At 67.3% G+C, this 47,559-nt stretch carries 45 protein-coding genes and 2 riboswitches (1 of these 47 running past the window's edge); of the genes, 22 read left to right on the forward strand and 23 right to left on the reverse strand.

Annotated features, from left to right (window positions below; genetic code table 11):
- The 4 genes from AC5P6A_RS12870 to def all read right to left on the reverse strand — a co-directional run.
- Positions 1 to 809: the 5' portion of an ArnT family glycosyltransferase gene (locus AC5P6A_RS12870; RefSeq protein WP_111098729.1), read on the reverse strand. Its footprint begins 901 nt before the window's first position; 809 of the gene's 1,710 nt are visible here — the first part of the coding sequence; the start codon lies at positions 807 to 809; its stop codon lies beyond the left edge, outside the window.
- A gap of 23 nt (positions 810 to 832) precedes the next feature.
- Entirely contained in the window at positions 833 to 2,164 is a 1,332-nt protein-coding gene (gene rsmB, locus AC5P6A_RS12875; protein WP_021203239.1) for a 16S rRNA (cytosine(967)-C(5))-methyltransferase RsmB, read from the reverse strand.
- 3 nt (positions 2,165 to 2,167) lie between these two features.
- The gene (gene fmt / locus AC5P6A_RS12880; protein ID WP_010481179.1) at positions 2,168 to 3,091 is read right to left on the reverse strand and encodes a methionyl-tRNA formyltransferase; all 924 of its coding nucleotides are present in this window, start codon (positions 3,089 to 3,091) and stop codon (positions 2,168 to 2,170) included.
- A 120-nt stretch (positions 3,092 to 3,211) separates the two neighbouring features.
- Complete coding sequence (def, locus tag AC5P6A_RS12885; RefSeq protein WP_111101735.1) at positions 3,212 to 3,724, reverse strand: peptide deformylase; 513 nt, start codon at positions 3,722 to 3,724, stop codon at positions 3,212 to 3,214.
- 126 nt (positions 3,725 to 3,850) lie between these two features.
- Here def and AC5P6A_RS12890 point away from each other — a divergent pair, with 126 nt between their 5' ends.
- The 9 genes from AC5P6A_RS12890 to AC5P6A_RS12930 all read left to right on the forward strand — a co-directional run bounded on the left by AC5P6A_RS12890 (position 3,851) and on the right by AC5P6A_RS12930 (position 13,437).
- Entirely contained in the window at positions 3,851 to 4,984 is a 1,134-nt protein-coding gene (locus tag AC5P6A_RS12890) for a LysM peptidoglycan-binding domain-containing protein (RefSeq protein ID WP_019660781.1), read from the forward strand.
- 167 nt (positions 4,985 to 5,151) lie between these two features.
- Entirely contained in the window at positions 5,152 to 6,279 is a 1,128-nt protein-coding gene (gene dprA, locus AC5P6A_RS12895; RefSeq protein WP_346715127.1) for a DNA-processing protein DprA, read from the forward strand.
- 43 nt (positions 6,280 to 6,322) lie between these two features.
- Entirely contained in the window at positions 6,323 to 6,796 is a 474-nt protein-coding gene (locus AC5P6A_RS12900; protein WP_005411195.1) for a DUF494 family protein, read from the forward strand.
- Between the two features lie 39 nt (positions 6,797 to 6,835).
- On the forward strand, positions 6,836 to 7,588 hold the full coding sequence (locus AC5P6A_RS12905) for a pilin (protein WP_021203235.1): 753 nt from the start codon (positions 6,836 to 6,838) through the stop codon (positions 7,586 to 7,588).
- 49 nt (positions 7,589 to 7,637) lie between these two features.
- On the forward strand, positions 7,638 to 8,570 hold the full coding sequence (locus AC5P6A_RS12910; RefSeq protein WP_021203234.1) for an RDD family protein: 933 nt from the start codon (positions 7,638 to 7,640) through the stop codon (positions 8,568 to 8,570).
- 192 nt (positions 8,571 to 8,762) lie between these two features.
- Positions 8,763 to 11,246, forward strand: a complete 2,484-nt coding sequence (locus tag AC5P6A_RS12915) for a DNA topoisomerase I (protein ID WP_021203233.1) — start codon at positions 8,763 to 8,765, stop codon at positions 11,244 to 11,246.
- A 97-nt stretch (positions 11,247 to 11,343) separates the two neighbouring features.
- Positions 11,344 to 11,934, forward strand: a complete 591-nt coding sequence (gene tsaC / locus AC5P6A_RS12920; RefSeq protein WP_346715128.1) for an L-threonylcarbamoyladenylate synthase type 1 TsaC — start codon at positions 11,344 to 11,346, stop codon at positions 11,932 to 11,934.
- Between the two features lie 43 nt (positions 11,935 to 11,977).
- Positions 11,978 to 12,655, forward strand: a complete 678-nt coding sequence (locus AC5P6A_RS12925) for a DUF4124 domain-containing protein (RefSeq protein ID WP_021203232.1) — start codon at positions 11,978 to 11,980, stop codon at positions 12,653 to 12,655.
- A 35-nt stretch (positions 12,656 to 12,690) separates the two neighbouring features.
- Positions 12,691 to 13,437: a hypothetical protein gene (locus tag AC5P6A_RS12930; RefSeq protein ID WP_111097652.1), complete on the forward strand. Its 747-nt coding sequence runs from the start codon at positions 12,691 to 12,693 to the stop codon at positions 13,435 to 13,437.
- Between the two features lie 94 nt (positions 13,438 to 13,531).
- On the opposite strand, the gene AC5P6A_RS12935 is transcribed toward AC5P6A_RS12930, so the two are convergent.
- Positions 13,532 to 14,308, reverse strand: coding sequence for an SDR family oxidoreductase (locus AC5P6A_RS12935; protein ID WP_346715129.1), 777 nt, complete (start codon positions 14,306 to 14,308; stop codon positions 13,532 to 13,534).
- A gap of 111 nt (positions 14,309 to 14,419) precedes the next feature.
- Here AC5P6A_RS12935 and AC5P6A_RS12940 point away from each other — a divergent pair, with 111 nt between their 5' ends.
- On the forward strand, positions 14,420 to 14,632 hold the full coding sequence (locus AC5P6A_RS12940) for a hypothetical protein (protein WP_058978748.1): 213 nt from the start codon (positions 14,420 to 14,422) through the stop codon (positions 14,630 to 14,632).
- 112 nt (positions 14,633 to 14,744) lie between these two features.
- On the opposite strand, the gene sppA is transcribed toward AC5P6A_RS12940, so the two are convergent.
- The 4 genes from sppA to AC5P6A_RS12960 form a co-directional block, all read right to left on the reverse strand.
- Complete coding sequence (sppA, locus tag AC5P6A_RS12945; RefSeq protein ID WP_495222322.1) at positions 14,745 to 16,667, reverse strand: signal peptide peptidase SppA; 1,923 nt, start codon at positions 16,665 to 16,667, stop codon at positions 14,745 to 14,747.
- 115 nt (positions 16,668 to 16,782) lie between these two features.
- Complete coding sequence (locus AC5P6A_RS12950; protein WP_155030195.1) at positions 16,783 to 18,147, reverse strand: MATE family efflux transporter; 1,365 nt, start codon at positions 18,145 to 18,147, stop codon at positions 16,783 to 16,785.
- Between the two features lie 206 nt (positions 18,148 to 18,353).
- Positions 18,354 to 18,929 (reverse strand): DUF3106 domain-containing protein, encoded by a 576-nt coding sequence (locus tag AC5P6A_RS12955; protein ID WP_019660793.1) that lies wholly within the window; start codon positions 18,927 to 18,929, stop codon positions 18,354 to 18,356.
- Entirely contained in the window at positions 18,922 to 19,926 is a 1,005-nt protein-coding gene (locus AC5P6A_RS12960; protein ID WP_346715130.1) for a hypothetical protein, read from the reverse strand. The genes AC5P6A_RS12955 and AC5P6A_RS12960 overlap by 8 nt, the downstream gene beginning before the upstream one ends.
- A 412-nt stretch (positions 19,927 to 20,338) precedes the next feature.
- Here AC5P6A_RS12960 and AC5P6A_RS12965 point away from each other — a divergent pair, with 412 nt between their 5' ends.
- A complete protein-coding gene (locus AC5P6A_RS12965) occupies positions 20,339 to 22,516 on the forward strand; it encodes a primosomal protein N' (RefSeq protein WP_180877930.1) in 2,178 nt (725 codons plus the stop codon).
- A gap of 82 nt (positions 22,517 to 22,598) precedes the next feature.
- Here AC5P6A_RS12965 and AC5P6A_RS12970 read toward each other — a convergent pair whose 3' ends face one another.
- Positions 22,599 to 23,219, reverse strand: coding sequence for a glutathione S-transferase N-terminal domain-containing protein (locus tag AC5P6A_RS12970; protein WP_180877929.1), 621 nt, complete (start codon positions 23,217 to 23,219; stop codon positions 22,599 to 22,601).
- A gap of 79 nt (positions 23,220 to 23,298) precedes the next feature.
- Between AC5P6A_RS12970 and AC5P6A_RS12975 the strand changes: the two genes are divergently transcribed.
- Positions 23,299 to 23,490: a hypothetical protein gene (locus AC5P6A_RS12975; RefSeq protein ID WP_346715131.1), complete on the forward strand. Its 192-nt coding sequence runs from the start codon at positions 23,299 to 23,301 to the stop codon at positions 23,488 to 23,490.
- Positions 23,491 to 23,524: 34 nt separating this feature from the next.
- Here AC5P6A_RS12975 and AC5P6A_RS12980 read toward each other — a convergent pair whose 3' ends face one another.
- Positions 23,525 to 24,304 carry an NYN domain-containing protein gene (locus AC5P6A_RS12980; protein WP_010481148.1) on the reverse strand — a complete coding sequence of 260 codons (780 nt, stop codon included), beginning with the start codon at positions 24,302 to 24,304 and terminating at the stop codon, positions 23,525 to 23,527.
- A gap of 123 nt (positions 24,305 to 24,427) precedes the next feature.
- On the opposite strand from AC5P6A_RS12980, the gene AC5P6A_RS12985 reads away from it, so the two are divergent.
- Positions 24,428 to 25,708, forward strand: a complete 1,281-nt coding sequence (locus AC5P6A_RS12985) for an FAD-dependent oxidoreductase (RefSeq protein ID WP_180877928.1) — start codon at positions 24,428 to 24,430, stop codon at positions 25,706 to 25,708.
- An 81-nt stretch (positions 25,709 to 25,789) separates the two neighbouring features.
- Here AC5P6A_RS12985 and AC5P6A_RS12990 read toward each other — a convergent pair whose 3' ends face one another.
- Positions 25,790 to 26,242, reverse strand: a complete 453-nt coding sequence (locus AC5P6A_RS12990; protein ID WP_180877927.1) for a hypothetical protein — start codon at positions 26,240 to 26,242, stop codon at positions 25,790 to 25,792.
- Positions 26,243 to 26,423: 181 nt separating this feature from the next.
- Entirely contained in the window at positions 26,424 to 26,699 is a 276-nt protein-coding gene (locus tag AC5P6A_RS12995; RefSeq protein ID WP_012481382.1) for a GIY-YIG nuclease family protein, read from the reverse strand.
- A 40-nt stretch (positions 26,700 to 26,739) separates the two neighbouring features.
- Positions 26,740 to 26,829, forward strand: a riboswitch (glycine riboswitch).
- A gap of 13 nt (positions 26,830 to 26,842) precedes the next feature.
- A riboswitch (glycine riboswitch) is annotated at positions 26,843 to 26,948 on the forward strand.
- A gap of 82 nt (positions 26,949 to 27,030) precedes the next feature.
- Between AC5P6A_RS12995 and AC5P6A_RS13000 the strand changes: the two genes are divergently transcribed.
- Complete coding sequence (locus AC5P6A_RS13000) at positions 27,031 to 27,648, forward strand: trimeric intracellular cation channel family protein (protein WP_005411215.1); 618 nt, start codon at positions 27,031 to 27,033, stop codon at positions 27,646 to 27,648.
- Positions 27,649 to 27,714: 66 nt separating this feature from the next.
- Here the strand turns inward: AC5P6A_RS13000 and AC5P6A_RS13005 are convergent, their stop codons facing one another.
- The 8 genes from AC5P6A_RS13005 to AC5P6A_RS13040 form a co-directional block, all read right to left on the reverse strand.
- Positions 27,715 to 28,563, reverse strand: a complete 849-nt coding sequence (locus tag AC5P6A_RS13005) for a hypothetical protein (protein WP_346474634.1) — start codon at positions 28,561 to 28,563, stop codon at positions 27,715 to 27,717.
- Between the two features lie 268 nt (positions 28,564 to 28,831).
- On the reverse strand, positions 28,832 to 29,905 hold the full coding sequence (locus tag AC5P6A_RS13010; protein ID WP_134730060.1) for a 3-deoxy-7-phosphoheptulonate synthase: 1,074 nt from the start codon (positions 29,903 to 29,905) through the stop codon (positions 28,832 to 28,834).
- Positions 29,906 to 30,199: 294 nt separating this feature from the next.
- Positions 30,200 to 30,457: a hypothetical protein gene (locus AC5P6A_RS13015; protein WP_346715132.1), complete on the reverse strand. Its 258-nt coding sequence runs from the start codon at positions 30,455 to 30,457 to the stop codon at positions 30,200 to 30,202.
- 105 nt (positions 30,458 to 30,562) lie between these two features.
- On the reverse strand, positions 30,563 to 30,901 hold the full coding sequence (locus tag AC5P6A_RS13020; protein ID WP_346715133.1) for a DUF6616 family protein: 339 nt from the start codon (positions 30,899 to 30,901) through the stop codon (positions 30,563 to 30,565).
- A gap of 55 nt (positions 30,902 to 30,956) precedes the next feature.
- Positions 30,957 to 31,697, reverse strand: coding sequence for a DNA alkylation repair protein (locus tag AC5P6A_RS13025; RefSeq protein ID WP_134730062.1), 741 nt, complete (start codon positions 31,695 to 31,697; stop codon positions 30,957 to 30,959).
- Positions 31,694 to 32,194, reverse strand: a complete 501-nt coding sequence (locus tag AC5P6A_RS13030) for a MarR family winged helix-turn-helix transcriptional regulator (RefSeq protein ID WP_134730064.1) — start codon at positions 32,192 to 32,194, stop codon at positions 31,694 to 31,696. Before AC5P6A_RS13030 ends, AC5P6A_RS13025 begins: the two co-directional genes overlap by 4 nt.
- Before the next feature lie 72 nt (positions 32,195 to 32,266).
- Entirely contained in the window at positions 32,267 to 33,565 is a 1,299-nt protein-coding gene (locus tag AC5P6A_RS13035) for a sensor histidine kinase (protein WP_134735073.1), read from the reverse strand.
- 32 nt (positions 33,566 to 33,597) lie between these two features.
- Positions 33,598 to 34,305: a response regulator transcription factor gene (locus AC5P6A_RS13040; protein ID WP_134730068.1), complete on the reverse strand. Its 708-nt coding sequence runs from the start codon at positions 34,303 to 34,305 to the stop codon at positions 33,598 to 33,600.
- 106 nt (positions 34,306 to 34,411) lie between these two features.
- Here AC5P6A_RS13040 and AC5P6A_RS13045 point away from each other — a divergent pair, with 106 nt between their 5' ends.
- From AC5P6A_RS13045 to AC5P6A_RS13055, 3 genes are all read left to right on the forward strand, one after another.
- Positions 34,412 to 35,338 carry a pepsin/retropepsin-like aspartic protease family protein gene (locus tag AC5P6A_RS13045; RefSeq protein ID WP_495222323.1) on the forward strand — a complete coding sequence of 309 codons (927 nt, stop codon included), beginning with the start codon at positions 34,412 to 34,414 and terminating at the stop codon, positions 35,336 to 35,338.
- 67 nt (positions 35,339 to 35,405) lie between these two features.
- Positions 35,406 to 36,569, forward strand: coding sequence for a serine hydrolase domain-containing protein (locus AC5P6A_RS13050; protein WP_134730072.1), 1,164 nt, complete (start codon positions 35,406 to 35,408; stop codon positions 36,567 to 36,569).
- A gap of 73 nt (positions 36,570 to 36,642) precedes the next feature.
- Entirely contained in the window at positions 36,643 to 36,909 is a 267-nt protein-coding gene (locus AC5P6A_RS13055) for a hypothetical protein (protein WP_134730074.1), read from the forward strand.
- A gap of 114 nt (positions 36,910 to 37,023) precedes the next feature.
- Here the strand turns inward: AC5P6A_RS13055 and groL are convergent, their stop codons facing one another.
- Both groL and AC5P6A_RS13065 read right to left on the reverse strand, forming a co-directional pair.
- The gene (gene groL / locus AC5P6A_RS13060) at positions 37,024 to 38,673 is read right to left on the reverse strand and encodes a chaperonin GroEL (RefSeq protein WP_005411226.1); all 1,650 of its coding nucleotides are present in this window, start codon (positions 38,671 to 38,673) and stop codon (positions 37,024 to 37,026) included.
- Positions 38,674 to 38,757: 84 nt separating this feature from the next.
- Positions 38,758 to 39,045 carry a co-chaperone GroES gene (locus tag AC5P6A_RS13065; protein ID WP_005411227.1) on the reverse strand — a complete coding sequence of 96 codons (288 nt, stop codon included), beginning with the start codon at positions 39,043 to 39,045 and terminating at the stop codon, positions 38,758 to 38,760.
- 312 nt (positions 39,046 to 39,357) lie between these two features.
- Here AC5P6A_RS13065 and AC5P6A_RS13070 point away from each other — a divergent pair, with 312 nt between their 5' ends.
- The 5 genes from AC5P6A_RS13070 to AC5P6A_RS13090 all read left to right on the forward strand — a co-directional run bounded on the left by AC5P6A_RS13070 (position 39,358) and on the right by AC5P6A_RS13090 (position 47,394).
- Positions 39,358 to 41,148, forward strand: a complete 1,791-nt coding sequence (locus AC5P6A_RS13070) for an endonuclease (protein ID WP_346715134.1) — start codon at positions 39,358 to 39,360, stop codon at positions 41,146 to 41,148.
- 68 nt (positions 41,149 to 41,216) lie between these two features.
- Positions 41,217 to 41,555 (forward strand): divalent-cation tolerance protein CutA, encoded by a 339-nt coding sequence (gene cutA, locus AC5P6A_RS13075; RefSeq protein ID WP_010481118.1) that lies wholly within the window; start codon positions 41,217 to 41,219, stop codon positions 41,553 to 41,555.
- Complete coding sequence (locus AC5P6A_RS13080; RefSeq protein WP_134730080.1) at positions 41,552 to 43,936, forward strand: protein-disulfide reductase DsbD family protein; 2,385 nt, start codon at positions 41,552 to 41,554, stop codon at positions 43,934 to 43,936. The genes cutA and AC5P6A_RS13080 overlap by 4 nt, the downstream gene beginning before the upstream one ends.
- Positions 43,933 to 44,496 (forward strand): redoxin family protein, encoded by a 564-nt coding sequence (locus AC5P6A_RS13085; RefSeq protein ID WP_134735077.1) that lies wholly within the window; start codon positions 43,933 to 43,935, stop codon positions 44,494 to 44,496. Before AC5P6A_RS13080 ends, AC5P6A_RS13085 begins: the two co-directional genes overlap by 4 nt.
- 375 nt (positions 44,497 to 44,871) lie before the next feature.
- Positions 44,872 to 47,394 (forward strand): PepSY domain-containing protein, encoded by a 2,523-nt coding sequence (locus AC5P6A_RS13090; protein WP_180877919.1) that lies wholly within the window; start codon positions 44,872 to 44,874, stop codon positions 47,392 to 47,394.
- Positions 47,395 to 47,559 lie beyond the last annotated feature (165 nt).

Genomic DNA, 47,559 nt, shown 5'->3' on the forward strand with positions numbered 1-47,559 from the left:
AAGTACCACCAGGGCTGGTGGTGGTCCCACGAGTGCGTATAGCGACGCGCCGTCTGCTGGAACAGGATGTCGTCCATGTACGCGCGGTATTCGTCCGAACCGGTGGCAAAACCGGCCAGCAGCATCGGCGCCAGCCACAACGACACCGCCAGCAGGAAGGCCAGCGGCGCCAGCCAGAAGCGGGCATCGCGCGCGTGCAGTGCCACCCGTGGCCATTGCAGTACCGCAGCGGTCACCGCCGGCACGATCATCAGCAGCGCCAGCATGCCCACGCCCTTGGTGATCACGCCGATGCCAGCGAAGAACCAGCCCAGCCACCACCAGCGCCAGCCTGGTCCCAGCAACAGGTGGCGCAGCAGGCCGTAGTTGGCCAGGGTGATGAACAGCAGCAGCAGTGGATCGATCTGCGCCTTCTTCGCCTGGAAGGTGAACTGCAGCGCGAACAGCAGCGCCCAGCCGGCGTAAAGCCCCACCCGCCGTGTCCACAGCCGCCGCCCGAGGTCGACCACGCACCACAGCGTACCCAGTGCCGCCAGCAGCGACGGCAGCAGGAAGGCCACGCGCCACTGCCCGACCAGGCCGTACAGCGTAGCCTGCCACCACATCAGCATCGGCGGCTTGTCCGAATACAACTCGGTACCGCGGTGCGGGAACAGCCAGTGGCCGCTGTCGACCATCTGCTTGGCCACCAGCGCAAAGCGCGGCTCGTCCGATGGCCACGGATCACGAAGGCCCAGCCCGGCCCCCAGCAGCAGCAGGGCCATCGCCACGAACAACCACGTCTCGCGCGACGCGCGGGAATTCAGCATGGGACTCGGAACGTCAGCGGGGGTCAGGCTGTTTTTAGCAGACGCGCGTAAAAGAATCCGTCAGCATCGCTGTCACCCGGCAGTCGCTGGCGCGCGATTCCCTCGCAGTCCAGGCCGAATCGGTCATCCAGCGGCTCTGCCACCGCGTCCGGGTGCCATTTCAGGAACGCCCGCACCTGGTCGATGTTCTCCGCACGCAGGATCGAGCAGGTGGCATACAGCAGCACGCCGCCCGGACGCAGCATCGACCAGCAGGCCTCCAGCAGGCGGGCCTGCACACCGACCAGCGCATCGATATCCTCGGCACGTCGGTGGAACATCACATCCGGCTGCCGCCGGATCACGCCGGTGGCCGAGCACGGGGCATCGAGCAGGATCGCGTCGAACGGCACGCCATCCCACCAGGCACCCGGATCACTGGCATCGGCAGCCAGGGTCTGCGCATGCTCGCCCACGCCAGTGCGAACGTAGGTGTCACGTGCACGGGCCAGGCGGCGCGCGTCGATATCCAGCGCCAGCAGGCGCAGGCCGGGGTCGCGCTCCAGCAGGTGCGCCGACTTGCCACCGGGGGCCGCACAGGCGTCCAGCACGCGGGCACCGGCCGCCGGGGCCAGCGCGTCGGCCGCACACTGCGCCGACAGGTCCTGCACCGAGATGGCGCCTTCGGCGAAGCCGGGCAGCTGATTCACGGCAACCGGCGAGGCCAGGCGCAACGCGTCGGCGCTGAGCGGACTGGCTTGCGCGGTAATGCCAGCTTCGGCCAGCGTCGCCAGTGCCTTGTCGCGGCCGCCCTGCTGGCGGTTGGCGCGCAACCACAACGGCGCCGGCTGCAGGCTGGCGGCAAAGATCGCCTCGGCCTGGGCCGGCCAGTCGCGCTCGACGGCATCGGCCAGCCACGCCGGGAAGGCATCGCGCGCAGGCTGTTCCGGGAAACCTTCGCGCTGCGCGCGGCGCAGAATCGCATTGACCAGGCCCGCCTGGCGCTCACGACCCAGGGCACGCGCGGCATCGACCGTGGCCGACAGCGCCGCGTGCGCCGGCAACGCCAGCACGTCCAGTTGGGCGAACCCGACCATCAGCAGCGTGCGCAGGTCGGCATCACGCGCCGACAGCGGCTTCTGCATCCACGACTGCAGCGCCGCGTCATAGGTACTGCGGCGGCGCAGGACGGCGAAGCACAGCGCTTCCAGCAGCGCGCGGTCGCGGCTGTCGGCCAGCTTCGGCAGCGCCCAGGCCAGTTCGGCCTTCAGCGACCGGCCACGGGTGAACACCTGTGCCAGCACGCGTGCGGCCAGCATGCGCGTGGCCGCTCCCGGCGCCGCCTTGGCGACGGAGAAATCGTTCTGCTTCGACACCGCTTATGCTCCCACGCGCAGATCGCGGCGGGCGTTGAGGTAGTCGGCCGCAGTAATCGCCTTGCCACCTTCCCGCTGCAGCACTCGCAGGCGCAGCGCGCCCTGGCCACAGGCGATGTCGATGCCATCGCGGCTGGCGGCCAGTACGGTGCCCGGTGCTTGGCCGTGGTCCGCCTCCAGCGCCACCGCACCATGGATGCGCACGCGTTCACCGGCCAGCGTCGCCTCGGCGATCGGCCACGGATTGAACGCGCGCACGGTACGCGCCAGCGCGCCGGCGTCCTGCGCCCAATCCAGCTTCGCTTCGGCCTTGTCCAGCTTGTGCGCGTAGGTCACGCCCTGCTCCGGCTGCGGCCGCGCGATCGGCTTGATGCCGGCACGCAGCAGGCCCAGGCCATCGGACAGCACCTGTGCGCCCAGCTCGGCCAGCTTGTCATGCAGTTGGCCACCGGTATCGGTGGCCGCGATCGGCAGTTCCTGGTGCAGCAGCACCGGGCCGGTGTCCAGGCCGGCCTCCATCTGCATCAGGCAGACGCCGGTCTTGGCGTCGCCGGCCTGGATCGCGCGCTGGATCGGCGCGGCACCGCGCCAGCGCGGCAGCAGCGAGGCATGCACGTTCCAGCAGCCGTGGGTCGGAATGGCCAGCACCGCCTTGGGCAGGATCAGGCCATAGGCCACTACCACCATCAGATCCGGCTGCAGGTCGCGCAGCTGCTGCTGGGCGGCCGCGTCCTTCAGCGACTCCGGCTGGTAGACCGGAATGCCACGGGCCACGGCTTCCAGCTTGACCGGCGACGGCGCCAGGCCACGGCCACGGCCGGCCGGACGATCAGGCTGGGTGTAGACGGCCACGACCTCATGATGGCGCGCAGCCGCGCGCAGCGATGACACCGCGAATTCCGGCGTACCGGCAAAGACAATCCTCATGGCTACCCCACTTGCAGGATGGATTCGTGCAGGAAAGAAAACGGCGCCGTCGGCCGGCGCCGTACAGCCCGCGCGTGCCGCGCAGGCGCGGGCCACCCGAAGGGTGGCCCGGATTGGCGATCACGCCACGTGCTTGCGCTGCTTGGCCAGCTTCTTGCGCACCATCTCGCGCTTGAGCGGCGACAGATAGTCGATGAACAGCTTGCCGTCCAGGTGATCCATCTCATGCTGGATGCAGGTGGCCAGCACTTCGCCGGCTTCCATCTGCTGTTCCTGGCCGTTGCGGTCCAGGTATTTCACGGTGATGGTATCGGCACGGGTGACGTCAGCGAAGATGCCCGGAACCGACAGGCAGCCTTCCTGGTACACCCGGCCCCCGTCCTTGGCGACGATCTCCGGGTTGATGAACACCTGCGGTTCATTCTTTTCTTCGCTGACGTCGATGACCATGAAGCGCTTGTGCACGTCCACCTGGGTGGCGGCCAGGCCGATGCCCGGGGCGTCGTACATGGTCTGGAACATGTTGTCGATCAGTTCCTGGAAGGCCGGCGTGGTGACTTCAGCAGCGTCGATCAACGCGGCCTTGGTACGCAGGCGCGGATCGGGGAACTCGAGAATGGGGAGAAGGGCCATGGCTGTTTCCGGGTAATGGGCCGGCACGCCGGCATACGTCGCAGATTCTAGCTCCAACGCTTGCCTTGCGCCCCGGTTTCTGGACTATAGTGCGCGGACCTGTTGGGGAATCAGGGCTTCACACCTATGTTGCTTCGTTTTCGTACGGTCGTCGCCGCGGCGATGCTGACCGTGGCTGCCTATGCTACCGCCGTGGAAGTGAATGGCGGGCACCCGGACACCTATGTGGTCCGAAAAGGGGATACGTTGTGGGATATCGCCGCACGTTTCCTGCAGAAGCCCTGGCTGTGGCCGGAGATCTGGCAGGCCAATCCACAGATCGCCAATCCGCACCTGATCTATCCCGGTGACGTGCTCAGCCTGGCCTACCTGGACCGGGTGACCGTCGCTGCCAAGCCCGGCCCGCGCCAGGAAGCCCCTATCGATGCCATTCCGCTGGCCCAGGTCGAGCCGTTCCTGAAGCAGCTGAGCGTGGTCGACAGCATCGACCAGCTGCCCTACGTGGCCGGCCTGGAAGAAGAGCGCCTGCGCGTCACCAGCGGCAGCGCGGTGTACGTGCGCCTGGCCGACGCCCAGCTGGGCCAGCGCTGGGCCGTGGTCCGCCCGACCGTGCGCTACGCCCAGCCCAAGCCCACCGAGGACCTGACCGCCAACGGCGACGTCACCCCGGGTAGCGGCAACCTGTGGCGGGCCTACAACGCCCCCAACCACCGCCGCGGCGTGCTTGGCTATGAGCTGGCCCAGGTCGCCACCGGCACCATCACCCACGTCGCCGGCGGCAAGGTCGAGGCGTCCACCCTGGTGCTGGACAAGAACGAGGGCGGCCGCGAGGTACGTGCGGGCGACCGCCTGGTCCCGGTCGAGGCCAGGCCCTACGACCTGCAGTTCATCCCCCATGTCCCGGCCGCCGGTGTCGAGGGCGTCGACGTGCGCGTGCTGGCCGTTGCCGACATGTTCACCGCTGGTGGGCCGCGCGACGTGATCGCGATCTCCGCAGGCCGCGCGCAGGGCGTGGACAACGGCACCGTGTTCTCGCTGTGGCGCCCGGGCCGCCACGTGGCACACCGCATGAAGTACCCGAACTCCTCGCGCATGGATGATTCGCTCAGCACCGGCGCCGGCCGCGTCTCGCTGCCGGACGAATACGCCGCACACGCCATGGTGTTCCGTACCTTCGACAACGTCAGCTACGCACTGGTGATGCAGGGCGTGAAGCCGGTGCGCGTGGGATACAACGCACTGCACCCGGATGCGCGGTAGAGTCGACTGTTAGTCGACTGCTCTTCACCGCCCCCCCAAAAGCGCCCGCGCTGCGCGCGGTAGTCGACTGAGAGTCGACTCTACAGGGGCGGTCTCCGGCAAAGTCTGACAGCCACATGCGAAGGCGCCCTAGGGCGCCTTTGTTGCATGCGCTCGATAGTGGGGGGATGACCAACCAAGCTGACGAGGCGCTGCTGCGCCTGTTGATGGCAGGCGGCGCGCTGGCACCACGGCGGGCCCTGCTGCAGGCCGCAGGCAGGGCGGAAATCGCGATCGCGCAGGGTGCCGCGAACTGGCGCGCGCACGGTTGCACGCCAGAGCAGTGCGCCGCACTGGACCGCCCCGACGCCCGGGCCTTGGCCGTGGCACGGCGCTGGCTGGAAGACGACAACCAGCACCTGCTGGCCTTCACCGATCCGACCTTCCCCCCGCCCCTGCTGGATGTCCCCAACCCCCCCCTTGCGCTGTTCATCGCCGGCGACCCCAGCCGGGCCTGGCGCCCATCGGTTGCGCTGGTCGGCAGCCGCTCGCCAACGCCGGGCGGACGCGCGCTGGCAGCCCGGTTTGCCGGCTGCTTCGTCGACGCCGGGCTGGCGGTGACCAGCGGCCTGGCGGCGGGCATCGATGCCGCCGCCCACCAGGCCACGCTGGACGCGGGGGGCTGCACCGTGGCGGTGATCGGCACCGGACCGGACCGCGCCTATCCGGACAGCCACGCCCGGCTGCAGGCGCGCATCGCCGCCGAAGGCGTGGTGCTCAGCGAGTACCTGCCCGGCACGCCCGCACGCCCCGGCCACTTTCCTGCCCGCAACCGGCTGGTAGCCGGGCTGGCCCTGGCCACGGTGGTGGTCGAGGCCGCCCAACGCTCGGGTGCCCTGATCACCGCACGCCTGGCCGCCGAGGCCGGCCGCGAGGTCTGCGCCCTGCCCGGCTCGGTGCTCAATCCGCGCGCTGCGGGCTGCCACAGGCTGATCCGCGAGGGTGCCGCACTGGTCGAGCGCCCGGAGGAGGTCCTCGAACTGCTGGCCCCCGCCCTCCGCCAGCAGCTGCCGGGCTTGCAATCACGGCTGGCCACCCCCACTGAACAGGCACCGCCTGCACGCCTGCCGGCGCACTGGGCCCACGACCCTGACTACCAGTGCTTGTGGCGGGCGCTGGAGCACAACCCAAGCAGTATGGATTCACTGATCACACGCTGTGGATTGACGGCGCCCCAGGTGTCCTCCATGCTGCTGGCCATGGAACTGGCGGGAATCGTGGTGTGCGTACACGGCCGCTACTGTCGAACTCCCTAGTTTCTTCACCTCCACAGCGTCGCGCGACGCAGGCCGAGGGGCAATGAAAGAGAGCATCCTGGATGTACTGCTGTACCTGTTTGAACACTATTTCAGCGAAGATGCGGACCTGATCCGTGACCGCGATTCGCTTCAGAACGGCCTGATCCAGGCCGGTTTCAGCCCAACCGAGATCAACAAGGCGTTCGACTGGCTCGATGCCCTGGCCGCGCAGCGGCCGAGCGTGGCCCAGGCTCGGGTCGATGGCCCCGTGCGCGTGTACCACGGCCCCGAGCTGGACAAGCTGGACGTGGAATGCCGCGGGTTCCTGCTGTACCTGGAACAGCACGGCATCCTCGATGCCGACCAGCGCGAGCTGGTGCTGGACCGGGCAATGGCCCTGGACCAGGACGAACTGGACCTGGACGACCTGAAGTGGGTCGTGCTGATGGTGCTGTTCAACCAGCCCGGCTCCGAGGCGGCGTATGCCTGGATGGAGACGCAGATGTTCATGGACGAGCCAGAACCCCTGCACTGACCGTACACTTGGGGGCATAGCGCATTCAGGAGCGTCCCCGTGAGCGAGTGGTTCCATGCAGAAGGCAACCGGCAGCAAGGCCCGCTGCCGGCGGAACAGTTGGTCGAGTTGTTCCGCAACAACCAGATCTCCCTGGACACCCTGGTCTGGCGCGACGGCCTGCCGCAATGGCAGCCGTTGCGCACCGTGGTCGACGAGCTCGGCCTGATCGTGCCGGCGCTGGACGCCGCTGCACCGCCCGTGGAACCCGAACCGGAGCCGGCAGCACCGCCTCCGCCGCAGCCACCGGTGCTGCCACCGTCCACGCCCTACGCCACCAGCGCAGCGGCCAGCGCCCTGCCGACGCCGAAGAAGAAGCTGTCCGGCTGCGCCCTGACCGCCATCATCGGCGGCGGCCTGCTGCTGGTGCTGGTACCGATCGTGGCCATCCTGGCCGCCATCGCGCTGCCCGCCTACAACGACTACACCCTTCGCGCCAAGGTCGCCGGCGCAGTGACCGCACTGCAGCCGCTGAAGGACCAGGTGCAGCATTTCGCCGATGACGAAGGCCGCTGCCCGGGTGGCAACGACGCCGGCTTCCCGGCCCCGGGTGATTTCGCCCATGCAGGGCTGTCAGCGGTGAACATCGGTCGCTTCAACAACGGCCACTGCGGCATCGAAGCCACCCTGGCGCTGCCCGGCAAGAGCCTCGATGGCGATCTGCTGTGGCTGGAATACGATCGCGACAGCGGCCGCTGGGAATGCAGCGGCGAGAGCAACGACAAGTACCTGCCGCCGTCGTGCCGCGGCTGAACCGCGCGCACGCAGCACCTCCAAGGATGATTCAAACAGGGAACATGCAATGACTGAGTGGTACTACGCCGAAGGACAGCAACGCCAGGGCCCGCTGCCGGTCCAGGAGATCCGCCAGCGCTTCCAGCGCGGCCAGCTCAACCTGGACACCCTGGTCTGGCGGGAGGGCATGGCCCAGTGGGCTGCGCTGCGGCAGATGGTCGACGAGCTCGGCCTGCAGACGCTGGCCGATGCCAGCGCTGCCAGCAGCAGCGGCGGGTTCGACCTGCGCAGCGACTACGCCGCCATTGACAGCGGCACCGCACCGCTGCCCGGCACCGGCGCGCTCAGCAGCTCGCCTTACAGCGCTCCAGCGGCCACCAGCAGCGGTGGCCACGCGCAGCCGGTGGTTGGCGGTGAAGTGGTCTACGCAGGCTTCTGGAAGCGTGTGGCGGCCTACATGATCGATTACTTCGTGCTGGTCGTCCCCGGCAGCATCATCGGTGCCATTCTTGGTGCGATACTCGGCGCCAGCATGGGCGCGGTGGGCAGCGGCGAATCGGCCATCGAGATCGTTGCCCAGCTGGCCAGTGCCCTGATCAACCTCGGCATCGGCATGGCCTACTACACCTGGTTCCATGCCTCGCAGGGCGGCGCCACGCTGGGCAAGATGGCAGTCGGTATCAAGGTGGTGCGCGGCAACGGCGAACGCCTGACCAAGGCCCGCGCATTTGGTCGCTACTGGGCCATGCTGCTGAGCAGCTTCACGCTCGGCATCGGTTTCCTGATGGCCGCCTTCACCGAACGCAAGCAGGGCCTGCACGACATGGTCTGCGACACCCTCGTGGTCGACCGCTGGGCCTACACCGACCAGCCGCAGCTGCAGCGCCGGGAGCTGGGCACGGTAACCGTACTGGTGCTCGTGCTGACCGGCCTGCTGTCTCTGGTCGGCCTGGCCCTGCTGGTGTTCGCGGTAGGCTTCATCGCCAAGATGGCCTCGTGAACGGCCATCCTCACGCCTGGCTGCTTGACACGGGCCGGCCGGGCGTGATTCCTCTAATAAGGTGAAACCTGAACGCCCGGCACATTACCGGGCGTTCAGTTTATGGATTTGCCCGTGGCCGCTTCACTAATGCGGCCGTTTGCTCCACCCTAGCGGCCCCTTCTCCCGGTCCGCCCACAGACCTCTCCCGACATGCCCAAGCACCTGCTCATCGTCGAATCGCCAGCCAAGGCCAAGACGATCAACAAATACCTCGGCAAGGACTACACCGTCCTGGCCTCGTATGGGCATGTGCGTGACCTGATCCCGAAGGAAGGCGCGGTCGACCCGGACAACGGGTTCGCCATGCACTACGACGTGATCGACAAGAACGAAAAGCATGTCGATGCGATCGCCAAGGCCGCCAAGGGTGCCGACGACATCCTGCTGGCAACCGACCCGGATCGCGAAGGTGAAGCGATCAGCTGGCACATCGCCGAGATCCTGAAGGAACGCGGGCTGGTCAAGGACAAGCCGATGCAGCGCGTGGTGTTCACCGAGATCACCCCGCGCGCCATCAAGGAAGCGATCAGCCAGCCGCGCGCGATCGCCAGCGACCTGGTCGATGCCCAGCAGGCGCGCCGCGCGCTGGACTACCTGGTCGGCTTCAACCTGTCGCCGGTGCTGTGGCGCAAGGTCCAGCGCGGCCTGTCCGCAGGCCGCGTGCAGAGCCCGGCGCTGCGCATGATCGTCGAGCGCGAGGAAGAGATCGAAGCCTTCGTCGCCCGCGAATACTGGTCGATCGCGGCCGAATGCGCGCACCCGTCGCAGCACTTCAACGCCAAGCTGGTCAAGCTGGACGGGCAGAAGTTCGAGCAGTTCACCATCACCGACGGTGACACCGCCGAAGCCGCCCGCCTGCGTATCCAGCAGGCCGCGCAGGGCTCGTTGCATGTCACCGACGTGGCCAGCAAGGAGCGCAAGCGCCGTCCCGCGCCACCGTTCACCACCTCGACCCTGCAGCAGGAAGCCTCGCGCAAGCTCGGCTTCACTACCCGCAAGACCATGCAGGTTGCGCAGAAGCTGTATGAGGGCGTGGCCATCGGCGACGAAGGCACCGTCGGCCTGATTTCGTACATGCGTACCGACTCGGTGAACCTGTCGCAGGACGCGCTGGCGGAAATCCGCGACGTGATCGCCCGCGACTACGGCATCGCCTCGCTGCCGGACCAGCCCAACACCTACCAGACCAAGTCGAAGAACGCCCAGGAAGCGCACGAAGCGGTGCGCCCGACCTCGGCCCTGCGCACCCCGGCCCAGGTCGCACGCTTCCTCACCGACGACGAGCGCCGCCTGTACGAACTGATCTGGAAGCGCGCCGTCGCCTGCCAGATGATCCCGGCCACGCTCAATACCGTCAGCGTCGACCTGTCGGCCGGCAGCGAGCACGTGTTCCGTGCCAGCGGCACCACGGTGGTGGTGCCCGGCTTCCTGGCCGTGTACGAGGAAGGCAAGGACAGCAAGAGCGCCGAGGACGAGGACGAAGGCCGCAAGCTGCCGGCGATGAAGCCGGGCGACCGCGTGCCGCTGGAACGCATCCAGGCCGAACAGCATTTCACCCAGCCGCCGCCGCGCTACACCGAAGCGGCGCTGGTGAAGGCGCTGGAAGAGTACGGCATCGGTCGTCCCTCGACCTACGCCTCGATCATCCAGACCCTGCTGTTCCGCAAGTACGTGGAAATGGAAGGCCGCAGCTTCCGCCCGTCCGACGTCGGCCGCGCGGTGTCCAAGTTCCTGTCCAGCCACTTCACCCAGTACGTGGACTACGACTTCACGGCCAAGCTCGAAGACGAGCTTGATGCCGTTTCGCGTGGCGAAGAAGAGTGGATTCCGCTGATGGCTCGCTTCTGGGAGCCGTTCAAGGAACTGGTGGAAGACAAGAAGGAATCGGTCGACCGCGCCGAGGCCAGTGGCGCGCGCGAGCTTGGCACCGATCCGAAGACAGGCAAGCCGGTCAGCGTGCGTCTGGGCCGCTTCGGGCCGTATGCCGCCATCGGCAGCACCGCCGAGGACGCCGAGGAGAAGCCGAAGTTCGCCTCGCTGCGCCCTGGCCAGTCGATGCACACCATCTCCCTGGAAGACGCGCTGGAGCTGTTCCTGATGCCGCGCGCGCTGGGTGAGGACAAGGGCGAGCCGGTCAGCGTCGGGATTGGCCGCTTCGGGCCGTTCGCCAAGCGTGGCAGCACCTACGCCTCGCTGAAGAAGGAAGACGACCCGTACACCATCGACCTGGCCCGTGCCGTGTTCCTGATCGAAGAGAAGGAAGAGATCGCGCGCAACCGGATCATCAAGGAATTCGAGGGCAGCGACATCCAGGTGCTGAACGGCCGCTTCGGCCCGTATATCAGCGACGGCAAGATGAACGGCAAGATCCCCAAGGACCGCGAGCCGGCATCGCTGACCCTGGCCGAAGTGCAGCAGCTGATGGAAGAAACCGGCAAGCCGGTGCGCAAGGGCTTCGGCGCCAAGAAGGCGGCAGCGAAAAAGGCACCGGCCAAGAAGGCGGCAGTGAAGAAGGAAGCGGCGCCGAAGAAGGCTGCTGCCAAGAAGGCGCCGGCAAAGAAGGCGGTGAAGAAGGCCGCCGCAAAGAAGGCCCCGGCGAAGAAAGCCGTCAAGAAGGCCGCTGCGAAGAAGTAGATCCACGCCATGCGTGGATGAGGGGCAAGGTGTGCGGACCAACGGTCCGCACCTACCGTCCGCGCCGACCACCCCTTCTGCACGCAGCAGGGGGATAATGGAGGCCCACGCCGGGCCGGTCGCCGCCATGAAAGAACTCACCCTGGACTCTGCTGTCGCCACGCTCCGCACTGGCGGCGTGATCGCCTACCCGACCGAAGCGGTCTGGGGCCTGGGCTGTGATCCCTCGCAGGAAGCGGCAGTGCACATGGTGCTGCGGCTGAAGCAGCGACCGATCGAGAAAGGCATGATCCTGGTCGCGGCCGAGCTGGCGCAGCTGGAAGGCTGGGTGCGCCTGCAGGCGCTGCCCGACGCCCGCCAGCGCGCGGTACTGGCCAGCTGGCCCGGCGCCAACACCTGGATCCTGCCCGCTGGCCCGCGCGCGCAGCCCTGGGTCACCGGCGAACACAGCGGCATTGCGGTGCGCATCAGCGCGCACCCGCTGGTGGCCGAACTCTGCCGCGCCTGGGGCGGCCCGCTGGTCTCCACCAGCGCCAATCTGGCCGGCGAACCACCGGCGCGCAGCCGCGAAGAGCTGGATCCGCGCCTGCTGCGCCTGCTCGACGGCATCCTTGACGGACAGACCGGTGGCCTGGCCCAACCCACCCCCATACGCGACGCGCTCAGCGGCAACGTGCTGCGCTCCTGAGCCGCCGATTGCACTGCCGCGGACAATCACGCACGCTGCCGCCATGAGCCTGCTGCGCGCCACCTTCAGCCTGTGCCTGCTGCTGCCGTGGACGGCGTCCGCAGCCGAAGACGTGCGGGTGTACCGCTGCGTTTCCAGCAACGGGGCCGTGGCCCTGCAGGACACGCCCTGCAACAGCGGCCGCCAGCAGGTTCGCGACCTGCAGCGCCCGCGCGATCCCGCTCCACGGGTGGTGCGCAGTGATGCCCCGCCTGCGCCGCCCGGCGAAACCCCGGTCATCCGCGAGCGCGAAGTCCGCCACGTCTACATCCAGCCGCCGCAGCCGATGTACGAATGCGTGAGCGATGATGGCCGACGCTATACCAGCGACAACAACGAAGGCAATCCGCGCTGGGTGCCGTTGTGGACCAGTGTCTGGCTGCCACACGCCCATCACGGCCCGGCCTACCCCGGACCGCGCCCGGCCACCGGCACGCCGATCGGCGAAGGCGCGGGTTATCGTCCCCCCTCGATCGGCATGGGCGTGCAGGTTCCGGCCGGCAGCGTGCTGGTCCGCGACAGCTGCCATGCGTTGCCGCCGCAGGAAGTCTGTGCGCGACTGCGTGATCGCCGCTGGGAACTGGATCGCCGGTACAACAGTGCGCTGCAGAGTGAACGCACCGCCATCAGCAACGAACAGCGCGGCATCGATGCGCGCCTGTCGCGCGATTGCGAACGCTGACCGCAGCAAGCCGCCGCAGCCTGTACGCTGTACGCATGAACCGAGTGATCTGGCTGCTCCTGGTGCTGCTGCCTGGAAGCGCATTGGCCGAAGAGGGCGTGATCTACCGCTGTACCTCCAGCAGCAGTGACATCCCTACCCTGCAGCGCACGCCGTGCCCCACTGGCAGCAAGCAGCAGGTGCTGCGCATACCCGGCAAGGGCAACGCGCAGCCGGCCGCCGCTGCCCCTGTGGCCGCTGAACCTGCCCCCACCCCGGTGGAAACACCCGCGCCGCTGCCGGCCAACCCGGGTGTTGCGCCTGCGGCCCCAGCGAAGGCACGACGCGCGGACGAAGGACGCACGATCATGGAAGCAGGCATGGTCGAACACGAAGGAGACGACCAGATCCTTGACAGCGCGACGCTGCGTCGCGATGCCGAGGCCCGTGCTGCTGGAAGTGACGGTTCACCGAAGCCGCCGCTTCCTCCTATCTTCCAGTGCACCGACAGCCAGGGCGGCGGCTACCTGTACGAGTACGAGGCTGCGCCAGGTCGCTGCGAGCTGATGACAGTACAGGGCCTTGGCGGAGTGACGCCGGTGAATGCCGCCAGCTGTGAAGTGGTGCGCGATCAGTGCGAAGCGCTTCCCGAAGCGCAGCGCTGCGGTGCCTGGCAGCAGCGCTTCCGCGATGCCCGCGGCCGGGAGCGCTTCGCCGCGCCCGAGAACCGCGACAGCGCGCGCAAGGACCGCGAGCGGTTGCAGGGTGTGCTGGAGGCCAGCAACTGCCCGGTGCCGGGGTGACCGCCATCCGGTAGTGCCGGCCGCTGGCCGGCAACTGCAATCAACTGAATATCCTGTGGTTGCCGGCCAGCGGCCGGCACTACCCTTCCGAAGATCAGAACCCGTAGCGCAGGAAGCCGCCGTCCACCGCGATGCACTCGCCGGTAACGTAGCTGGCTGCCGGCAGGCACAGGAAGCCCACGGCCGCAGCCACTTCCTCCGGCTCGCCGATACGACGCATCGGCGTGCGATTGATGACTTCTTCGTAGTAGTCCGGGTCCGACAACGGGCCGAACGTGCGCCGGGTACGGATGTACCACGGTGCCACTGCGTTGACGCGGATGCCATCTTCGGCCCACTCGACGGCCAGGTTGCGGGTCATCTGGTGCATCGCCGCCTTGGTCATGCCGTAGACCACGCCACTGCGCACATGGGTCAGGCCGGACACGCTGCCGACGTTGACGATGGACGACGACGCGTGGCGTGCCAGCAGCGGATGTGCGTAGCGCGACAGCTCGAACGCCGAGAACAGGTTGGTCTCGAAGATCTTGCGCCACTCGTCTTCGGAGTACTCGGTGGCCGCCTTGGTGACGTTGCCGCCGGCGTTGTTTACCAGGATATGCAGGCCATCGCTGTGGTCCTCCACCCAGTCCAGGATCTGGCGGCGGTCCTCGTCGTCGGAAACATCGGCGGCCAGCGCATGCACCTGCATCTGCGGATACACATCCAGCAACTCGTCGCGCGCGGTCTCCAGCATGTCGATATCGCGGCCGACGATCATCAGGTCGGCACCGAACCCGGCCAGTTCATGGGCGATGGCCAGGCCGATGCCGGCACTGGCGCCGGTGATCAGGGCAGTCTGGCCGTCCAGCCGCCACCGTTGCTGGGTCATGAGTCCTCCGGGGCCGCGCCCGCTGTGTTTCGATGCAACAAGGATACGCGCTCACGGCCGCCCCCTGCCGAGGATGCGACACTGCCCGCACGCCCATCACGGAGTGCCGCCATGCGCATCCTGGTCCTGTCCACGTCCCTGCTGGCCACCGTGCTGCTGTCCGCCTGCCAGCGCCCGCCAACGCCGAACCCGGAGAAGCCACCGGTGCCCAAGGCGATGGCGCGCGCGATGCAGGAGCCGCTGGACCGCGCCAAGGGCGCGCAGAAATCCGTCGATGACGCCGCTGCGGGCGAGCGCAAGGCCGAGGCCGACGCGACGCAGTGACCTGTGGGGTCAGAACCCTTTGCGGGCAAAGGGATCCGACCCCACCAACGAGAACGCCCGGCCGAAGCCGGGCGTTTACAGTAGATCCACGCCATGCGTGGATGTGCTCCGGTCAGAACCCGCAGAAGCAGTACGCCAGCGCCTTCACCGGTGCGCCATTGCCCTTTTCGCGGGCCGCGTTCTCGACAAAGCGCAGCTGCGTATCCACTTCCGGCATCGTGCGCGCCAGCAGCATCCGCGCCATGCCCGAATCGGACAGCATCCAGGCACCAGCGCGGCTGCCGGCGAAACCGCTGACGAACTGCGCGAACGGCGTGGCCGCCTTCTCGATGTAGCGCACGCGATAAGCGTCGGCCTTGCCCAGCTTGGCACGGCTGGCGGCGTCGGCCACGGCATCCTTCAGCCCACCGAAGGCATCGACCAGGCCACGTTCCTTGGCCTGCGCACCGCTCCACACGCGGCCACGGGCCACTTCGTCGACGGCCTCGACAGGCTTGTTGCGGGCGTCGGCGACGCGACCGGTGAAGTCGGCGTAGCCCTTGTTGATCACCGACTGGATGACCTGGCCCACGGCCGGATCCATCGGCCGGGTGACATCGAACGCACCGGCGAAGCGGGTGGTGCCGACGCCATCGGTGTGCACGCCGATCTTGTCCAGCGCGCGGCTGAAGTTCGGCACCATGCCGAAGATGCCGATCGAACCGGTGATCGTCGACGGATCGGCGTAGATGCGATCGGCGTTCATGCTGATCCAGTAGCCACCGGAGGCGGCCAGGTCGCCCATCGATACCACCACCGGCTTGCCGGCGGCCTGCAGGGCGACCACTTCACGGCGGATCTGCTCGGAAGCGAACACTTCTCCGCCCGGCGAATCCACGCGCAGCACGACCGCCTTGACATCGTCGTCGTCGCGCGCGGCACGCAGCAGCGCCGACGTCGATTCGCCACCGATGCGGCCGGCCGGCAGGTCACCGCCGCTGATCTCGCCGGACGCCACCACCACTGCCACCTGCGGACGGTTGTCGACCGGGTTGCGGCGCGCATCAAGCTGGCCCAGGTAGGTGCCGAAGTCGACGTTGCGGAAGCCACCGTCGGCATCTTCGTCGGCCACGCCGCGCTCGATCATCAGGTCCTCGAACTCCTCGCGGGTCTTCAGCGCGGTCACCAGCTTCTGCTGCAGGGCGAACTTGGCCAGATCACCACCAGCAGCAGCGATGCCTTCCGGCAGCGTATCGATGCCGGCAGCCAGCTGTGCCGGATCCAGGCGACGGGCCTTGGCGATGTCGCCCAGGTAGCGCTGCCATACGTCGTTCATCCAGAACAGGTCGGCTTCCTTGGAGGCCGGCGACGCCGCGTCGAGCACGTACGGCTCGGCTGCGGACTTGTACTCACCCACCTTGAACAGGTGCACGTCCACGCCCAGCTTGTCCTGCAGGCCGGTGCGGAAGTACTGGCGGTAGCGGCCCAGGCCCTCAAGCACCACTGAACCCATCGGGTCCAGGTAGACCTCGTCGGCCTGTGCGGCCAGCAGGTACTGCGACTGGCCCATGCTCTCGCTGTAGGCCACCAGCTGCTTGCCGGAGGCACGCAGGTCCTGCAGTGCCGCAGCCACTTCACGCAGCGAGGCGAAGCCCGAGGGCTGCAGCTTGTCCAGCTCCAGCACCACGCGCTCGATCTTCTTGTCTTCCTTGGCCGACTCGATCACCCGCAGCAGGTCGCGCAGCTGGATCTCTTCGGCACCGTTGTCGCCCACCGCCTTGGCCAGTGCGCGGCTGACCGGATCGGCGCTGAACTGCTCGACCAGCCGGCCTTCCGGCGCGATCACCAGGGTGGTGCGGTCCTGCAGCGACTTGCTGGCACCGGCGCCCATGCCTGCGGCGATGACGAACATCACCAGCAGCAGGAACAGCAGGCCGAAGAACACCAGGTTGAGGATCAACCGGCGGGTGAAGTTCATGACGTCCCACAGCCCGATGAAGAAACTGGCGACGGGGTTGCGACGCGCCGGGGGCAGCGGGGGCACGGGGTGATTCATGGAACGCTCCGGATGGCTTCTTGCCGTGGTGCCAGCATAGCCGGTGCCGCGTGATGCGGCATCGGACACAAGTCAGGGGATCGCCCGCCACGGGTGGCCGGGGCGGGGCGGAAGTTCAGGACAGCATCGACTGGCCGATGCGCAGGCTGCTGCGCCGCAGGCGCCAGCCCATCAGGATGGCAGCGGCGGTGAGGCCCACGATCAGGCCGATCCACATACCCTGCGGGCCCATGCCCAGCCCCAGGCCGAGCCCGGCGCCCAGCGGCATGCCCAGGCCCCAGTACGCGAACATGGCGATGAACATCGGCACACGGGTGTCCTTCAGGCCGCGCAGCGCGCCGGCCGACAGCACCTGGATGCCATCCGGGAACTGGAAGGTGGCCGCGTACAGCAGCAGCGTCGAGGCCAGGCCGGCCACCGCCAGGTCGTTGGTGTAGACACCGACGATGGCATCGTGGCCGAACAGCAGTACCGCCGCCGACAATGTCTGCGTACCCATGATGATCGCATAGCCGGCCCAGGCCGCGCGCCGCACGCCGAAGCCATCGCCGCGGCCGACCGCATGGCCGACACGCACGGTAGTGGCCTCGGCCACGCCCATCGGAATCATGAAGCACAGCTGGGCGACGTTGATCGCGATCTGGTGCGCAGCCGCTTCATTGGCACCGAGGCGGCCGATCAGCAGCGCGGTGACGATGAACAGGCCGCCTTCCATCAGCACGGTGATGCCGATCGGCAGGCCGGTGCGCAGCAGGTCCCAGATCGCCTTCCAGCGCGGCCCTTCGAAGTGCGAGAACAGCTGCAGATGGGCAAAGCGCCTGGTCCGCCACAGATACAGGGCGAATGCGGTTGCCTGCAGCCACATCATCACCGCCGAGGCGATCCCCAGGCCTTCGGCGCCCAGTTCCGGGAAACCGAGCTTGCCATTGGCCAGCACATAGCCCAGCGGCGCCAGCACCAGCAGGCCACCGAAGCCAAGCAGCATGGTGGGCAGTGTCCAGTGCATGCCTTCGCTGAGGTAGCGCATGCAGAAGTACAGGGTCAGCGCCGGGCCGCCCCAGCGCACCGCATGCAGGAACGCAGTCGCCCCCGGCACGATGTCCGGTGCGATGCCGAAGGCGGGCAGCAGCGGCGGCACCACCGTAAGGAAGGTGAACATGATCAGGCCCAGGCCCAACGCCAGCCACAGCGCCTGTCGGAACAGCGGGCCGATCTCGCGCTCGCGGCCAGCGCCGTGCAGCTGCGACACCGAGGCGGTGAGCGAGATCAGGGTGCCGATCGGGATCAGCATCGGCAGCCACAGCAGGGCGGTACCGATGGTCACCGCAGCCAGCGTCGCGGTGGCGTGGTGGCCGGCAATCACGTTGTCGACGAAGGAGATCAGACCGGTGGACACATGGCCCAGCACAAGCGGCAGGGCGAGCAGACCGGTAGCGCCGACTTCCTTGCTGAAGCGCGGCGTGGAGGTTGCAGTAGACATAAGGTGCTTGACGCGAACTACGGTTGCGCGCGAAGGGCACAGGCACCGGGTTGCGGCCGGTCATCTTACGCGCCCGGCGCGCGCATTCCCATGACATGGGGTGAATGCTGGGTTCCGGCTGCCCCAAGCAAAAAGGGGACGGAGGGGATTAAGTCGTATCTGGCCAGTCAGTGCCGAATGCGACTTAATCCCCTCCGTCCCCTTTTTTACTGGCCCGCTTGGCGCTTGAGCCAGCTGTCGCGTTCGGCGGCCGGCACCGCAAGGAAGGCGCTGCGCACGGCGTCGCGCTCCTGCGGCGGCGTACGCTGCGCGACCAGGGCGAGCTGGGCCAGCTGCGCCGGGCTGAGCTGACGCAGCACGGCCAGCGCGGTCTCGCGCTGCTCCGGAGGCACGAAGCCGAACAAGCCATGCAGCTTTGGGAATTCCAGGCCCAGTTGCGGGCCCAGCCGCCACCCGTCGCGGAACGCCTGGTCCTGATCGCCGAACTGCTGTCGCAGACGCTGCTGCTGGTCCGCGGGCAGCGCATTGAATCGCGCAGCGGCCTGGCGGATGCGCTCGCGCTCTCCTTCCGGCAACGCGCGCCAGGCGGCGTAGTCGGCACGGCGCTGGCGCTGCTGCTGCGGATCGAGCTGGGCAAAGCCAGCCGGTGCCGCGGTCGAAGCCGGCGGCACGGCCGGGGTGGCCGGCGATGGCGGCGGCAATGGCACGTTCAACGATTGCGGCGCCGCAGACAGGGACAGCGGCAAGGCCAGCAACAGGCTGGCGAACACGGACTTATTCATCGGCGGCGGCGGTTTCCAGCGTGGCACTGGCCGGCTCCGGTCGGCTCGGCTTGGCTTGCGATTCGTCCACCGGCAGCGGACCGCCCGCGGCGGTCCATGCGTACAGGTCAGCATCGGCAACCAGCGGGTAGTCGCGATCGGCCAGCATCGCTGCGTCGTCATTGGCTTGGGCATGCGTTGCATCCGGCGTGGCGTCGACCTTGCTCGGTGGCAGGGCTTCCACCGTCACCGGACCGGCCTCGCCCACGACGCCTTCCGGCAGCGGCGCATCGTTGCCGAAGGAACGTCCCTGCAGGTAGCGCCAACCCAGCGCAGCGGCCAGCAGCACCGCCACGGTTACCAGCAGGATCAGCGGACCACGCCAGCGCGGCTTGGCGCCCGTACGACGGCGCTTGCCATGGGCGGCCGCGCGCTCGTCCCGCTGCGGTGCTCGCCAGCTGGAGGTCGCCGCTTCATTGTGGGCGGCGGGTGCCGCCGGCTGCTGAAGCTGCTGCAGGCGCGTGGCCGGCAGTTCACGGATACGCGCCTGTACCTGTTCGGCCAACTGGCGCCAGGCCGCGGCATCGGGCTGGCCCTGGGCATCGCGCGGGCAGGCATCGGCCAGCAGGTGCTGGTAGCCGGCCTCGTCCTGGTCGAGCACGCGCGTGGCGATGCTCTCGTCCAGGCTGCCGCCTACCCGCAGCAGCAGCGCCAGGCGAGGCAGCGGCGACATCGCAGCCAGCGCGGCCAACGGTGGCGCCCATTGGCCACCCACCGGCTCGCGCAGGGCCTGGCGCTGGCCCAGCAGGGTCCAGAAGCGGGTCGGCCACTGCGCCATCGGCAGGTCGCTGGCAACGGCCGCGAACGCGCGCATCACTGCCACCAGGGTCTGTTCGGCGCGCGCGGCATCGCCGCACTGCAGCTCAGCCACCACCAGGGCGCGGCGCTCGACGCCACGCAGGAACGCCGACAGCGCGCCGGCCGCGGTCGAGGAAACAGGGGCGGGCACAGCCGTCATCGGTCACTCCAAAGGTCTGGGGGAATGATAGCGGCAGGCAATCGACGCCCGTAGGACTTGCGCCCACGGATACTTCGTGCTGCAGGTTGTGCACAGCACCACGCTCCCGGCGCGGGAAACTGCGGCAAGCAGCTGAATTCACTCTGTTTCAGCAATGTTTCACACTTAAACTGTTGATTTTGAATAGTTTTTAAGTGTGGCTATTTTTTGACCAACCCAAGCGTGAGCTCGTCGCCATCGGCCTCCTGCGTTCCCGTCGACCGGTAACGCACAACGTTATCCACAGAACATGTGGATAAGCCTGAATCTCCAATGGACACCGATATTTAGGTGACATTTATGATTCAACGGGCGCCGCTCCGCCGTTTCCCACCCCGCCATTCGCGCGCGCATGGCCCGGTACACTGGCCCGATGCTTTCACCGATTCCGACCCTGCAGGTCGCCCTGCCCGTCCCCCTGCCCCGTCTGTTCGACTACCTGTCGCCGGAGGGCGATGGCCCCACGGTTGCGGTCGGCTGCCGCCTGAAGGTGCCGTTCGGCAACCGCGAGCTGGTCGGGGTGGTGGTGGGGCACGGCCAGACCGACGACGGCCAGGGACTGCGCCAAGCGTTGGCCTGGTGCGACCCGCAGCCGCTGCTGCAGGGGGAGCTGTGGCAGAGCCTGCAATGGCTGGCGCGTTACACCCACGCACCGCTGGGCGAGGTACTGAGCACCGCCCTGCCAGGACCGCTGCGTCATGGCGAAGCCCTGCCCGACACCCACCACTGGGGCTGGCAGTTGACCCCCCAAGGCCATGCCCAGCGCGGGAAGCTGCGCGCCGGCAGCCGCCCGCGGCAGTTGGCCGAACTGCTGGCCGGGGCCGTGGTGGATGAGGATGTACTGGGCGAACGCATGGAGGACTGGCGCACCGCCGCGCGCAGCCTGGCCAAGCGTGCGCTGGCCGAGCGCGTGGCGATGACGGTGGCACCGCAGCATGCGCAGCCGCTGCCCGGCCCCACCCTCAACCCGGACCAGGCCGAAGCGGTGGCCGCCATCAACGCCGCCGAAGGCTTCCAGCCCTTCCTGCTGGATGGCGTGACCGGCAGCGGCAAGACCGAGGTGTACCTGCAGGCCATCATCCACTGCCTGGCGCAGGGCAGGCAGGCGCTGGTGCTGGTGCCGGAAATCGGTCTGACCCCGCAGACCCTGGCACGCTTCCGCGGCCGCCTTGGCATCGCCGTGCACGCATTGCATTCGGGGTTGAACGACAACGAGCGCGCGCGCGTCTGGGCTGCGGCTTCGCGCGGCGAGGCACGGGTCATCGTCGGCACCCGCTCGGCGGTGTTCACGCCATTGCCGCAGGCCGGGCTGCTGATCATCGACGAGGAACACGACGGCAGCTACAAGCAGCAGGACGGCATCCGCTATCACGCGCGCGCTTTCGCTCTGGTCCGGGCCAAGGCGCTCGGCATTCCGGTACTGCTCGGCAGTGCCACCCCTTCGCTGGAAACGCTGCATAACGCCTACGCCGGGCGCTACACCCACCTGCGCCTGAAGCAGCGTGCCGGTGATGCGCGGCCACCGCGTGTGCGCATCCTCGATGTGCGCAAGCGGCCGCTGCACGATGGCCTCTCGGCTGATGTGCTGGCCGGCATCGACGAGCACCTGCAGCGCGGCCAACAGGTGCTGGTGTTCAAGAACCGGCGTGGCTACGCGCCGGTACTGCTGTGCCACGACTGCGGCTGGACCGCACCGTGCAACCGCTGCGATGCACCGATGACCGTGCATGGCGGCGGCCGCCGCCTGCAGTGCCATCACTGCGGCGCGCGACAACCGGCACCGCTGGCATGCCCGGCCTGCGGCAGCCTGGCGCTGCAACCGCAGGGCATCGGCACCGAACGCCTGGAAGAGCATCTCACCGCGGCCTTCGCCGACCTCCCTGTGGTGCGCATCGACCGCGGCACCACGTCACGTCGCGATGCACTGGAACAGCAGCTGGCGAGACTGGGCGACCAGCCCGGCATCCTGGTCGGCACGCAGATACTGGCCAAGGGCCACGACCTGCCGAAGCTGACCCTGGTGGTGGTGGTGGGCATCGACGAAGGCCTGTTCTCCGCTGACTTCCGCGCCAGCGAGAAACTCGCGCAACAGCTGATCCAGGTGGCCGGTCGCGCCGGGCGCGCACGTGACCCCGGCGAGGTCTGGCTGCAGACCCATCACCCCGGGCATCCGTTGCTGGAAACCCTGGTCAGCGGTGGTTACCACCCGTTCGCACAGGCGGAGTTGAACCAGCGGCAAGCCGCAGGATTCCCGCCATTCGCGCACCTGGCGCTGATGCGCGCCGAAGCGCAGCAGGTGGAGCATGCCAATGCGTTCCTGATGGCCGCACGACAGTTGCTGGGCGAGCAGGACGTGGTCGAGGCCTACGGGCCGATGCCAGCACCGATGCCACGCCGCGCTGGCTACCAGCGTACGCAGCTGCTGCTGTCTGCCATGCAGCGGCCGCCACTGCATGGCGTGCTTTCGCAGCTGGTGCCACAGCTGTACGCGCTGCCGGAAGCACGCAAGGTGCGCTGGTCGCTGGATGTGGATCCAACGGACCTGTATTGATCCCGTAGAGCACTGCCGAGCATGGCTCGGCACTACCGTAGAGCCGAGCCATGCTCGGCTGCGTTTCAGCACCGGGCAGTGCTTACGTCAGCGGCGACATCACGCCGCGCTGGTAGGCCGGCCGCTCGCGCAGGCGGGCGTACCACTCGGCCAGGTGCGGCAGTTCCGGCCGCTGGATCGGCAGCTCGTACCAGGCGTAGATCAGCGAGCCCAGCGGAATGTCACCCATCGCGAACTTGTCGCCCGACAGCCACGGCTGTTTGGCCAGCGTGGCATCGGCCATCGCCAGGTAATCGCCGGCGCGCACGATCGCGGCATTGATCCGCGATTCGTCCCGGTCGGCCGGGGCGGTGCGCATGATGCCCCAGATCAGGTCGCTGTACAGCGGCGCCATCCGCGAGGTGCTCCAGTCCATCCACTTCTCGGCCTGGGCACGCTCCATCGGGTCTTCGGCGTACAGCGTGCCCAATGCGTAGCGTGCGCTCAGATAGCGCACGATGGCGTTCGATTCCCACAGCGGCAGGCCATGGTCTTCGATCACCGGCACCAGGCTATTGGGATTCATCGTCTGGTACTCCGGCGTCTGCGTGCCGCCGTGGCTGCCACCGACTTCGATGGATTCATACGGCAGGCCGATCTCCTCGGCGCACCACAGCACCTTGCGGACGTTACTGGAATTGCGGCGGCCCCAGATCTTCAACATTGCGGATTTCCTTGCCTGCAGCAGTGCGCCACGGTGGCGCGGAAACGCTACGATACGCCCATCCACAGGGAGAGACGACGTGACTGCATGGGATGCTTTGAACTACATTCTGCTGGCAGCAGGGCTGGGGATGCTGGTGCTGGGCTACCGCCGCTCCAATCGCAATCTGCTGCTGTGTGCGGGCCTGTTGCTGCTGGCCTTCAACGGCATTGAGGATTTCGCCACCGGGTTCGCCGACGGCTATGCGAATTCGGAAGCACGGGTGATCTGATTCGTTTGGGTGATGTGCCGGCCAGCGGCCAGCACTACCGGTTTTTCTTCGGCAGCGCGCGCACGTAGGACGACTTGCCGTCCTTCTTCAGTTCGAACAGGCCGATCGCCGCCAACAGGTCACTCAACTTCCCGTAACCATAGTTGCGCGGATCGAACGAGGCCTGGTTGCCGATCTGGCTGCCAACCGGCCCCAGATGCGACCAGCCGTCCTCGCCCTCGGCCGAGGACACCGCGCGGCGCAGCATCTTCACCAGCCGGGTGTCACTGCGCATTTCCGCACCGCTCTTGCGTGGCCGGGCATCGTCGTTGGCCACAGGCTCGTTCGAGGCCTGTTCGCTGGAAGCCTGTTCGGTATCCGGCACGCTGGCATGGGTCTGGCCCAGTGCTTCCAGGTAGGTGAATTTCGAGCACGCGTTGACGAACGGCTCGGGCGTTTTCTTCTCGCCGAAGCCGTACACCTTCACGCCATCGGTCAGCAGACGCATCACCATCGGAGTGAAATCGGCATCGCTGGAGACGATGGCGAAGCCATCAAGGTTGCGTGCGTAGAGCAGGTCCATGGCATCGATCACCATCGCCATGTCCGAGGCATTCTTGCCCTTGCTGTAGGCAAACTGCTGGATCGGGCGGATCGCATATTCGTGCAGCACCGCTTCCCAGCCCTTCAACCGCGGGCTCTTCCAGTTGCCATAGGCGCGGCGCACGTTGGCCACGCCGTAGCGGGCGACTTCCGCCAGGACCTCGTCGATCTTCGAGGCCGGCGCATTGTCGGCGTCGATCAACAGGGCGATGCGCTTTTCCGGTTCGCTCATGGGCTCCTCACGGGCCGTTGCCTGAACCCGAGTATCGCCGATCCGGGCAGGCGCTGACGTGACAGGTGGCCGCCGTGCGAAGATGCCAGGCGCTTCCCCCGATGCCCCCACTGGAGTGAGTCGATGAGTCGCGAGCGCGTTCCCCACCTGGTCGTTGTCGGCGGCGGTTTTGCCGGTCTCTGGGCCACCCGTGCCCTGGCCCGCGAGCGCATACGCATCACCCTGGTCGACCGCCGCAACCATCACCTGTTCCAGCCGCTGCTGTACCAGGTGGCCACCGCCGGCCTGTCCGCACCGGATATCGCCGCACCGCTGCGCCACATCCTCGGCCACCAGCGCAATGTGGAAGTGCGGCTGGGCGAAGTGGTGACCATCGACAAGCAGGCGCGGCAGATCCGCATGGCCGATGGCAGCACGCTGGACTACGACAGCCTGCTGCTGGCCACCGGTGCCACCCACGCCTACTTCGGCAACGACCAATGGGCCGATGATGCGCCCGGCCTGAAGACGCTGGACGATGCCATCGCGCTGCGCCGCAAGCTGCTGCTGGCGTTCGAGCGTGCCGAGGCCGAACCGGACCCGGCAAAGAAGGCGGCGTGGCTGAGTTTCGCCGTCGTCGGTGGTGGTCCCACCGGCGTCGAACTGGCCGGCACGCTGGCCGAGATCGCGCGCCACACGCTGCGCAACGAATTCCGCCACATTGATCCGGCCAGTGCGAAAGTGCGGCTGATCGAGGCCGGGCCGCGCGTGCTGTCCTCGTTCCCGGAAGTGCTTTCGCTGAAGGCGCGCCGGCAGCTGGAAAAGCTGGGCGTGGAAGTGCTGACCGGCACCCCGGTGAGCGACATCGACAGCCAGGGCTTCAGGCTCGGCGATCAGTTCGTGCCGGCACGCACGGTGGTGTGGGCCGCCGGTGTGGCCGCTTCACCGCTGGCGCGCACGCTGGAGGTGCCGCTGGACCGCGCGGGCCGCGTGCCGGTGCAACCGGACCTGACCCTGCCCGATCACCCGGAGCTGTTCGTGGCCGGCGACCTGGCCGCACTGAGCCAGGCCGACGGCAAGCCGGTACCCGGGGTGGCACCGGCCGCCAAGCAGATGGGCAAATACGTGGCCGAGGTGATCCGCGCGCGCCTGCACGGCAAGCCCGAGCCCGGCCCGTTCAAGTACGCCGACTACGGCAACCTGGCCACCATCGGCCGCATGGCCGCGATCGTGCACCTGGGCCGGCTGCAGCTTTCCGGCGTGCTGGCCTGGTGGTTCTGGCTGGCCGCGCACGTGTTCTTCCTGATCGGCTTCCGCAACCGCATCGTGGTGCTGCTGAACTGGGCCGTGGCGTACTGGAGCTACCAGCGCAGCGCGCGCATCATCTTCGGTGATGGCCAGGACGACCGGCGGCCGAAGCGGTAGGGCTGCACGCAGCGGGGTCGGATCCCTTTCCGCAGGAAAGGACTCTGACCCCGTCAACACCCTCCACGCATGGCGTCGGATCTACCGGTTCATCGGGCCACCGGACACCCACTGTTTCGACCCGGTCCGGCAGAAGTCCTCCTTCCTCGCGGTGTCGGCAATCTGCGAGGTACTCCAATGCCGGGTGATCCAGATCGTCAATGCGGTACCACTGAGATGCCAGCGCAGCATGCCGCGCTGCGGTTGCCGCCACAGGTGGCGCCGGGCAATCCAGAAGGCCTCACGCTCAACTTCAGGCACCTTCTTCATCACGTCCTTGTCGAAGAACTGGGCGGTGAAGCGCCAGGGGTTCATCGCGTGGTATCCCGCCCGTGGCTCACTGCTGCACGCAGCCACACCACTGGGCACACGGTCGGCCGGCTTCGGCCGACCGCCTGCCAATGCCAGCCCGAGCAGGTACAGCAGGCCAGGCAACAGCGCGATGCCGGCGACCAGCACGACGACGGAGATCCATGCTTTGCCGGCGGCGCGCATCGTTCACGGCGCCTTCGGTTTCGGGTACCACAGCGACGACAATGACCGACGGTCGTGCTGAAAAGCAAAGGTGGACATCCGGGTCTCCAGCGCTTGGCGCGGAGCGATCATCGCATGGCCCGGCAGCCCATCCACGCATGGCGTGAATCTACAGAAACCGGAGCCGAGCGTGGGCTCGGCTCTACAGAAGCGCAGGATCCGGGGCCTGCAGCCAGGCCAGCTTGCGTTCGCGCGGCTGCTGCTTGAGCTGCCATTCGGCCCGTGACGCGGCGGCCCGGTCCGGGTACTCGCGCACGGCCAGCACGCGCAGCGGTGGCCGCGCCCGGGTGTAGCGCGCGCCCTTGCCGGCCTGGTGGGCAGCGAAACGCGCGTCCACGTCGGTGCTGATGCCGGCGTAATAGCTGCCATCCCGGCATTCGAGCAGGTACAGGAACCAGGGGCGGAGGGACGGGGCCATGCCTGGATTATGCCGTGCTGCACTGCAGCGGATATACTGGCGCCCGAATGCAGGAGAGAGGCGCCGCGCTGGCGCCCGCCGAAGGCGCAGGCTCCCATGATCGCTCAGGCCGGTGGGCTGGAATCCCACCAACCATGCATTCGACTCGCCGAGCTGGAGAGAGGTCACCGGGCACGCCCGGGACGATCCGCCGAAGGGGCACGCGGCCCATGTCGCTGAACTCTCAGGCAAAAGGACAGCGGGAGCGGCACCGGTCATCGTCATCCCGTCATTGCGCAGGCGCTGGCGGTAGTCGCGCATGGCCGGCCCCACCGCGCCCGGAGCCTGTCCCATGCTGCTGTCCATCATCTACCTGATTGCCATTTCCGCCGAGGCCATGACTGGCGCACTGTCCGCAGGCCGCCGCCGCATGGACCTGTTCGGTGTGGTCATGATCGCCTGCGTCACCGCCCTCGGCGGCGGATCACTGCGCGACATCCTGCTCGGCCACTATCCGCTGGGCTGGGTGAAGCATCCCGAGTACCTGGGCTTCACCGTATGCGCGGCGCTGATCGCCACCTGGGTCGCACGTTGGATGCACCACTTCCGCCGCACCTTCCTGGTACTCGACGGCCTGGGCCTGATCGCCTTCACCCTGATCGGCTGCTCGATCGCGCGCGAGGCCGGCCATGCCATGCCCATCGTGCTGATTGCCGGCATGCTGACCGGCGCGTTCGGCGGCGTGCTGCGCGACATCCTCTGCAACGAGGTACCACTCATCTTCCAGAAGGAGCTGTACGCGATCATCGCGCTGCTGACCGGCGCGGCCTACCTGTTGCTGCTGCACTGGGGCGTGGCCGATGCCACCGCAATCCTGTGCTGCCTCGGCGGCGGCTTCGCGCTGCGCCTGCTGGCGATCCACTACCGCTGGGAAATGCCGAAGTTCGTCTATCACGACGAAGTGCATTGAACGATGGCGTGTTCGCCGGGCATGGCCCGGCGCTACAGAAGAGCGGTATCCACGCATGGCGTGGATCTAGAGCATGAACTTCATGGGGCTGCCCCCCGCGCGTATCCGCTCTGGATAGTCAGCCGACGGATACCGTTGGGGTCCGCATCCCCAATCGGCGCCGGAATCGTCGACTTCCAGCAGCGCAGGATCAATCCATTGGCACAAGTAGTCGCTATCAGATCGCCTATCGAAGCCCGGGCAGTTCACTTTGCCCTCCACGTCAATGGAGTTGTGGGTGCTGCCGAGGTAGCTAGCGGTCAGGTGCCCCGCCACTTGTGTGTAGGTGCCGGTCTCGAGGAAGGTCTGAACAGTGATGTTGCCACCTACGGACAGAATCCCATCATTGAGTGAGCACGCGTACAGATGATCGCATTCCAGCTCATCACGCACGAACACCCAACCACCACAGTCGAGATTCCGGGCCCTGAGGCTCCCCAGTACGATCACGCAGAGCGTCTCGCTCAGATCGTTCAGTATCAGCGTGCCGTCTGCGATCAGATCACCATCGACAATCACGCAGTCGGTCTCGCAGTCGGATTTCCAGTCGCCACCTAGCGTTGTCGCAGGCACTACTTTGAATGAAGGCTCGTAGTCATCGGGCGCGGGCTCGGGAGATGCCGCGATCACCGCCCGGGCCTTCAGCGCAGGCCGCAGCAGCCCCTCGTCCCCTTCGCTGCTGTGGATCCTGATTCTTTCATCAAGATCCGCCAGCAGGCGCGCCTTCTCGAGGGACGGCTCAAACCAGTCTTCGATGACAGATACGGCATCTTCAGCGATTCGCCCGCCTTTCAAGCTCACGAGCGCCTTGGCAGCTTCACCGGAAATCGACCGACAAGCTGAATCCAGAAAGTTGTCATCCGGGAAAACACGCATCGGCGGGGTCCAGTCAGGCGAGGAACCCCATCTTCGGCCGAAATCGCAGGAGGACTCCATACAACTCTTCCGAAATCCTGCCGTGTGGCTCGCTGATATCCACGCATGGCGTGGGTCTCACACCACCCCGGCGATGTACCTGGCGCTGTCGCTCATGCGCAGCGCCAGGCGCATCGCCGGTGCAGATGGGCCGGTCTCCAACTCCGACCGGCCCTGATCGCGGCCGCACCCCCGCAGGCGCTGGCCGCCATCCACACACGTGCCGCACTCAAGCGGCTTCGGACACCTTTACGTCGCGACGGGCGCGCACGGCCGCGGCCAGTCGCTCCAGCACCGTCACGGTGGTGTCCCAGTCGATGCAGCCATCGGTGATGCTCTGGCCGTAGACCAGCGGCTGGCCTTCCACCAGTTCCTGGCGGCCCCCGACCAGATGGCTCTCGATCATCACGCCCACGATGCGCTGTTCGCCGTCTTCCAGCTGAACAGCAATGTCCTCGATCACCTTCGGCTGGTTCTCCGGGTTCTTCAGGCTGTTGGCATGGCTGGCATCGATCATCAGGCGCGCCGGCAGCTTGGCCTTGGCCAGCGCCTGGCAGGCGTCGGCAACACTGGCTGCGTCGTAGTTCGGCTGCTTGCCCCCACGCAGGATCACATGGCAATCAGGGTTGCCGGTGGTCGACACGATGGCAGTGCCGCCCTGCTTGGTGACCGACAGGAAGTGATGCGGATTGGAAGCCGCACCCACCGCGTCGGCGGCGATCTTCACGTTGCCATCGGTGCCGTTCTTGAAGCCGACCGGGCACGACAGTCCCGAGGCCAGCTCACGGTGCACCTGGCTTTCGGTGGTACGCGCACCGATCGCGCCCCACGCCACCAGATCGGCGATGTACTGCGGTGAGATCACGTCGAGGAATTCAACACCCGCCGGCAGGCCAAGCTTGTTGATGTCGCGCAGCAGGCCACGGGCGATGCGCAGGCCCTTGTCGATCCTGAAGCTGCCATCCAGGTCCGGGTCATTGATCAGGCCCTTCCAGCCCACCGTGGTGCGTGGCTTCTCGAAGTACACGCGCATGACGATTTCCAGCTCGCCTGCCAGCGCGTCGCGCAGTGGCTTCAGGCGCTGGGCGTACTCGATGGCGGCGTTCGGGTCGTGGATCGAGCACGGGCCCACCACCACCGCCAGGCGGTCGTCACGGCCGTGCAGGATCTGGTGCAGCGCCGCGCGCGAGGCGCTGACGGTGCCGGAGGCTTCATCGTCACACGGCAGCATCGCCAGCAGCTGGGCAGGCGGTGTCAGCGGTTCGATGGTGCGGATACGCAGGTCGTCGGTGTGCGGGGGCATTGCAGGAGATCTCCGGAACGTTGGGGGTCCCCAGCGCGGCGGCATGAAAAAAGCCGCCAGGTTCGCTGGCGGCTTTCGGGAATGCGTCTGAAGCTTTCTTCAGGGTGAGCGCAGTCCTTCCTCCGCCAGTGGCTTCGGAAAGTAATACCAGTAAAAACGGGTAGCGGCTGCGTTCATGGGATCTATTGATAGCACAGCTTTTGCGCAGTGCAAAATGTTTCATCCGCAACTGGGGCGCGGTTCAGCGATGCGCCCGCCCGCGCAGCCCACGCGGTGGTCGCCGTGCAACGTCGCTCATCTGCCATGCACTTCCACGTCCAGCAGCAGGCCTTCGTGGATATCGGCCCAGCGCTCCAGCACCCGATCCAGCTCCTGCCGGGCCTCGTCCAGCTGCTCGGGGTTGAGCAGGGAGCGTGCGGTGTAGAGGTCGGAGACCAATCGACGCAGGGCCGATTCCGGGATGGCCACCGACGGCCCCTCCAGCCCCGGCAACTGCAATGCCGGGCACTCGCCAAGCGGACCGAACAGCGTGACCTCGAGCTTGCTCTGCATGATCAACGTCCCTGCGGATGGACATGGGCAACGCACTGTTTACCGTGTATCGGTGACAGGCGCATGTGCCGCCCATGGCGGGGATCGCAGGCCGCCGCCGTACCACTAGAGCGCGGCCAGGTCGGCCAGATGCTGGCCCATGCTGTTCATCTCACCGATGGCATGGGTGGTGGTGAAGTAATCATGCCAGCCGGTGGCGGCGATCCCGGCCACCAGCGTGTCGGCCGCTTCGCGGCTGGCGCAGTGCCAGACCGCATAGAACTGCTCGCCGCTGCCATGCGGCACGTCGGTAGCGATGCGGCCCTTGGCCAGCGGCCTGATGCGGGCTGGATCGAACTGCTGCATGCCGGCGCTAATACGGGCGAAGAAGGCATTCCGCTGCTCGGGCGGCATTGTGGTCCAGGCCGGCGTGGCGGTATAGAGCTCGATGAAGGTGTGCGACATGGTGGTTCTTCCTTGAGGTTGACGGGGTTGCGGGGTTGTCGGCCAGCATCCGGCACTACCGGAGCGAGCGCAGTGCGCGTTTGCGGATGTAGGCGTTGGCGTCGCTGTGGCGCTCGTGCTGCCAACGCGTGCACAGCACGCGCAGCCACTTCGGCTGAGTCTTGCCGGCATCATTGAGCCAGTTGCCGACCGAATCCTGCACGTAGCGTTCCGGGTCGTCAGCCAGTGCTTCCAGCATCGGCAATGCATGTTCAGGGTGCTGCTTGAACAGCGCGATATGTGTGGCCCAGACACCGCGCGGACGCAGTGCTTCGCAGGCGAAGCGGCGCAGGTACGGCGAAGTTTCCTGTGTCCACGGTTGCAGGTACTCAAGCGCCTGCATCGGCGCGGCAACGATGTCCGTGCGTAGCGCCAGCCACGCCCATTCGCGCACACCGAAGTGTGGATCGTCGGCCAGCGTGCGCATCTGCTGCAGCTTCTCTGCCAACGTCGCGCGGGCATCGCTGCCGATCAGGTAGCAGGCCCAGCCGCGCACGGTGTCGGACGCATGGTCCTGCCATTGCACGGGATCGCCCTGCCCCGCCTCACGCAGCAGTTGCGCAGCCAAGGCCATGCGCAGTGTGATGCCCTTGCCTGAAGCATCCTGCATGCGTTGCAGCGCTTCCGGTGCAAGCGCAGGCGCTACCACCTGCAGCAGCGCGGCGAAATCCACTGCCAGGCATTCGGCCAGATGGGTGGCGGCGACGCGGCCGGTGTTGAGTGCTTGCCGACGTTCCGCAGGAATTGACGTACTCATGCTGCGGATTCCCGCCCGGCATCCGTGTGCTGCCAGATCTTGTGCAGCAGCTGCGACAGCTGCTGCTGTTCATCAGCATCCAGGCCGTTGAACAGCCCACCGATCCACTGCGTGTGCTGGTCGAACAAGGTCTCGGCCAAGCGTATTCCCGGTGCGGTCAATACGATCTGCAGGCGACGGCCATCTTCGGCATCGCTGCGACGCTGCAGCAGTCCTTCACGCTGCAGGCCATCGAGCAGGCCACTGATGGTGGCGCGGGTCACGCCTGCGCGCTCGGCCAGCACGTGGGGCGGCAACGTGCCGCCGGCCCCATGCAGCAGGAACAGCACGATGAAGCGACCCTCGCTGAGCCCGTGCGGTGCCAGCCGGGTAGCGCAGTCGCGATCGATCGACGAGGACAACGAGAGCAGCTGGAAGCACAGGCGCAGCTGCGCGGTGCTGGCATGGCCGCGTCGCTGTGCTTCATCCATCAGGGCATGGTGCTTGGCTTCGATCATCTCATGCACGCGATATTGTTAGGCGCCTAATCATACGGCCAAATAGCCGCAGCCTGTAAACCACAGCCGATATCAGGGGAGCCTTCCCAGCAGCACGCGCGCGATCAGTCCACCTCCCTCCCGGTGCAGAAGCTGCAGTTCGCCCGCATGCCGCCGCGCCACATTGGCGGCGACCGCCAAGCCCAGCCCGGTCCCACCCGTGGCGCGACTGCGCGAGCTCTCGCTGCGCTGGAAGGGCTGCAGCAGGCGTACTCGGTCGCCCTCGGCGATACCTGGGCCGCGATCCATCACCTCCAGCTGGACCCCTCGCTCAACCACGGCAACCCGCAGCTCCACCGCCCCGGCATAGCGATCGGCGTTGTCGATAAGGTTGTCGAACGCACGCCGAAGCAGCAGCGCGTCGCCGTGCCAGGGCAGACTGTCCGGCCCCTGGATGGAGATCTCTACACCGCGCAGCAACGCTGCCTGCACGCACTCCTCCAGCAGCGCGGCCAGATCCAGCGGGCGCATCTGCAACGGCTGCAGTTCACCGCGTGCGTAGTCGAGCACCTGCTCGATCATCGTGTCCATGCGCTCGATGTCCGCCACCATCCGGGCCGCCTGTGGTGTGGGCGCGAACTCGGCGCGCAGGCGCAGGCCGGTCAATGGTGTGCGCAGGTCATGCGCCACTGCAGCCAGCATATGGGTCATGTCCTGTGCCTGCGCACGCAGGCGCTCTCGACCGGTGCCGATCGCGGCGGCCAGCATCTGTACCTCGCGAGGGCCATCATCCGGCAGGGGCGTTTCGGCCTGCAGGTCCACACGTGCACTGGCATCGGCCAAGCGTCGTAATGGGCGCCCCAGCCGGATCGATGCCCACGCCGCCAGCGGCGCCAACAACACGGCACCGCCCAGCAGCGCCAGTATCACCTGTCGCCGCCAAGCTGCCAGATCACTGTGATCGCTGCCGACCACCTGCCATCGGCCATCGGCCTGGCGCACGCCCAGTTCAAATGGTGGCCATTGCATCGCGGTCAGCACGGCAGCCTGCGCCTTCAGTACCCCGGCCCGCGCCGTGGCGTCGAGCAGGGCGCCGCTTTCGATGACCTGCACATCAGGCGCCTTGCCCTGTCCGCTCCATACCAGCCGAACATCCTCCACCGGCAAACCCATCTGCAGCGCCGCCAACTGGGTGAGCCAGTCACTGGCACTGCCCTGTGGTGGCGCATCCTGCGTCGCCAGATGCAGGCCCAGTGGTGCCGCGGCCTGTTCCCCTCGCAGCACCTGCACGGCCTGGTCCAACTGCATCGGTGGCGGCGCGGGCCGAGGCATCCAGCCAACCACGGCCACGCTGACCAGTGTCGCCAGCAGCAGGCTGGCCAGGGCCAGCATCGTGATCCAACGCGCGGTCGGCCACCGGCTGCTCACAGCAGCTGTACCTCGGCGTCGAAGCGATAGCCTTCGCCACGCGATGTCTGCACCAGCGATTCCGCACCGGGTGAAGCCTGCCCGAGCTTGCGGCGCAGGCGGCTGATCGCCAGGTCGACCGCGCGGTCGACGCTGTCACTGGGCTCGCCACGGCTCAGCTGCAGCAGCTGCTCGCGCCCCAGCACCCGCCCGGGGCGTTCGGCCAGCGCCAGCAACAAGCTGAATTCACCACGGCTGAGCACCAGCTCGTTGCCATCCGGGGCCAGCAGGCGACGTTGTTCCGGCAGCAACCGCCAACCAGAAAAGCGCAGTTCACTGGCGACCTGCGCGCGCAGCTTGTCCTGCCGGCGCAGCAGCGCACGTACCCGCGCCAGCAGCTCGCGCGGATCGAACGGTTTGGCCAGATAGTCGTCCGCGCCCATCTCCAGTCCGATCACCCTGTCCGGTGCGCTGCCCAGCGCCGACAGCATCAGGATCGGGATGGCCCGCGCCTGCAACCGGCGGCATACCGACAGGCCATCCTCACCGGGCATCATCCAGTCGAGCACGATCAGGTCCGGACGTTCGACCTGCAGCAGCACATCCAGCGCCGCTGCGTCGGCAGCCACTCGCACCTGGTAGCCGTGCAGCAGCAGGCAATCGGCGATGGCATCACGGATGCTGGCGTCGTCATCGACAACGATGACACGGGCGGGAGTCGTCATGCGGGCAGTATCAGGCAGGTCTGTATCAGGACGGTATCAACGCCGATATTCCCGCGATACGCCGCTGCGCGCCAATGGTCACCCATGATCACTGCGGAGACTTCCCTTGCGCCTCATCCCATTCTTCCTGCTTGCTGCCCCGCTGCCTGCGCTGGCGTCCGATCCCCCCGAACACATCCTGCCGATGTGGATGCAGGGCGGTCATCCGGCCGTGGCCGTGTCGCTGGACGGGCGTGCCGAACCGCTGCGCTTCGTGGTCGACAGCGCGGCAGGCGCCACTCTGGTCGATGACCGCGTCGTGCGACGCTATGGTCTGGAGGATGCGGATGCAGAGGTATCACAGGCCCGAGGGGCCAGTGCAGCGTCCGCGCGGCTGCAGCGCATACGCAGCACGTCCTGGCAGCTGGGCAGTTGGCAGCTGCAGGCCCAAGCCATGAAGGTCGATCTGTCGTCGTTGCCGAAGGAGGATGATCCGGCCATTGACGGCTTGATCGGCAACGATCTGACCGGACGCTGGGACACCCGTTGGGATTTCGGCCCCAATCAACTGGCGCTGTGGACACCCGGTGGATTGAACCTGGAAGGACCGGGTTGCCAGCCCAATGCGCTGCCCGGCCGCACTGACGGCCTGCGCCAGTTCGGCTTCATCACGCTTGCACTGGGCGCGCCTGCGGTGGACGCCATCGCCGTGGTCGACACCGGTGCCGCGCAGACCGTCCTCAACGCCGAAGCAGCCCGCGCACTGGGGCTGCGCACCGACGGCAGCGACGCGCGGGTGCGGGTGCGTGAAAAGGGCACCGAAGGCCTGGGCGGCGGAAAGCAGGCAACCTGGCTGTACACCCTGCCCGGCATGACCGGCGGCGGCTGGCAGCACCCGTCGATGGAGGTCCGCATCAGCGAACTGCCAGTGTTCAAGGCGATCGGCCTGGAGGGTCGGCCGGCGCTGATCCTTGGTGCGGATGCAATGCGCGGCGGCCAGGTGGACATCGGTGCCGGCGCGGCCCGGATCTGCCTGCGCCGGCCAGCCAGTTGACATCTGGCAATGACGCCAGCGGCAGCTTGGCGTAGCATCGCCGTGCGCCCCACCAGGAGTTCCACGCATGTGCCGTGCCACCCTGATGTTGCTGACGCTGCTCCCGCTGGCGGTACTGGCCGCGCCGCCACCCGTGCCCTCGCCCACTCGCATCGATGCCGAAGCACAGCGGCTGATGCAGGCGGCCCACGCGCGCGGCATGGCGCTGGCGGTGATCGATGGCGGCAAGGTGGTGCATGTGGCCGCCTACGGTGAACGCAACGCCGCAGGCGAGCCGCTGCGCACCGACACCGTGATGTACGCTGCGTCACTGACCAAGATGGCTTTCGGCCATCTGGTCGCACAGCTGGCGCAGGACGCGCGGATCGATCTGGATGCCAGCATCGCTACCGCCCTGGACAAACCGCTGCCGGACTATCCACCGGAACCGAAGAAGTACGCCGACTACAGTGTGCTGGCCGGAGATGCCCGCTGGCGCCAGCTCACCCCACGCCTGCTGCTCAACCATTCCAGTGGCTTTGCCAACTTCGGCTTTCTGGAGCCCGATGGGCGCCTGAAGTTCCACTTCGATCCGGGTAGTCGATATGGGTATTCCGGAGAAGGACTGATCCTGTTGCAGTTCGTGATCGAACGCGGGCGGCTGGGCGAGGATGTGGGTGCGTTGATGCAGCAGCGCGTGTTCGATCGCTTCGGCATGGCGCGCACCAGCATGCTGTGGCGCGCGGATTTCGCCGGCAACCTGGCCGATGGCTGGACCGCCGAAGGCAATACAGAGCCGCACGATGAACGCAGCCGCGTGCGTGCGGCTGGTTCGATGGATACCACCATCGCCGATATGGCCCGTTTCGCCGCTGGCTACGTGCGCGGCGATGGATTGTCAGCGGCGATGCGCAGGGAGCTGGTGCGGCCGCAGCTGCAGATCACCACCGCCAGCCAGTTCCCCACCCTGCAGCCGGAGCTGCCGAAGGCGCAGCAGCGCAAGGACCTGGCGGCTGGCCTGGGCGTGGTGACGTTTCTCGGCCCGCAGGGCGCAGGCTTCTACAAGGGCGGCCACGACGATGCGGTGGGCAATACGCTGGTATGCATGGAGCAGCACCAGCGCTGCGTGGTGATCCTGGGCAACGATGTGCGGGCAGAGGCGGCCTTCCCGGCCTTGGTGGCGTTCGTGCTGGGCGACACCGGCGTGCCGTGGCAGTGGGAGTACGGCGCGGCGAAGGCGTTTGTCAGATGATCGAAGCGTTACCGTTGCACACAGGTCCCGCAGTCGTGCAGCATGCAGACACGGACGCAATGCAGGAGACAGGATGAAGCGCCCAGAGATCGATGCCATTGCCGAAGCGGTGTTGCAGCCGGGTGCACGACGTCTGTGCATCGCTGCACGCCATCGCCAGGCGGCACATCGGCAGCGACGTCAGCGGGTGGGAGCCGGCGCCAGTCTGATCGGCATGGCGGCGGGCCTGCTGCTTGCGCCGATCACGGAGCTGCCGTGGGTACAGGGCATGATCGCGGGAGGTGCGCTGGCCCTGCTGGCGGCCCACCTGTGGCTGCAGCGGCGCGAGGACCGCGCGTAGATTCCCGCCTGGGAGCGGCATCCACGCATGGCGTGGATCTACTTTGATTCCGACCGGCCACAAAAAAACCCCGCCTTCCGGCGGGGTTTTTCATTGCGGGGTGACAGCGAGGACTTAGAAGTCCATGCCGCCCATGCCACCCATGCCGCCCATGCCACCGGCGCCGCCCATGGCCGGCTCGTCCTTCTTCGGAGCTTCGGCCACCATGGCTTCGGTGGTGATCATCAGGCCGGCGATCGAGGCCGCGTTCTGCAGCGCCGAACGGGTCACCTTGGTCGGGTCCAGGATGCCGAACTGCAGCATGTCGCCGAACTCGCCGGTGGCCGCGTTGTAGCCGAAGCTGCCGGTGCCTTCCTTGACCTTGTTGATGATGACCGACGGCTCGTCGCCAGCGTTGGCCACGATCTCGCGCAGCGGGGCTTCCATCGCACGCAGGGCAATCTGGATGCCGTGGTTCTGGTCTTCGTTGGCACCCTTCAGGCCGGCCAGCGCGGTGATCGCGCGGACCAGGGCAACGCCGCCGCCCGGGACCACGCCTTCTTCAACGGCTGCACGGGTAGCGTGCAGGGCGTCGTCGACGCGGTCCTTCTTTTCCTTCATTTCGATTTCGGTCGAGGCGCCGACCTTGATCACGGCAACACCGCCGGCCAGCTTGGCCACGCGTTCCTGCAGCTTCTCGCGATCGTAATCCGAGGAGGTGTCCTGGATCTGGGTCTTGATCTGCGCCACGCGTGCATCAACGTTGGCCTTGTCGCCGACGCCGTCGATGATGGTGGTGTTCTCCTTGGAGACCTGCACCTTCTTGGCGCGGCCCAGGTCCTTGATGGTGGCCTTTTCCAGCGACAGGCCGACTTCTTCGGAGATCACGGTGCCGCCGGTCAGCACGGCCATGTCTTCCAGCATCGCCTTGCGACGGTCGCCGAAGCCCGGGGCCTTGACGGCCACGACCTTGACGATGCCACGGATGGTGTTGACCACCAGGGTCGCCAGCGCTTCGCCTTCGACTTCTTCAGCGACGATCAGCAGCGGCTTGCCGGCCTTGGCGACGCCTTCCAGCACCGGCAGCAGGTCACGGACGTTGGAGATCTTCTTGTCGTGCAGCAGGATGAACGGATCATCCAGGTCAGCGGTCTGCGACTGCTGGTTGTTGATGAAGTACGGCGACAGGTAGCCGCGGTCGAACTGCATGCCCTTGACCACGTCCAGCTCGTTGTCCAGGCCCGAGCCTTCTTCAACGGTGATGACGCCTTCCTTGCCGACTTCCTTCATCGCGTCAGCGATGATCTGGCCGATCGACTCGTCCGAGTTGGCCGAGATGGTACCGACCTGGGCAATCGCCTTGTCGTCGGCGGTCGGCTTGGAGATGTTCTTCAGCTCGGCGACGGCAGCCGAAACGGCCTTGTCGATACCGCGCTTGAGGTCCATCGGGTTCATGCCGGCGGCAACGGCCTTGGCGCCTTCGCGGATCAGGGCCTGGGCCAGCACGGTGGCGGTGGTGGTGCCGTCGCCGGCATCGTCGTTGGTGCGCGAAGCAACTTCCTTCACCATCTGCGCGCCCATGTTCTCGAACTTGTCAGCCAGTTCGATTTCCTTGGCGACGGAGACGCCGTCCTTGGTGATGGTCGGGGCGCCGAAGCTCTTTTCCAGCACGACGTTGCGGCCCTTCGGGCCCAGGGTGGCCTTGACGGCATTGGCGAGAACGTTCACGCCGCGCACCATGCGCGAACGGGCATCTTCACCGAAACGGATATCCTTGGCAGCCATGTGCAGTTACCTCATCTGGTAGCGCCGGGCCATGCCCGGCGGCTGGGTGTTGGAATCAGGGGATGGAACAGGTCGCGCCGGGGCTCAGCCGATGACGGCGAGCACGTCGTCCTCGCGCAGGACCTTGTATTCGACGCCTTCGCTCTTGTACGAGCTGCCGGCGTACTGGCCGTAGATGACCTTGTCGCCGACCTTCAGCGACGGCGCGCGCACGTTGCCGTTGTCCAGCGGCTTGCCCGGGCCGACGGCCACGACCTCACCCTTGGTGGACTTTTCCTTGGCCGAGTCGGGGATGACGATGCCACCGGCGGAGATTTCGTCGGCTTCGATCGGCTTGACCACAACGCGGTCGTGCAGCGGCTTGATGCTCATAGGAGACCTCTTAAGTGATTGATTGGTCTAAAAAAGTCCGGCGATGTTAGCACTCGCCCCAGGCGAGTGCCAGAACCGCACGTGAAGAAACCCGACAACGTCGGGAGCAGGGCAGAGATGGAGCCCCGCCGCCCCCTTTCAAGGGCGGAATGAAAAAAATTTTTCCACCCGCGCGCCTCGGCCAGGGCTTCGGTCCAGATCAATTTCGGTGACAAGCGTCGCACTGTCAGACATCTGACGTTCATTTACGACAAAGTGTCACTGGATCGGCCTTAGGCTCGGTCCGGCATTCCCAATCACAAGGAGGAGTCGATGCGATTGCTGTCCCCGCTTGCCGCTGCCTGCCTGCTGGCGCTGGCCGCTGCGCCGGCCCAGGCCGAGGTCTTCATCAACGAACTGCACTACGACGACAGCACCGCCGCCGGTGACGTCGGCGAAGCGATCGAGGTCGTAGCCACTGCCGGTGAGGACCTGTCCGGCTACCGCCTGTACCTCTACAACGGCAGCAATCCGTCCGCCGCCACCGTCTATGCCAACAACCCGGTCCCGGCCGGCACCGCCGCCGGCTGCGGCAGCGCCACCATCGCCGTGGTCAGTTACCCGACCAACGGGATCCAGAACGGCCCGACCGACGGCATCGCCCTGGTCGATGCCAGTGGCAAAGTGGTCCAGTTCCTCAGCTATGAGGGCGCCATCACCGCCTCCGGTGGCCCTGCCGCCGGCATGACCAGCCAGAACATCCCGGTAGCCGAGACCAACAGCACCGCGCCGGGCACCTCGTTGCAGCTGACCGGCAGCGGCAGCCAGTACACCCACTTCACCTGGGCCGAATCGGCCGGCCAGACCTTCGGCAGCTGCAACAACGGCCAGACTTTCAGCGGCGGTGGCACGCCAGGCCCGAACACGCCGCCGTCGGTGTCCACCACCACCCCGGCGCAGGGCAGCAGCACCTTCCCGGCTGCGGCCGATCTGGAAGTGGTGTTCAGCGAAACCGTGAACCTGGCCAGCGGCGCGTTCGCGCTGAGCTGCGGCACCTCCGGCAGCGTGCCGCTGACCTTCCCGGCGAGCGGCCGCAGCGTGAAGCTGTCCACCAACACCGCGCTGGTGGCCGGTGAAGCCTGCCGCTTCGACATCCGCGCCGCGCGCATCACCGACCTGCTGGGCGCGCACCCGGCCGCCGACAGCCGCATCGCCTTCACCGTGGCCAGCACCGGCGGCAATCCGGACCCGGGCAACCCGGGCGTGCCGGCCGGCTACTACTCCAGGGTCAACACCAGCAGCCCCAGCCAGCTGCGCTGCTCGCTGCACGCCACCATCAAGGGCCACACCGCCTACCCGTACAGCGGCTCGGGCACCAGCACCTGGACCATCCTGGAAATCGCCGACGAGGATCCGAACAACCCGAACCGCATCCTCGATGCCTACCGCAACCGCAGCTACGCCAAGGTCAGTGATCGTGCGGGCACCGGCAGCGGCCTGACCTACAACCGCGAGCACACCTGGCCGAACTCGCTGGGCTTTGCCACCACCACCGGTGACAAGGGCCTGCCCTACGCGCCGTACACCGATACCCACATGCTGTACCTCACCGACGCGCAGTGGAACGCCGACCGCGGCAACAAGCCGTTCGCCAAGTGCGATGCCAGCTGCGGTGAGCGTGCCACCGAAGCCAACAATGGGCAGGGCGGCGGCAGTGGTGGCTATCCGGGCAACTCCAACTGGGTGCGCACGCCGGACGGCAACACCGGCACGTTCGAGGTGTGGGGCAAGCGCAAGGGCGACATGGCGCGCGCGGTGATGTACATGGCGATCCGCTATGAGGGGGGCAAGGATGCGGCCACCGGTCAGTCCGAGCCGGACCTGGAGCTGACCGACGACCGCAGCAGGATCGTCAAGACCAGCAGTTCGCCGGCCTACATGGGCCTGCTGTCGACGCTGATCGACTGGCACCTGTCCGATCCGCCGGATGATGCCGAGCGTGCCCGCAATGACGTGGTCTACAGCTTCCAGGGCAATCGCAACCCGTTCATCGACCACCCCGAGTGGGCGACCCCGGCCCTGTTCACCTCGGCCAAGCCAGCCACCTGCCAGCTGGCCAACTGACCGCGCAACGCTGCGGTCCACTGCCGCCGCCGGGCCCTGACCCGGCGGCGGCCCTATACTCGACGGTCATGTCGACCGTCGATCCCGTCCTGCTGCTGTTGACCACCTGCCCGGACCGGGCCAGTGCCGAGCGCATCGCGCACGCGCTGGTAGGCGAGCGCCTGGCGGCGTGCGTGACCCGCCTCGACGGCGCACAGTCGACCTACCGCTGGCAGGGCGAGGTGACCACCGACGCGGAGCTGCAACTGCTGGTGAAGACCACCGCGAGCCGCGTCGATGACGCAATCGCCCGGATCGTCGAACTGCATCCGTATGAACTCCCGGAGTGCATCGCGGTCGAAACCCGGGCCGGCCTGCCGGCGTATCTGGATTGGATCCGGGCACAGACCCGGGAGGACACTGATTGAAGACTCTGTTTGCGCGTGGCGCTGCCTTGTGCGCCCTGTTGTGCCTTTCGCTGCCCGCGTTCGCCCTGGATGAGAAAGACCTGCTGCCGGTGGACCAGGCGTTCGCATTGACCGCCACTGCCCCCGAACGTGGCCAGGTGCAGTTGCAGTTCAAGATCGCGCCAGGCTATTACCTGTATCGCCACCGTACCAGCGTCAAAGCCGACCCGGCCTTCAATGCCGGCGCGCTGCAGATGCCCAAGGGCGACAAGCACCACGACGATTTCTTCGGCGAGGTCGAGACCTATCGCGAGCGCCTGCTGGCCACCCTGCCCGGCACGCCGACCGACGCTGCCGGCACCATCAGCCTGGAAGTGCGTTATCAGGGCTGCGCCGATGCCGGTGTCTGCTACCCGCCGCAGAAGCGCGTGGTGCAGGTCACCCTGCCGGGCGCCGGTGCGGCGGCGGCGGTGCCTGCCGCGCGTGCCGGTGCGGCCAGCCCGTTCAACAACCCGCTGGCCGGTGCCGGCAACAGCGGTGGCCTGCGCCTGCCGGGCGCGGCCAACAACAGCCAGGCCCTGCCGCTGCCGTCGGAACAGGCGTTCGGCTTCGATGCCATCGCCAGCGACGGCAACACCCTGCTGCTGCGCTTCAGCCCAGCGCCCGGCTATTACCTGTATCGCGACCGCACCTCGCTGAAGCTGGAAGGCAGCGCCGGCGTGCTGGCCGGCAAGCCGCGCTGGCCAGCCGCGCAATCGCATCGCGACGAGCACTTCGGCGATGTCTCGGTCTACTTCAACCAGGTGGAAGTGCCGCTGCCGCTGCGCCGCGCTGTCACTGATGCCGTCGACAGCACCCTGGTGGTGACCTTCCAGGGCTGCCAGACCGATGGCATCTGCTACCCGCCGATGACCCGCCGGGTGAAGCTGTCGATTCCGGCCGGCAAGGTCAGCGCCAGCGCCGACCAGGCGCCAGCGCGCAATGACGTGATCAACCCGCTGCCTGCTGCCAACGGCGCACCGCGCGAAGCCGCCAACGGCGCCCCGCTGCGCCTGCTGCCAACCGTGCCCAACACGGATGCAGCGGCACCGGCCGCCGCAGGTGGCGCCACCGCCAGCAGTGAATTCGCCATCGATGCACAGGGCGACAATGCGCTGCGCACGCGTCCGCCGGTGACGACGCCGAATCCTGATCGTTCGTTCGTCTGGGTCCTGCTGCTGGCGCTGGCCGGTGGCCTGGTACTGAACCTGATGCCCTGCGTGCTGCCGATCCTCTCGCTGAAGGTGCTGAGCCTGGCGCAGAGCGGCGAAAGCGCGCAGCGCGCGCGCAGCCACGCGCTCTGGTACACGCTGGGCGTGCTGGTCGCGTTCGCCGTGATCGGCGCGTTGATGGTCGGCCTGCGCGCGATCGGCAATGCCGTCGGCATCGGCTTCCAGCTGCAGCACCCGGGTGTGGTGGCGGCGCTGGCCTACATCATGTTCGCGGTAGGCCTGAGCCTGTCCGGCGTGTTCACCCTGGGCGGCGGCATCGGCAATCTGGGCCAGTCGCTGGCCAGCCGCAGCGGCCCGGCCGGTGACTTCTTCACCGGTGCGCTGGCCTGCGTGGTCGGCAGTGCCTGCGTCGGCCCGTTCATGGGTGGCGCGATCGCCTACGCGTTCATTGCCCCGCCGCTGAAGGCGATGACCGTGTTCCTGTTCCTCGGCCTGGGCCTGGCGCTGCCGTTCCTGCTGATCGGCTTCGTGCCGGCGCTCGCACGCCGCCTGCCCAAGCCGGGCCCGTGGATGGAAACGCTCAAGCACGTGCTGGCCTTCCCGATGTATGCCACCGCGCTGTGGCTGCTGTGGGTGCTGGGCAAGCAGCGTGGCGTGGATGGCATGGCGCTGGTGCTGGGTGGCCTGCTGCTGCTGGCGTTCGGCCTGTGGCTGTTCGAGCGCAACCGCTGGACCGGCTCGCGTGCGGTGACACTGCTGGGCGTACTGCTGGCGATCGGCGCGCTGGTGCCGGCCTGGGGTGTGACCCAGCTCGCACCGCCGGCGCGGGCCGCACAGGCCGCCAGCGACAACGTGGTCGAGTATTCACCGCAGTTGCTGGACCGCCTGCGCGCCGACAACCGGGTGGTGTTCGTCAACATGACCGCCGACTGGTGCGTAAGCTGCAAGGCCAACGAGCGCGCCGTGCTGTCGCGGCCGGAATTCAAGGAACTGCTCAAGCGCACCAACGCGGTGTACATGCGCGGCGACTACACCAATGTCGACCCGCAGATCACCACGTTCCTGGAAGAGCACAAGGCCGTGGGCGTGCCACTGTACGTGGTGTACGGCCCCGGCGCGCCGCCGACCGTGCTGCCGACCCTGCTGACCCAGGCGGTGGTGGAGGAAGCGCTGCTGCGCACCGCACGATGAAGTGGCAACGGCCAGCGCTGCTGTGGACAGCGGTGCTGGCCGCCGGCCTTGGCCTGTGGGCCGGCCATCGATTGACACCGGCGCCGGTGGCGCCTGAGGCCGTGCCGGGAGCGCCTGCTGTGGCGGCTGCCGCACCCACCCTGCAGGTCGGCGACAGCCTGCCCACACTGTCGCTGCCGGATCTTGAAGGCCGGCCGCTGGACCTGCGCCAGCACGCTGGCGGTCGCCCGCTGTTGATCAATGTCTGGGCCAGCTGGTGCGCGCCCTGCGTTGAAGAAATGCCCGAACTGGCGCGTTTCGCACATGTCCAGGGCGAGCACGGTGTGCAGGTGCTGGGACTGGCGCTGGATACGCCGGAGGACGTGCGCCGTTTCCTGCAGCGGGTACCGGTGGATTACCCGATCGTGATCGAGACCCCGGGGCCGCGCGATGCCAGCGTGCAGCTGGGCAATACACAGGGCCTGCTGCCCTACAGCGTGCTGTTCGATGCACAGGGGCGGCTGGTGAAGGCGAAGCTGGGGCCGTTCGCCCACGGCGAGATCGACAACTGGGTGAAGTGAGGGTGTTTTTTTGCAGGGCTTGCAGCCCTGCACCCTGCTCAATGCAACGGCAACGGCCAGAGCCAAAGCCAAAGCGGGCTTTCCGTGGGATGGCGGGGTGGGTCCGGTTGAGGGGGCGTGAGCCGCATGGATGCGGCGACCGAGCTTACATGGACGTACTTGCAGCGTCCCCCTCAACCGGACCCACCCCGCCAACCCACGGAAAGCCAGCTTTTGACGTTGACGTTGCTCCGGCTTGTAGCGGGTGCAGGGCTGCAAAGCCCTGCAACAAAACCCTCCTTGACCGTAGCCCGTCCGCCACGGAGAATTCCGCGATTAATTCTCATTTGCTGTTGCGCAGGATGCGGGCGGCAGCCTTCGGGGCCCCCTCCTTCGATGTTCAAGAACGTCCTGTTCCAACTGCACTGGCTGCTGGGCATCACCGCCGGCGCCGTACTGGCCGTGATGGGCCTCAGCGGCGCCGTGCTGTCCTTTGAGGATGAGCTGCTGCGAGCAGCCAACCCCGGCTTCGCCGAGATCGCTGAACACCATGCTGATGGCCAGCTTCCGCTCGAACTCAGCGAACTGGCAACGCTGCTGCAGGCCGGCGGTGATCGCCCCCTGCAGCGCCTGCGCGTGGATGCCACCGGCCAGCGACCGTCGGTGGCGCGCTTTGCTGGCGGCAAGGAACACTGGGTGTACTTCGACCCCTACAGCGGTGAGCGCTTCAGCGCCCTGCGCGGGCAGGCCCTCTTTGACTTCGTCGAGGACCTGCATCGGCATCTTGCCGCCGGTGAGCGCGGCAAATGGATCACCGGCAGCTGCGCCATCGCCCTGGTGTTCTTCACCTTGTCCGGGCTCTACCTGCGCTGGCCACGACGCTGGTGGCACTGGCGCAGCTGGCTGGCAGTAGAGTGGAAGCGCAGTGGACGCGGCTTCCTGTGGAGCCTGCACTCCGTGGCCGGCACCTGGGTGCTGTTGATCTACCTGATGAGTGCGCTGACCGGCCTGTGGTGGTCCTTCGACTGGTACCGCAGCGCAGCCAACACCCTGCTGGGCGTCGCACCGGCCGCCAAACACAAGGTCGCCGCCGACGCCGCCCTGGACCTGGAGCGCATCGAAGCCACGCTGTATGCGCTGCCCGGCGTGCGCACCGGCTACATCGACCTGCGTCTGCCGGAGAAACCGGGGCAGGTACTGAATGTGCGCGTGATGGCCGGTGACCCGTCGCAGCGCGGTGGGCGGCATGACCGCGCGCACGATCTGCTGCAGCTGGATCCGGCCAGCGGGGCCATCCTCGATTCACGCCCCTACGCGCGCCAGGGCACCGGAGGACAGCTGGCCACCAGCGTGTTCGCATTGCACTCGGGCAGTTACTTCGGCATGCCCGGGCGGGTGGTGGTGATGCTCAGCAGCCTGGGCATGAGCCTGTTCTTCATCACTGGCTGGCTGCTGTACCTGGACCGGCGCCGCAGCCAGCGCGCTGCGCGCGGGCTGCGCAAGTCGCTACCAGCAACACCTGCAGATGGCGATGGCACGCCGTGGCTGGTGGTGCATGCCAGCCAGAGCGGACTGGGCGAACAACTCGCATGGCGCGCTGCCGCGCAGCTGCAAGCATCCGGCCATGCAGTGCAGGTTCTGCCGCTGGCCCGCGTCGATGCCGCGCGGCTGGCACGCACCGCACAGGCATTGTTCGTGCTGAGCACCTTTGGTGATGGCGAACCTCCGGATGCGGCGCGGGGCGCTGCGCGACGGCTGCTGGCACAAGCGCCGGATCTGTCGGGCCTGCAGTTCGGCCTGCTCGCCCTGGGTGACCGCCAGTACCCGCATTACTGCGGCTTTGGCCGCCAATTCGATGGCTGGCTGCTGGGCAACGGGGCACGTGCGCTGTTCGAGCGCATCGATGTCGATGCCGCTGCGATACCGGCGCTGCGCCAGTGGCAGCAACATCTCGGCGCGCTGACCGGCATCGCCACCGATGACAGCGTGTTGCCGACCGCGACGCAGATGCACGAGTGGCGCCTGCTCGGCCGTGACCGCCTCAATCCAGGCGGCGTGGGCGGCGCCATCTGGCACATCCGTCTTGCGCCACCGGCCGATGTGCAGTGGCAGGCGGGCGACATCCTGCACATCGCGCCCCGCCACAACGCGCGGCACGCCGTTGCGGTGCTGAAGGCACATGGGCTGGATCCCCAGCAGCCGCTGCTGATTGACGGCCAGCCGCGCACGCTGTTGGCGCTGGCCAGCGAGCGCGAGCTGCCCGATGCCGATGCTGCGCTGTCGGTGCAGGATGCCTGCCTCTGGCTGGCAGGGCTGCCACTGCTGCCGGGGCGCGAGTACTCCATCGCATCCTGTACGGATGACGGTGCGGTCGAACTGGTGGTACGGCTGGTCCATGACGAAACCGGACGCACCGGCCTGGGTTCGGGCTGGCTGTCGCTGCATGCGCCTGTCGGTGCCAGCATCGTGGCCCGTGTGCACCGCAACCCCGGTTTCCATCGCGTTGGCGGTGCGCCAATGGTGCTGATCGGCAATGGCACCGGCATCGCGGGCCTGCGCAGCCTGCTGCGCGAAGCCGCGCATGCAGGTGAGCACGGGCACTGGCTGCTGTTCGGCGAACGCCAGCGCGCGCACGACTTCCTGTTCGCCGATGAGATCGAAGCGTGGCAGGGCGATGGCCATCTCGCGCGGGTGGACCTGGCGTTCTCGCGCGATGGTAAGGGCGGCTATGTGCAGGATCGCCTGCGTGCAGCAGCCGATGCCCTGCGCGACTGGATGCAGCGCGGTGCGGTCATCCACGTGTGCGGTTCGCTGCAGGGCATGGCCGAAGGCGTGGACCAGGTGCTGCGTGAAGCACTCGGTGATGAGGCGGTGGAAACACTGCTGGAGAACGGCCGCTACCGCCGCGACGTGTATTGATTCCTGCCAGCGCGCATTGGCCTGAGCCGAGCATGGGCTTGTATGTTCCTCCCGGCTCCTACGCGGTATGTAGGAGCCAGGGTGGAGGGACCGTCAACATGATATCTGCGGATAGCAGCCGACAGACGAGCCGAGCGATCCCCATCCCGCACCTTAACGTCGATA

It is taken from the genome of Stenotrophomonas sp. YJH_SMC_20, from assembly GCF_059367845.1.

Bases quoted from the DNA above. Each gene is read 5' to 3' on its own strand.
- fmt (WP_010481179.1), bottom strand. From the start codon at position 3,091: ATGAGGATTGTCTTTGCCGGTACGCCGGAATTCGCGGTGTCATCGCTG.
- def (WP_111101735.1), bottom strand. From the start codon at position 3,724: ATGGCCCTTCTCCCCATTCTCGAGTTCCCCGATCCGCGCCTGCGTACC.
- AC5P6A_RS12890 (WP_019660781.1), top strand. From the start codon at position 3,851: ATGTTGCTTCGTTTTCGTACGGTCGTCGCCGCGGCGATGCTGACCGTG.
- dprA (WP_346715127.1), top strand. From the start codon at position 5,152: ATGACCAACCAAGCTGACGAGGCGCTGCTGCGCCTGTTGATGGCAGGC.
- AC5P6A_RS12900 (WP_005411195.1), top strand. From the start codon at position 6,323: ATGAAAGAGAGCATCCTGGATGTACTGCTGTACCTGTTTGAACACTAT.
- AC5P6A_RS12910 (WP_021203234.1), top strand. From the start codon at position 7,638: ATGACTGAGTGGTACTACGCCGAAGGACAGCAACGCCAGGGCCCGCTG.
- AC5P6A_RS12915 (WP_021203233.1), top strand. From the start codon at position 8,763: ATGCCCAAGCACCTGCTCATCGTCGAATCGCCAGCCAAGGCCAAGACG.
- tsaC (WP_346715128.1), top strand. From the start codon at position 11,344: ATGGAGGCCCACGCCGGGCCGGTCGCCGCCATGAAAGAACTCACCCTG.
- AC5P6A_RS12925 (WP_021203232.1), top strand. From the start codon at position 11,978: ATGAGCCTGCTGCGCGCCACCTTCAGCCTGTGCCTGCTGCTGCCGTGG.
- AC5P6A_RS12930 (WP_111097652.1), top strand. From the start codon at position 12,691: ATGAACCGAGTGATCTGGCTGCTCCTGGTGCTGCTGCCTGGAAGCGCA.
- AC5P6A_RS12935 (WP_346715129.1), bottom strand. From the start codon at position 14,308: ATGACCCAGCAACGGTGGCGGCTGGACGGCCAGACTGCCCTGATCACC.
- AC5P6A_RS12940 (WP_058978748.1), top strand. From the start codon at position 14,420: ATGCGCATCCTGGTCCTGTCCACGTCCCTGCTGGCCACCGTGCTGCTG.
- sppA (WP_495222322.1), bottom strand. From the start codon at position 16,667: ATGAATCACCCCGTGCCCCCGCTGCCCCCGGCGCGTCGCAACCCCGTC.
- AC5P6A_RS12950 (WP_155030195.1), bottom strand. From the start codon at position 18,147: ATGTCTACTGCAACCTCCACGCCGCGCTTCAGCAAGGAAGTCGGCGCT.
- AC5P6A_RS12955 (WP_019660793.1), bottom strand. From the start codon at position 18,929: ATGAATAAGTCCGTGTTCGCCAGCCTGTTGCTGGCCTTGCCGCTGTCC.
- AC5P6A_RS12960 (WP_346715130.1), bottom strand. From the start codon at position 19,926: ATGACGGCTGTGCCCGCCCCTGTTTCCTCGACCGCGGCCGGCGCGCTG.
- AC5P6A_RS12965 (WP_180877930.1), top strand. From the start codon at position 20,339: ATGCTTTCACCGATTCCGACCCTGCAGGTCGCCCTGCCCGTCCCCCTG.
- AC5P6A_RS12970 (WP_180877929.1), bottom strand. From the start codon at position 23,219: ATGTTGAAGATCTGGGGCCGCCGCAATTCCAGTAACGTCCGCAAGGTG.
- AC5P6A_RS12980 (WP_010481148.1), bottom strand. From the start codon at position 24,304: ATGAGCGAACCGGAAAAGCGCATCGCCCTGTTGATCGACGCCGACAAT.
- AC5P6A_RS12985 (WP_180877928.1), top strand. From the start codon at position 24,428: ATGAGTCGCGAGCGCGTTCCCCACCTGGTCGTTGTCGGCGGCGGTTTT.
- AC5P6A_RS12990 (WP_180877927.1), bottom strand. From the start codon at position 26,242: ATGCGCGCCGCCGGCAAAGCATGGATCTCCGTCGTCGTGCTGGTCGCC.
- AC5P6A_RS12995 (WP_012481382.1), bottom strand. From the start codon at position 26,699: ATGGCCCCGTCCCTCCGCCCCTGGTTCCTGTACCTGCTCGAATGCCGG.
- AC5P6A_RS13000 (WP_005411215.1), top strand. From the start codon at position 27,031: ATGCTGCTGTCCATCATCTACCTGATTGCCATTTCCGCCGAGGCCATG.
- AC5P6A_RS13005 (WP_346474634.1), bottom strand. From the start codon at position 28,563: ATGCGTGTTTTCCCGGATGACAACTTTCTGGATTCAGCTTGTCGGTCG.
- AC5P6A_RS13010 (WP_134730060.1), bottom strand. From the start codon at position 29,905: ATGCCCCCGCACACCGACGACCTGCGTATCCGCACCATCGAACCGCTG.
- AC5P6A_RS13015 (WP_346715132.1), bottom strand. From the start codon at position 30,457: ATGCAGAGCAAGCTCGAGGTCACGCTGTTCGGTCCGCTTGGCGAGTGC.
- AC5P6A_RS13020 (WP_346715133.1), bottom strand. From the start codon at position 30,901: ATGTCGCACACCTTCATCGAGCTCTATACCGCCACGCCGGCCTGGACC.
- AC5P6A_RS13025 (WP_134730062.1), bottom strand. From the start codon at position 31,697: ATGAGTACGTCAATTCCTGCGGAACGTCGGCAAGCACTCAACACCGGC.
- AC5P6A_RS13030 (WP_134730064.1), bottom strand. From the start codon at position 32,194: ATGATCGAAGCCAAGCACCATGCCCTGATGGATGAAGCACAGCGACGC.
- AC5P6A_RS13035 (WP_134735073.1), bottom strand. From the start codon at position 33,565: ATGCTGGCCCTGGCCAGCCTGCTGCTGGCGACACTGGTCAGCGTGGCC.
- AC5P6A_RS13040 (WP_134730068.1), bottom strand. From the start codon at position 34,305: ATGACGACTCCCGCCCGTGTCATCGTTGTCGATGACGACGCCAGCATC.
- AC5P6A_RS13050 (WP_134730072.1), top strand. From the start codon at position 35,406: ATGTGCCGTGCCACCCTGATGTTGCTGACGCTGCTCCCGCTGGCGGTA.
- AC5P6A_RS13055 (WP_134730074.1), top strand. From the start codon at position 36,643: ATGAAGCGCCCAGAGATCGATGCCATTGCCGAAGCGGTGTTGCAGCCG.
- groL (WP_005411226.1), bottom strand. From the start codon at position 38,673: ATGGCTGCCAAGGATATCCGTTTCGGTGAAGATGCCCGTTCGCGCATG.
- AC5P6A_RS13065 (WP_005411227.1), bottom strand. From the start codon at position 39,045: ATGAGCATCAAGCCGCTGCACGACCGCGTTGTGGTCAAGCCGATCGAA.
- AC5P6A_RS13070 (WP_346715134.1), top strand. From the start codon at position 39,358: ATGCGATTGCTGTCCCCGCTTGCCGCTGCCTGCCTGCTGGCGCTGGCC.
- cutA (WP_010481118.1), top strand. From the start codon at position 41,217: ATGTCGACCGTCGATCCCGTCCTGCTGCTGTTGACCACCTGCCCGGAC.
- AC5P6A_RS13085 (WP_134735077.1), top strand. From the start codon at position 43,933: ATGAAGTGGCAACGGCCAGCGCTGCTGTGGACAGCGGTGCTGGCCGCC.
- AC5P6A_RS13090 (WP_180877919.1), top strand. From the start codon at position 44,872: ATGTTCAAGAACGTCCTGTTCCAACTGCACTGGCTGCTGGGCATCACC.